This is a genomic window from Salmonella sp. 2018103 (assembly GCF_026247685.1).
Taxonomy (GTDB): Bacteria; Pseudomonadota; Gammaproteobacteria; order Enterobacterales; family Enterobacteriaceae; genus Salmonella; species Salmonella enterica.
Window position 1 is genome coordinate 4,488,326 of record NZ_CP111029.1, and the last position, 57,671, is coordinate 4,545,996.

The window sequence follows — 57,671 nt, forward strand, 5'->3', positions numbered from 1 at the left end:
CTGCCGCGTCGCCGTCACCAGTTCCTCTAAGTTTTCGATGCGCGTCTGGCCTTTCTCGCCTTTTTCTTGCTCATACATGGTGCGCAGGCCGGAATCTTTGATCACCCGGTCAGTCTGCACATGCAGCGGCATGTCGGCGGTTTCCTGCGCCAGAGCATCGATCAGTTCCATAAAGCGTTGTAGCGCGCTGGCCGCACGCCCGGCCAGGGCTTTTTCCTGTAACAATTCACGGCACGCCTGCCACAATGTTAGCTGGCGATCGCGCGAGGTCTGACGCACCACGTCCAGCGTGCGGTCGCCGATGCCGCGCGTCGGGGTGTTCACCACGCGTTCAAAGGCGGCATCATCGTTGCGATTGGCAATCAAACGCAGATAAGAGAGCGCATCTTTGATCTCCTGGCGTTCGAAGAAGCGCATACCGCCGTAAATGCGGTACGGCATACTGGCCTGTAATAACGCTTCTTCCAGCACGCGCGACTGGGCGTTGCTACGATAAAGGATGGCGCATTGCGCAAGCGCGCCGCCGTTGTCCTGCCAGGTTTTGATACGGTTAACCACAAAGCGCGCTTCATCCAGTTCGTTGAAAGCGCAGTACAGCGATATCGGTTCGCCATCAACGCCGTCAGTCCATAGCTTTTTACCCAAACGCCCGTTGTTATTCTCAATCAGAGCGTTCGCCGCGCTAAGGATGTTGCTGGTCGAGCGGTAATTCTGCTCCAGACGAATGGTCTGCGCGCCGGGGAAATCATTGAGGAAGCGCTGGATGTTCTCTACCTGGGCCCCGCGCCAGCCGTAGATCGACTGGTCATCGTCGCCAACGATCATTACCTTACCAGTGTCGCCCGCCAGCAGACGAACCCAGGCGTACTGAATGTTGTTGGTATCCTGGAATTCGTCCACCAGGATGTTAGTAAACCGCTCGCGATAGTGTTGCAGGATGTGCGGCTTGTTCAGCCATAGTTCATGAGCGCGCAGCAGTAGCTCGGCGAAATCCACCAGACCAGCGCGATCGCACGCTTCCTGATAGGCCTGATACACCTTCTGCCAGGTCTGCTCCACCGGGTTGCCATAGCTTTGAATATGGTGCGGGCGTAGCCCTTCGTCTTTCTGGCTATTGATGTACCACATCGCCTGACGCGGCGGCCACTGCTTCTCATCAAGATTCATCGCCTTAATCAGGCGTTTAAGCAAACGCATCTGATCTTCGCTGTCGAGAATCTGGAAATCCTGCGGCAAATTAGCGTCCATATGATGCGCGCGCAGCAGGCGGTGCGCCAGACCGTGGAACGTCCCTACCCACATTCCGCCCTGGCTGGTCCCCATCAACTGGCCAATACGATGGCGCATTTCCGCCGCCGCTTTGTTGGTAAAGGTCACCGCCATGATGGAGTATGGCGAGTTGTTTTCTACGCTCAGTAACCAGGCGATACGGTGCACCAGCACGCGGGTTTTCCCGCTTCCCGCGCCCGCCAACACCAGCATGTTGCTACGTGGCGCGGCCACCGCTTCGCGCTGTTTATCATTAAGGCTGTCGAGCAGGTAAGAAACGTCCATTGGCACCGCCGCGTAAAAACATGAAAACTAAAAACGCCCGGTGGCGCTTCGCTTACCGGGGCTACTTATCGTAGGGCAGATAAGCATAGCGCCATCCGCCAGAATAACTGGGAATTTATACAGAACTACTGGTGATTATATCAGCGAGGTGAGAGATGCCAACCGCGAAATTTCGATATGCGGCAGTAAACGGCTGTCCTGCGTCCGCATCAGGTCGGCATTTTCAGGTTTAATCCAGCAGGCCTGCATCCCACAGCGAATAGCGCCAGCCACATCGGTAGTCAGATCGTCGCCGACATGCAGGATCTCGCCGATCGGCACATGCAGTTTTTCCGCCGTCAGGAAATACATGTCGCTAAACGGCTTGGAACGTCCATCCGGGCCGGCGCGCAGTACAAACTTAAAGTAATCGCCGAGGCCAAACAGTTCCGGCTGGGCGTTGCCGTTAGTGATCGCCACCAGCGGCCATTTTTTCGCAAGCTGCTGTAACGTCTCATGGGTAGCCTGCGGAACCTCAATCTGGCTACGCCATTTGGCAAAATGCATCATCGCCGCATTCGCGCCGGCAATGGCCTCCTGCGCCGATAATCCCGCATCCCGCATGGCCTGCTCTATCGCACGATGGCGCCAGCGGGTAACGTCATGATAGATTTCCGGCTCCGCTTCACGCACCGCCTGCCGTATCCGCTGTAAATCGACGTTTTGAAACGAACGTAGCGACGGGTGATAATTTTGCATAAAAGCGAGCGATTCCTGCTCAGTACGCAAAATCACCGGACGGTTATCATAAAGGGTATCATCCAGGTCAAAGGTGAGCGCGGCAATACGCCCCAAAGGCCGGTAAAAACGCATTATTTCCCCCGTTTAGCGCGCGGATGCGCCGCGTCGTACACTGAAGCAAGATGTTGAAAATCAAGATGAGTATAAATTTGGGTGGTGGAAAGGTTGGCATGACCCAGCAGCTCTTGCACGCCGCGCAGATCGCCGCTCGATTCCAGCATATGGGTCGCAAACGAATGGCGCAGCTTATGTGGATGCACGTGGCTGTTTAGCCCCTGCTTTATGCCCCATTCAGCGAACCGTTTTTGGACATTGCGCGCGGAGATACGCTTGCCGAGCTTCGACAGGAATAACGCCTCTTCATCGCTGGCGAACAGTCCGCGCAGATCCAGCCAGTGCTCAATCCATGTCACCGCGTTACGGCCAATCGGCAGGCGTCGCTCTTTGCTGCCTTTACCCATTACCCACACTTCGCCGGTATCGAGATCGAGGTGCTTTATATCCAGGCCAACCAGTTCGGATAAACGCAGTCCCGCGCCGTACATGACCTCCAGCATCGCCCGATCACGTACGGCGAGCGGATCGTTAAGATCGATGTCCAGCAGGCGGTTAACGTCGTCGACATCAATATTTTTCGGCAGATGACGCGGCGCTTTCGGTGCGGAGACGCCCTTCGCCGGGTTAGCTTTCAATTCGCCCTGACTGACTAACCAGTCAAAAAAGCTTCGCAATGCCGAGAGACGTAGCGCCAGACTGGCAGGGCCAAGCCCTTTGCGCCGACTGCGCACCGCAAAACTGCGCACAATCGCAGCGTCACATTGTTGCCAGCTTTTCAGCCCGGTTTCTCCGGCTAAAGCGATAATGGCATCAAGCTGACGCTGGTAGTTCAGCAGGGTAATGGGGCTAAGCTGGCGCTCCACGCCTAAATAGCGCAGGAACCGCGAGACATCCTGAGAAAGCGCGACATCCGTCATACGCGTTTAATCCAGCGTTCCAGCAGCTCCGGCAGCATCAGCGCGATCTCCTGTAAAAGCTGCGTCCCCTGCCCCGGCTGATAGTGGTGCGGGTCACGGCTGCTGAAGAGAATCACCCCGAGGTCGCCATCGCTGCCCATCATCGACATGGCTACCGAGCCTACAGCCTTCGCCTCCGGCAAGACCACCAGCAGTTCCGGGCCGTTTAGCGGGCCAAGATAATGTTGCGACTGTCCCAGTCGTTGAATACGCAGCGGCTCGAAGGCCTGACGGTTTAAAGCCAGATGCGTATAGCGCGATGGCGCGCCAAGACGCCACCGATCCGGGAACAAACGCAGCGTCGCGCCGGCAAGCCCCAAATCGCGCGCCCAGCGGTGAAACCGCATCAGCATCTCATCCAGACTATCCGCGGCGACCAGACGGCTTTGCAGATGCAGCAAGCGATAAAACAGGCTTTCATTGGCATGGGCCTGTTCCATCAGCAGCGTCATATTTTCTTCAAGCACATTGATGTGATTACGCGCGCGGGCCATATGCCACTCAACGAGCGAAACCGTTCCCCGCACGGGATGTGGAACACGCATCGCTTCCACGGCATGGGCGTTACGGATAAAAAACTCAGGGTGGTGGCGCAGGTAATCGACGACCGCTCGATCGTCCAGTTCCGTGAGCGTTTCCTGTAGTTCTTCCTCTGGTTGCTTCATAAATGGATAAATCCGTCGTAGATATGTGCCGCCGGACCAGTCATGTATAACGGATGACCCGGACCTTTCCAGGCGATATCCAGCCGACCGCCCGGTAATTCCACGCGTACTTCTTCAGCCAGCAGCCCCTGCTGAATCCCCACGGCAACGGCAGCGCACGCGCCGCTGCCGCACGCGCGGGTCTCCCCTGCGCCGCGTTCATAGACTCGCAGCCGGATATGCTCGCGTCTTACAACCTGCATAAAACCGATGTTGGCGCGTTCCGGAAAACGCTCATGGCTTTCCAGAACCGGCCCCAGTGTTTCAACGGCCGCCGTGTCGACGTTATCAACCTGAATGACACAGTGCGGATTGCCCATTGAAACCACGCCGCACAGTATGGTCTGTTCCGCCGCTCGCATAATATACGTCTTTTCCGCTTTGTTGGCGCGAAAAGGCACCTGCGCGGGTTCAAAGTTTGGCTCCCCCATATTCACCCGCACCAGTTCATCTTCCGTGACGCTCAGTACCATCCGGCCATTCGCGGTACTGACCCGAATATCGCGTTTATTGGTTAGCCCTTTCAGGCGAACAAATCGCGCGAAACAGCGCGCGCCATTGCCGCACTGCGAGACTTCACTGCCGTCGGCGTTGAAGATGCGGTAATGAAAGTCCAACTCAGGATCATAGGGCGGCTCAACCACCAGCAGCTGATCGAACCCTACGCCCAGGTGTCTGTCGGATAACCGACGAATCAGTTCCGGCGAAAAAAAGACATTCTGCGTTACCGCGTCGACGACCATAAAATCGTTGCCAAGGCCATGCATTTTAGAGAATTGCATCATTCACTCCGTTCACGCGGGGACAGAAAACTATCCTCAGTAATTGACCTGGGACGGGCCATCTCCCGTTGCGCGATCGTTCTTATCGGGCATCGTGGACTGCGTTTGCGAATCGACTTTTTTCGTCGGCGGCGGCGCATTTTTATCGGCTGGCGGGAAATAAAGCGGCCCTTTCAAACCGCAGCCCGTCAGGCTGAACAGAGTCAGAAGTACAGCGAGTGTCTTAAACACGTTTTTCATTATGGATTGCCTGTAAGTTCATGCTTTCTATTTTCTATCATCGCAGGAGAAGGCGTAAAAGCAAGCGTTTAGGGGCTCTTTATAAAATCTGAAAAGCGGCGCGTTGCCATGATTATTGCGCATTTACATCAGGAAACATGCTTTGCTAATCACTTTAGGTTTACGTACCACGTCCGGATGACCTTATGCAATATCGTAATTTGTTTTGCCTTTTTTCGCTTTCACTTCTGCTGCCTCCCGCCTGGGGATGCCGGCTAAGTGAATCTCCGCACAATGTTTATCAACGGCAAGGCAGCGGCGTGGTTTATCTCCAGCCAGAAGAGGAGAACAATCTTTCGTTGCCGGAGGTGAATTTCAAACGCCTGCGTCGGTTACCCAATTCATTGATTAACCCAGCAACTCAGGATGAGTGGGACAGGGAACCACCGCTCACCGACCTGACGACCGATCACGTTCATACCGGTGCACAGGCTATCTTCCCGCACTTTTCCTACTACAGCGACGGACGCGTTATTCTGTACGGTGGAAAAATCATGCGTAATCCGCCGGGGACGCCATCGGTAGATGTCGCCTCATTTCGCGCCTTTGGCAAAATCGGTGTTGATAAAAATAGTCTCTATTACGAAGGCAAACGAACGGATGACAACGGCGGCGAAAACCGCGTTAATTTACAGTCATTGCGCAAAGTTGAATTCAGCAGCCAGTGGAAACCAGACCTGATGGGCTTGACGCTGCGCGACGATCGCTTTCTTTATGTCGAAGGGCATCGCCTGAGCGACCCGGGCAGTTTCACCGTTCTGGCGCAAAAGCCCTGGGATCAGCGCGGTAAATTTTCCGCCACATTTAATCCGTGTGTCGCTGTCCCCTTTGGTCCCTGGGATACGCTGGCCCGCACGCGTACAAAAATAATGCTCAATGGCGAACTATTGGATGCCGATCCGGATACCTTTTCCGTGGTGCGCTGGATGCCCGGTTCTCTATTGACCTGGCGCGATAAAAACGGCTTGCACCGTTACGTTCTCAACCAGAACAACCTGGATTGGGACATGCAAATTGAAAAACACTGTGATGCGTTCAACCTGCAGGAAAAACGCGTGCTGTGGCGTAAAGGACCGGGATGCAAATTTGCCGAAATCCCCGGCCTTGACCCGGAACAGTTTCATCCGCTCAGTAATGCGGTGGCGCAGTATCAGGATCGGCTTTATGCCATCAGGAAAACGGAATTCGGCGAAAACCAACTGGATGTCGTCACGCTGGATAACCCAAATCTGGTGATAGACAAGCGTTTTAATGCCGGGCGGTATCACGGTTATTTACTCACTAAAACGCGATCCGACTTTAAGGAAGAAGACGGATTGCAGGTATTCGAGTCGGCTGGCCCGCTTATTCTGATGGACTATCACGTTCCGGGCGAGACAGAAGCGCATCTGGGCGACAGCCCACATTACAAAAAATGGTACGCGCGCGACGATCGCTATGTTTACGCGTTTGATGGCGCTCAACTGTGGCGCTATCCCACGCCCAATCCCAAAGCTCTACGCGTGAAATGGCAAACAACGTACTCAGGATACGGCTATTGGGTGGATTACCGCATAGCCCAGTTAGATGGCGCTCTCATGGAGGATGGCTCTTTTATCGCCACGGGTATCCCGCGCGATCCTTCCGTAAACACAGCCTATGTTAAAACCGATGGCACCTTTGACATCGGCAAAACAGCGGTTCGCTGGCGCAAGTCTCTGTCACCTGACGGCGAGTGGGGCCGTTGGCAAACCATTCCCAACGTTGACCCGAGTCAGTTTCATCTGGTTAACGATCGCATCGCGCAATATAAGAACCGGCTATACATTGCGAGGCTCTCACCTTTTGGCGAAGACCAGTTGGAAACGCTGGAACTGGATAGCGCAACCCCCTTCCTGAACCGGAAAATTAACGCCGGAAAAGAGCACGGCTATTTTATGCGTGATAGCCAACAAGGTCAGGGTATTCAGATCCTTAGCATCAATGGGCCGCTAAAAGTCACCGAGCGTTTTGCGTATGACAACCGCTACGTTTATACGTGGATTGGCAGCCAGCTTTACCGAACAGCATCCCCCTGCCCGGATAAGACGCATACTCTGAATAGGAACGTCAGGTACACCAACAATAAAGACATCATCATCATAACGCAGGCACAGGAATGCCAAAAATCACACCGCTAAGCCGTTTTGCGCGCTTGGATAAACATTTGAAAAACGCCCTTCGGGGCGTGGGGATCGGTTCATGCATTTACGTCATTATTGAAAGCATTATGCACGGCACGATAAACGGTGTTGAAGCTGCCGGGGTTCTGACGATAAGCGCGGTACTCGGTCTGCTTAGCGCTCTTTTGGATATCAAAGCAAAGCCGCGCGCCCCCTTAATCCTGTTGCATTTTCTCCTTTGCGGCAGCTGCGTCGTGCTGATGGTAGCAATGCTGTCGGCTCTGAACCATTTCCCGGTTAATGCGTCCGTCATCCTCATTGCCAGTGCGCTATTTATCGTCATTTATCTACCGCTGGGTTTTATTCTTTACCGCTCACAACGCTAAGGCGTATCGGTTCCAGAAGCTGACGCTTCCCCTTATACTGGCGCTATCACTCAATAGCGGGATAAAACAATGAACGACAGTGAATTTCATCGCCTTGCCGACACTCTGTGGTTAGCCATCGAAGAACGTCTGGACGACTGGGATGGCGACAGCGATATCGACTGTGAAATCAACGGCGGCGTGTTGACCATCACCTTTGAAAACGGCAGTAAAATCATTATTAACCGTCAGGAGCCGTTGCACCAGGTGTGGCTGGCGACCAAACAGGGTGGCTATCACTTTGACCTGAAAGGCGACGAGTGGATTTGCGATCGCAGCGGCGAAACCTTCTGGGATCTGCTGGAGCAGGCGGCGACGCAGCAGGCGGGTGAAGCGGTGAGCTTCCGTTGATTTATTTGCCGGATGCGCTTTTCTTATCCGGCTTACTGTAGGCCCGGTAAGGCGTAGCCGCCACCGGGCAAAAATCCTCAGGAAAAATACTGCTGCAATAGCGGCGCGTCATGATCCTGGTTTGCTGGCGGCACGGTGTTGATAGGCTGCGTACGGAATGGGATCACCTGCTCGCGGCCATCAGTTTTCACTATCTGGTAGAACTGCGGCAGGTTAAAGTTGATAAAACTGGAGCCATACGTGAAGCGATCGTGCGATGACGAATAGAAGCGGCTGACGTCGCGCACCAGTTCTTCCTTGCTACCCTCGCAGTGGTGATACACTTCCGCCCGGTTACTTTCATCCAGAATATAAATATTAAAGCCTTTCTCATCGCCCGTTTCTTCAAAGAAGAACTGGATAATCCCTTCGCTGGCGAAGCCATCCACCACTGACGGCAATTTCACCTGGTTGGTTTCCACCTGTACCGACAGCCCGTGCAGCTTGTTATGCGAAATCGCGCCGTAGAATTCGATAGCGTTCTCCAGCTTCTGCACCGAGACATTCAAGCGTTCGAAGAATAGTCCCCACGTCTGCCCGGAAACCCGCAGCGCCTTGAATCGACCGGTCTCCTGACGGGTGCTGGAAAGACGTAGCTCGATACATTCGGAGACCAGTTGCTGCACGCGGGTGCGAATCAGACCGCGAAGATGCTGACTGTAGCAGAACACCTCCACGCTATCCGGCGGCGCGGCATCCTGGTGCATTTTCCCCAGAATCGTTTTCAGCGCTTCGATCATCGCCTGCTCGCCGTTAAAGTGCAGAGTACGCACTTCATTCCACGAGTTGCGATATAACAAGTCGATACTGCCTATCAGACAGTTTTGCTCTTCGCCAAAGCTGAAAACGTCCAGCTTACGGAAGTCAAAATGGACCACTTTATTGCGAAACGCCGCCGTCGGGTCATATTCGAGGTTAACGATAATCGCCAGATGGCGAATTTCACAGGGGCTGTAGAGCGCTTTCGGCGTCGGAGCAGGCAAGCGCAGCGGGAAATGGTGCGAAACATCGGCGACCATCTCCTGTAACTTAGGCAGGTCGACAATACCGTTGCCCTTAATAAACAGATGCGTTCGCGACGTCAGCAGGCCGTTGAACCACGCCCACGCGACCAGCTTATTAAGATAACGGTTATATTCCAGCGGCTGATGGCTGATGATAGAATCCATGTTCGGCGCGCGGTTGTAGAGATACCAGCCTGAACGGTTGGCGCGTCCCGGCGGCACATGGATAAAGGTTAAATTCGGCTCGGACAGATCCGGCGATATCTGCGGGTTCACCAGCGTGACTTTACCCGGCAACGCTTCAAAAGCGGCGTACAGCTTACGCGTCAGTACGCCGATATCCTGCGGGCTGGCGCTCACGCTGAGGTTGTTGCGCCGCGCAAAGCGAATCAGATTACGATAGCTCTGCATCATTGCGTCGAGCAATTCGTTGTGGGCTTCGCGCACCTGATCGATTTTCCAGTTTGCGCGATTATCGAGCATGGTCAGACGCGCGTCGTCCCATCCCCACTCGCTGACTAACTGGCTTAATACTTCCCGACGCCAGCCTACGCAGGCACGCTCGCGACTTAATTTCTCGCACACTTTCAGGTAAAAGCAGCGGCGGACTAAATCCAGCCGCGTCGGATCTTCAATCGCCGTCAGGTATTCAGTGACCCGTTCCAGCATCATGCAGTAGGGATCGAGTCCAAACGATACGATTTCACCGTCATGCAGACGTTGTTTAATATCTTTCGCCAGCAGACGTGGGTTGGGATATTCCCATGAGTAGGCTTCCAGCAGCAGCGTTTTCAGCACCGCTTTGTACGGCGAGTCAATGCTCTTGTATAGCTGCCACAGGCTGGCGCCAAAGTACTCTTCGGCGGAGAGCGAGCTTAAGCCCCCCAGATCCAGCCATTCATTTGGCGTTAATACGCCCTGCGCGTAGAGCGTCATGACATAGTCGTCGTAATGCTCTTCTTCGTCGCACGGCACCATACTCCACAGGATACGCTTCCCGGCCAGGCGCACAGCGGTACGATAAAACTCATCAAGCAACAGGATATGCTGCGTAGAACCACAGTCTTCCCCGCCCAGACTGCCGCTTTCGTTATGGCGGAAACGGTTCTCGTCGATCAGGAAGAAGCTCACCTCAACGCCAAGCGAGGCGGCCCAGCTTTCCAGCAGGCTACACTTACGTTGCAGCAACTGACGCTCTTCACCGTCGAGCCAGGACTGATGGCACACCCAGATATCCAGGTCGGACGAGCAGCTCTGCCCGACCGAGGAGGTGCTGCCCATGGTGTAAACGCCGGTAATCGGCAGCTCGCCCTTCGGCGGGTCCTGCGGCGTCATACCGCGGTACAGCTCAAGTTCGTTCAGATAGTGGCGTTGGGTTTCATCAGGCGTGTAGAAGCAAATACCGCTGGGAACGTTACCATCAAGGTAACCCGGCATCAGTGGATGGTGATAGTGCAATAATGTCGGCAGAAGACTGTAAACCTGCTGAAAAGCGGGTCCCATGGCAGCAAGCGCGCGATCCACACGCAGTTGATTTATGGCATCCAGTCTCTGTTTCAGAGTCTCAATATAGAGGTACAAGACGTATCGCCTGATGTTGCTACCCGTCATGGTGCAGGTCAGTACTTGACCGTCGCCATTCGGGATAAACCGTATGTCAAAAATAACCGTTACCCTTTCTCGCCTGCATATTTTTATCCAATACCGACGAAAAAATGGTCTAAAACGTGATCAATTTAACACCTTGCTCATTGACCGTAAAGAAAGATGCGCTACATACAAGTGTAGCACCGTTCGCTGCGTGTAAATTCTTAAATACGGGCTGGCGGTTTCTCGTCATTATTCACTGTCATTGACGACACTGCGCCTTATCCTCTCACTCACGGTGACCGGAAAACTAACATACTCTCTATAAGGATGTTAGGATGGTCAATGATTGATAATGACGGTAACAAGCATGTTAGACAATGTTTTAAGAATTGCCACACGCCAAAGTCCCCTTGCGCTTTGGCAGGCACATTATGTCAAAGACGCATTGATGGCAACCCATCCGGGACTGACGGTAGAACTGGTGCCGATGGTCACACGCGGCGACGTGATTCTCGATACTCCCCTGGCGAAAGTGGGCGGTAAGGGACTGTTTGTTAAAGAGCTTGAAATCGCGCTGCTGGAAAAACGCGCTGATATCGCCGTGCACTCTATGAAAGACGTTCCGGTGGCCTTCCCGGATGGTCTCGGTCTGGTGACCATTTGCGAGCGCGAAGATCCGCGCGACGCGTTTGTCTCGAATAAATATCACAGTCTGGACGATCTGCCCGCGGGTAGTATCGTCGGGACGTCCAGTTTGCGTCGTCAGTGTCAACTGGCGGAACGCCGTCCGGACCTCATTATCCGTTCGTTGCGCGGCAACGTCGGCACACGTCTCGGCAAGCTGGACAACGGCGACTATGACGCCATTATCCTGGCCGTGGCCGGTCTGAAACGCTTAGGTCTGGAGTCGCGCATTCGCACAGCCTTGCCGCCCGACGTTTCGCTTCCTGCCGTAGGCCAGGGTGCCGTCGGGATTGAGTGTCGTCTTGACGACGCGCGAACGCAGGCGCTGCTCGCACCGTTGAATCACTCGCAAACCGCGCTGCGCGTAACGGCGGAACGCGCTATGAACACCCGCCTGGAAGGCGGTTGTCAGGTGCCGATTGGCAGCTATGCAGAAATCATCAACGGTGAAATTTGGCTACGCGCGCTGGTTGGCGCGCCGGACGGTTCGGTGATGGTGCGCGGCGAACGTCGTGGTTCTCCCGAGCAGGCGGAGCAAATGGGCATCTCGCTTGCAGAGGAACTGCTGGAAAACGGCGCGCGCGCGATTCTGACGGAAGTTTATAACGGCGAGACGCCCGCATGAGTATTCTGATCACCCGCCCCTCTCCCGCAGGGGAAGCGTTAGTGAGCCGTCTGCGCGCACTGGGGCAGGTGGCCTGGAGTTTTCCACTGATTGAATTTGTCGCCGGTCGGGAGCTACCCACCCTGGCCGACCGCCTGGCGACTCTGACGGAAAACGATCTGGTTTTTGCCCTTTCACAGCACGCCGTCGCCTTTGCTCACGCCCAGCTCCAGCGGGATGGTCGAAACTGGCCTGCGTCGCCGCGCTATTTCGCGATTGGCCGCACCACGGCGCTCGCCCTTCATACCGTTAGCGGGTTCGATATTCGTTATCCATTGGATCGGGAAATCAGCGAAGCCTTGCTACAATTACCTGAATTACAAAATATTGCGGGCAAACGCGCGCTGATTTTGCGTGGCAATGGCGGCCGCGAACTGCTGGGCGAAACCCTGACAGCTCGCGGAGCCGAAGTCAGTTTTTGTGAATGTTATCAACGATGTGCGAAACATTACGATGGCGCGGAAGAAGCGATGCGCTGGCATACTCGCGGCGTAACAACGCTTGTTGTTACCAGCGGCGAGATGTTGCAACGGCTCTGGTCGCTGACTCCCCAGTGGTATCGTGAGCACTGGTTACTACGCTGTCGGCTATTGGTCGTCAGTGAGCGTCTGGCGCACCTCGCCCGGGAACTGGGCTGGCAAGATATTAAGGTCGCTGATAACGCCGACAACGATGCGCTGTTGCGCGCATTACAATAACTCTCATAATGGGATGCCATAATGACGGAACAAGAAAAATCCTCCGCCGTGGTTGATGAGACCAGGGAGAGCGTGGAAACCACGCCACAGCCAGTTAATACCGAGAAAAAAAGTAAGAACGGCGCCGCGCTGGTATTAAGCGCGGTGGCGATCGCGATTGCCCTGGCGGCAGGTATTGGGCTTTATGGCTGGGGGAAACAGCAAGCAACCGCGCAAACGGAAACCAGCGATGCGCTGGCGACGCAACTGACCGCCTTGCAAAAGGCGCAGGAGAGCCAAAAAGCGGAGCTGGAAGGGATTATCAAAAAACAAGCGGCGCAGTTAGATGACGCGAATCGCCAACAGGCGGCGCTGGCGAAACAGCTTGATGAAGTACAACAAAAAGTCGCCACTATTTCCGGCAGCGATGCTAAAACCTGGCTGCTGGCGCAGGCTGATTTCCTGGTGAAACTCGCCGGACGCAAGCTGTGGAGCGATCAGGACGTCACTACCGCCGCTGCGCTGCTCAAAAGCGCTGACGCCAGTCTGGCGGACATGAATGACCCCAGCCTGATTACCGCACGACGCGCGATTACTGACGATATCGCCAGCCTGTCATCCGTTGCGCAGATCGACTACGACGGCATTATTCTCAAGCTCAATCAGCTCTCTAACCAAATCGATAACTTGCGTCTGGCGGATAACGATACCGATGGTTCGCCGATGGATTCAGACAGCAGCGAGCTGTCCAGCTCGCTAAGCGAATGGCGCGTTAACCTGCAAAAAAGCTGGCAGAACTTTATGGACAGCTTTATTACCATTCGCCGCCGCGATGATACCGCTGTACCGCTGTTGGCGCCCAACCAGGACGTCTATTTACGCGAAAATATTCGCTCTCGCCTGTTAGTCGCCGCGCAGGCCGTGCCACGCCATCAGGAAGAAACATACCGTCAGGCGCTGGATAACGTTTCGACCTGGGTTCGCGCTTATTACGATACTGACGACGCCGCGACAAAAGCCTTCCTGGAGGAGGTCGATAAATTAAGCCAGCAAAATATCACGATGGATCTGCCGGAAACCCTGGAAAGCCAGGCGATTCTTGAAAAACTGATGCAAACCCGCGTGCGTAATCTGCTGGCGCAACCGACAGTCTCTACGGCAGCGCCTGCCACGCAGACAGACGCTCCGGCAGCCGCGCCGCAAGGAGAATAATGATGCTAAAAGTATTATTGCTCTTTGTGTTGTTGCTCGCGGGTATCGTGGTCGGCCCGATGATAGCCGGTCACCAGGGCTATGTGTTAATCCAGACCGATAACTACAACATTGAAACCAGCGTCACCGGACTGGCGATCATTCTCATCGTCGCTATGGTGGTGCTATTCGCCATTGAGTGGTTGCTACGCCGTCTGTTTCGTACCGGCGCGCACACCCGCGGTTGGTTTGCCGGCCGTAAACGCCGTCGCGCCCGCAAGCAGACCGAACAGGCGCTGCTGAAGCTGGCGGAGGGCGACTATCAGCAGGTTGAAAAGCTGATGTCAAAAAATGCCGACCATGCTGAACAACCGGTGGTAAATTATCTGCTGGCGGCAGAAGCGGCGCAGCAGCGCGGCGATGAAGCACGCGCTAATCAGCACCTTGAACGTGCGGCAGAGCTGGCGGGGAACGACACCATCCCGGTCGAGATCACGCGCGTGCGCTTACAGCTGGCGCGTAATGAAAATCACGCGGCGCGTCACGGCGTGGACAAACTGCTGGAGGTCACGCCGCGTCACCCGGAAGTTCTTCGTCTGGCGGAGCAGGCCTATATTCGCACCAGCGCATGGAGTTCTTTACTAGATATCATCCCATCCATGGCGAAAGCGCACGTCGGCGATGAAGCGCATCGCGCCATGCTCGAACAACAGGCGTGGATAGGACTCATGGATCAGGCGCGCGCCGAGCAGGGCAGCGAAGGATTACGCACCTGGTGGAAAAACCAAAGCCGTAAAACCCGCCATCAGGTGGCGCTGCAGGTCGCGATGGCCGAGCATCTGATCGAATGTGACGATCATGATATGGCGCAGCAGATTATCATCGACGGTCTGAAACGCCAGTATGACGATCGACTGGTGCTGCCCATTCCTCGCCTCAGAACCAATAATCCGGAACAACTGGAGAAAGTGCTGCGCCAGCAAATTAAGACAGTAGGCGATCGCCCGCTGTTATGGAGCACACTCGGTCAGTCGCTAATGAAACACGGTGAATGGCAGGAGGCGACTCTGGCTTTCCGCGCCGCGCTGAAACAACGCCCGGACGCGTATGATTATGCCTGGCTTGCCGATGCGCTTGATCGACTGCATCAACCGGAAGAGGCCGCCGCCATGCGGCGCGATGGCCTGATGCTGACATTACAGAACAATCCCCCGCAGTAATCCCCCCTTGCCCGGTGGCGCTTCGCTTACCGGGCCTACCGCCTACACAAAATCATTCGGGATGCATAAAAAAACGCCTGCCCGGTTAAGGGGCAGGCGTCAAAACAGGTCTGTATGACAACATAAAGGGGTGCTTCACTCAACGTTGTGTCCAGGGTGTTTGATGAGGCGTAAGCGACATCTGTCAGTGGACGATAAGCACCGTAAACGGCTCTGCATCATTCCTGAGTTTATGAGGCCAGAAGGCGAACATAAGAGATAGAATGAGCATCTACCCGTACATTATTGCACATAACGTGCCATCTTTGCACCGCTAAAAAACAGGCGCAGGCGTTAAAAAAACGTAGAGAATTCACGCGATTGTCATCCCCCCGCCGCTGGCGAGGTTTTAGCGTGTCGCCTGGCGGAGACAGAACAGGATGTTTTTTATAAAGTGATTATAAATCAATAGATTATTCGTCACCGAATAGCGACAAATAAAGCCTGGGATATCGCCAATAAACCATAATGGCAACACGTGCGGGATAAGCGGTTGAAAAGAAACAGAAAATAAATATCCTCCGGCATAGCCGGAGGTTTTTCAGATGCGCCTGTAAGGCTCTCTTACCAGCCGCGCCCTAACAGGCGCATACGATCTGACATTTGCATCAAACTTCGTTACTTACGGCCCGTAAACGGGCTGCCCGGATAAGGGATCGATAATTGCTCACCCATTTTATCCTCTTCAAGCTGGTGCTTTATGTAGTCCTGTATCTTCGCCGTGTTCTTACCCACCGTATCGACATAGTACCCTCTGCACCAGAACTCCCTGTTCCTGTATTTGAATTTTAGATCCCCAAACTGCTCGTAAAGCATCAGACTACTTTTACCCTTCAGATATCCCATGAAGCTCGACACACTCATCTTCGGCGGGATCTCCAGAAGCATGTGAATATGATCTGCACAACATTCCGCTTCCAGAATTCGTACGTTTTTCCATTCACACAATTTTCTTAATATGCTGCCTACTGCCCTACGCTTCTCTCCATAGAACGCTTGTCTTCGGTATTTGGGCGCGAAAACTATGTGATATTTACAGTTCCATCGGGTGTGCGCTAAGCTCTTTTCGTCCCCCATTGGGACCCCCTTTTGATTTCTTGTTGAACTTTTGCAGTTGCCAGACCGCAAGATGTTTTAACAAATCAAAAGGGGTTTTAATAACTGGCTTAAAGCTGAAAGCTTTCCGGAACCCCCAGCCTAGCTGGGGGTTTTCCATAGACAACAAAAAACCCCGCCGAAGCGGGGTTCAAAATTGGTCGGCGAGAGAGGATTCGAACCTCCGACCCACTGGTCCCAAACCAGTTGCGCTACCAAGCTGCGCTACTCGCCGATATACTGCTTTTTTGAATTTTTAGTTCAATTCATTGAGTCGTGGTGCGAGGGGGGGGACTTGAACCCCCACGTCCGTAAGGACACTAACACCTGAAGCTAGCGCGTCTACCAATTCCGCCACCTTCGCGTTTCACAACTCTATATTAATGGGGTGGCTAATGGGATTCGAACCCACGACAACTGGAATCACAATCCAGGGCTCTACCAACTGAGCTATAGCCACCACTGAAACTTTTTACGCGGTATTAAACCACCGCAGCTCAAGCACCTAAATAAATGGTACGCCCGACAGGATTCGAACCTGAGACCTCTGCCTCCGGAGGGCAGCGCTCTATCCAGCTGAGCTACGGGCGCTTAGCGCCGTTGCGGGGGTGGATAATACGGACTTCACACCCCGCTGTCCAGTGCCTTTTTAAATAAAATGCGCGTTTGGTTATGCTTTGCGCATTTTGGCGCTTATTCCCCCACCTTGTGGGCGGTTCCGTGACGATTCAGACCGAAAACTTTGTAGACCAGCGTGACGGCCAGCAGGAAGATGACGCCGACAAACAGCGACATGCGCGTATCTTCATTAAAGTACATGCCGATTAAAACGCAAACCAGAAACGCCATCGTCAAATAGTTCGCCCACGGGAACATAATGGAACGAAAAGGATGATCCGCAATCGCTTCTTTATGCGCCCGACGAAAGCGCAGTTGGCTAATCAGAATGACAAACCACGGCACCATCCCCGGCAGTACGCTGGCGCTATAAACGTAAACAAAGACGCGCTGCGGATTGGGGATGATGTAGTTCAGGCAAGAACCTACCAGCAAAATCAAAATAGAGAGCGCCACGCCCGCGACCGGCACGCCGTGGCGAGAGACTTTCGCGACTGCCGCCGGCAGTTGACGGTTTTTCGCCAGCGCGTAAAGCATACGCCCACAGCTATACATTCCGCTGTTACAGCCGGAGAGCGCCGCCGTCAGCACGACAAAGTTGATAATGCCCGCCGCAGCGGTGATGCCGATTTTCGCGAAGGTGAGCACAAAGGGACTGCCGTTACTGCCAATCTCATTCCACGGGAAAATGGTGACGATCACGAAAATCGCGCCAACATAAAAAATCAGGATACGCCACAGCACTTTACCCACCGCGCTACGCAACGTCACCTGCGGATTCTTCGCTTCACCGGCGGTAATACCGATCAACTCAACCCCCTGATAAGAGGCCACCACGATACATAATGCGGTCAGAAAGCCTTTCCAGCCGCCAGCAAAAAAGCCGCCATGCTCGGTCAGATTACCAAAGCCAATCGCCTGGCCGCCGTTACCAAAGCCGAAGAAAATCACCCCCAGACCGATGATGATCATCACAATAATCGTGGTGACTTTGATCATCGCAAACCAGAACTCGATTTCACCATACAGGCGCACCGCAGCCAGATTCGCCAACGCGACCAGTCCGACGGCAATCAGCGCCGGTATCCACTGCGCCATCTCCGGAAACCAGAACTGGACGTAGACCCCAATGGCGGTAATTTCCGAGATCCCGACCGCCATCCACATAAACCAGTATGACCAGGCGGTAAGATAGCCAAAAAAAGGACTCATATACCGGTGGGCGTACACGGCAAAGGAGCCGGTAACAGGTTCCAGAAAGAGCATCTCCCCCATCGAACGCATAATGAAAAAGACGAACAATCCGGCGATGATATACGCCAGCAGCACTGACGGGCCCGCCCATTTCAGCGTACTGGCGGCGCCCATAAAGAGTCCGACGCCGATGGTGCCCCCGAGGGCAATCAATTCAATATGACGAGCTTCCAGCCCACGCTGTAGCTCCGGTTTTTTCTCTGCCATAAATCCTCATGTCGTGTTTGCAACGGTTCCGGTAGTACCGGTTATTGTTATGGGTACATCGATTGTTGCGAATATTTTCTTAAATTTGGACAAATGGCAAATGGAGCATTAAAAAAATGCACTTATTGTGTAAGAAATCATCGATTATGTTGTAAATGAGCAGCGCCATAAGCACAATCCGCTGCTCAAGTCATCAGAAGGGAGAATTAGAGATCGCCAGTATAGTGCCAGCGAAGGTAGCGCAGCAGACGCATCTGGCGGGTAATACGCTTCGGTTGAGAAAGCAGACGATACAACCACTCCAGCCCCAGGTTCTGCCATATTTTTGGGGCGCGTTTGACGTGACCGGTAAACACATCATAAGTACCGCCCACCCCCATATATAGCGCATGGGGATGCACTTCCCGACAATCGCGCATGAGCAATTCCTGTTTTGGCGATCCCATCGCGACGGTGACAATTTTCGCGCCGCTGGCATGGATACGCGCAAATAGCGCCTGACGCTGCTCCGGCGTAAAGTAACCGTCCTGGCTACCCACAATATTGACGTTCCACTGCGTCCGCAGTTTTGCTTCCGTCTGCGCCAGCACCTCAGGCTTGCCGCCGACAAGAAATACCGGTGTGCCTTCTTTACCCGCGCGCGCCATTAACGCTTCCCAAAGGTCAGCGCCAGCCACACGAGAAACCTGCGCCTGCGGAAATTTTTTACGTATTGAACGCACCACGCTGATGCCATCGGCATATTTAAATTCCGCCGCCGCTATCAACGCGCGGACTTCCGGATTATCTTCCGCCGTCAGCAGCTTTTCGGCGTTGATTGCCACCAACGTACCTTGCTTCAGTTGTCCATCGGCAAACAGATAATTCAGCGCGTGTGACATGTCGCGCCAGCCAATCAGAGGTAATCCTCGCAGCGAGTAAAGGGGCGCAGCGGCATTGTTAGTCATAGTTTTCCTTCCACCTGTGCCTGAGGGAGCGAAGTTGTACGTTTATGAATCAGTCCGGCGCTATCAAATAACCAGAACAGAAGCTTAGCGACCAGCAGGCTGGCGCCAAAAACCACCAGGAAGAAAACCACGCGCGAGACAAACGAATCCAGCCCTTCTCGCGCCAGCACAATCATATTAAAGATGGCGCCAAAGCAGAAACTGTGCAGAATCGCCGCCTTATAGCGATTGGGCTCCCGGTTACCCAGTTCATATAGCCAGTCGAACCATTTGATAATCAGCCCGACGACGATCGCGCCGAGCGGAATAAACAGCGCCCCGCCCATGACCACCAGCGATCCGATAAGCGTTGGCGATATCGCCAGGCCAGAATGGTTGTTCAGGACTTCCCAGGTGAAGTAATTCGCAGAATTCAGCACGATACTGGGTCGTCCCGGCCATAACCAGGTGGGAATAAAGACGTAGAAATCACGCACGATAGGGGCCAGCCCCTGAAAATCGATATTGTGGTAATTTTGCAACAGCAGCGCCAGATTCTCCCACGGCGAAAAGGTATCGCGCGTCAGATAAAGAAACGTATAGAACGCCTCATCGCCGCTCACATTTAATCCGTAGCGTTTGAGCGCCAGCCAGAACATACCGACAATCCCCAGCACGCCCGCCGCTGCCAGCATCCACAGGCTGATCCAGCCCCGAATAATGCCGATAAACAGGAAGATAGCAAACGCAATAATGATGTTGGCGCGCGTGCCGCCGACAATCATGTAGGTCAACAGGCCAAACGCGACGGTGCTCACCAGAAAAAACAGCCACGCTTTGCTGTCCTGGCGCAGGAAATAGACCACCAGCATCGCCGGAATGAAGAAATAGAAGAACCGTTTTAACGCCACGCCGGAGACTTCGCTGGAAAAGATCTGGCTGTAGGAGTGCAGCCGGAACAGCAAAAAGCCGTTATGCATAAAGAAAATCGCCACGCTCACCAGCGCGATGCCCATCAGGATCACCCAGGTAAGGTGGGTTTCCACCCGGTTCATAGTAAATAGCGGCTTACGTGGTACATCCACAACGCGTTTGCGTAAACGCGTTTTATAGGTCACGTAATACACGCCGTAGAAACAGGCGGCGGATAATAGAGCCTGCAATAAGATTTCCGGCGGCGCGACGCCAACGTCGAAACGAAATACCAGCACGCTGGTTAGCGGAAAACCAAAAAAGAAGGTCAACAAAAACAGCAACGAAAAGAAAACGTTGAAGTTAAAACGCACGCGGCGGAATTCAAACCAGGTCAGCGTGGCGATAAACAGCGTAGAGAGCAGCCAGACCACCAGCAGCCCGCTGAATTGCATTAAACTCATTCGGCTTCTCCTGCGGCGATTCTCAACGCATTATGCCACGGTTGCAGGTAGTTGGGGCTAAAGAAGGTGATGCCGCTTTTATCTACCGATGCGAGCTGACGCTGCGCCTCGCGCACGACCTGCTCATTAAGATCGTCCGTGGTAAACAGGACGGGCAGATGCTGTTCCGCCATATCCTGCCAGAAAGGATTGTCGCGGTTCAGTACGCACGGGATATCGGCCTGAATTAGCAGACACAACGTCCCGATCCCCTGTTGGCGGGCAAAAATAAAATAACCGAGGTCACACTGGCGCAACAGCGCAAGATAGGCATCAAATTCCATTTTTTCGCTAAGAATTTGTAGATTTTCGGCGCTAAATAGCGCCAGACCGGCCTGACGAACCTCATCAATATAGGCCTGGTTATTGGCCGGATAGCCCATCGGCACCACCACGTTTACCGTGTCGCCAAACTGCTGATACACCGCCCGTAACGCCGTAATATGCTCGTTACTGCGATCGCCGGAGTTCCCTACCAAAATGGTCAATTTTCCCGCACGTTGGCGCTCTTTTGCCATAGAGTTCAGGGAAGGATCCATGCGCGTCGGGAAATAGAGCAACTCGCCGCGTACGCCCGGGTGCTGGCGCGCAAAATAGCTGAGATCGCCGCGCGTCGCGAATACGCCCCCTACTCGTCCCTGCGCGATACGACGAAGCGGGTAGAAAAGGCGGAATTTCAGCCCGTGGGACACTTCGTAGAGATCCGCGCCCCAGATATGCCAGTAAAACTGAGCTGGCTTAATACCGCCGCTTAACAGCGCCAGCCACAGGCTGGTGTTGAACTGACCGTGAAAGAAGAATCTCTGTCGACGATTTGCTTTCGCTTTGGCGATGACCGCCTGCGCCAGCGCTTTCTTACTGCCATAAAAACGAAGCGAGAGCGCCGGGCAGCTTTCCGTGAAGCCGTTATCTTCGCCAGCAACCATAAATTCACGCGCGTGCTCGCTTGTGGCGGCCAGCGTATCATTGAAAAACCGCAACACGGTGTGGTTATGGTGAGGGATATCCGATCCCAGGACGTGAATCAGTACAGTCATGCTCGCCTACGCCAGAGTAAAAATACGCCGCAACAAAGTGAAAAATAGACAATATAGGTGGCCATATAAGCCTGTGCCGCACCCAGCGCGCCGTGAGCGGGAATCAGCCAGTGAGCGAACGCCGTTAACAGAATGAACTGGCTAATTTCGGCCAGAATGTAAAATCGCAACGACGCTTTGGCAATCACCAGATAACCGAAAACATAGGCGCCGACTTTCAGCACGTCGCCCACTAACTGCCAGGCGAACAGATCGCGCATCGCGGTGAATTTGGCGGAAAAAAGCAGCCAGATAGCAAAATCGCGCAGTAGCCAGACGGTAAAACTCGCCGCCGCGACCGCCGGTAAAACAAATTTCAGCGCTTTTACCACTTCACGCGTAATGTCCTGTTTTTCCGTCAGGCGTGAGAGCGTGGGTAACAGGTAAACGCTGAAAGAGGCGGTGATAAATTGCAGATAGGCATCAGAAATGCTGCTTACGCCCTGCCAGATCCCGACATCGCTCCAGCTATAGTGCGCGGCCAGTTGGTTTCGCATCATCACATAGGCGACCGGCATCGTAACGGAGGTAATCAGCGCCATCAGGGTAAATTTACTGAGCTGCCCTGCCAGACCGTTGTCCCAGGAGGGCTTGAGATAGCGTAGCGGGACGGTGCCGCGCTTAATCAGTATTATACCGGCAGGCACTACCACCAGCGCCGGCACCAGCGCCAGGCCAAGCAGAGCGCCTTCATAGCCGCCGACACGGTAGCAGAGATACCAGGCGGCAACGCCCAAAAAGCTGCCGACAATTAACGATAAGGCATTACCCGACGCGTCACGAAAGCCCTTCATTAGCGCCAGCAGCAGGTTCGCCCAGGCGATCCCCATTTGTACCAGCGCAACCAGACGCACCAGCCCTTGATAGTCCGTATGACCGAACAGTCCCTGGCTAATCGGCGCCGCCGCCAGCAGGAAGACCAGCGCCAGCAGCGTAGAGAAACCCAATACCATCGCGGAGGAGGTTCCCACCACGGTACGTAACTGCGCCGGGTTATCATGATGTTGTGCGACGAGTTTGGTAACGCCGTTAAATATCCCGGCGCCAGCCAATACGCCCAGCACGGTGATCATCTGGCGGAAGTTACCCGCTTGTCCGACGCCCGCCGGACCAAAAGAGACGGCCAGTAGTTTCACCACCAGCAGTCCGGCGCCAATTTTTACCAGCGTACTGACCGCCGTCCACAGGGAGGCTTTAGCAAGCGACATATCAGGAGAAATAATTTAGCAAGGTAGTAATCACCGTTCGTTGATCGACGGGCGCAAGATTATAAAACAGCGGCAGACGCAACAAACGTTCGCTCTCTTTTGTGGTGTAGACATCGTCCCCGATAAACTCGCCGAATTTATCGCCCGCCGGACAATCATGCAGCGGAATGTAATGGAATACCGCCATGATTTCCGCCTCTTTCAGGAAATTAATCAGCGCGCTGCGATCGGCGATATCCCGCAGTTTGATGTAAAACATGTGGGCATTATGCCCGCAGTTTTCCGGAATAGAAGGCAGCTCGATACGCCCGGCGCGCGCCAGCGGCGTTAACGCATCGTAGTAAGTCTGCCACAGCGACAGACGCTGTTGATTGATACGATCGGCGGCCTCCAGTTGCGCCCACAGGTAGGCAGCCTGCAGATCGGACATCAAATAACTGGAGCCGATATCCCGCCAGGTGTATTTGTCCACCTGACCACGGAAGAACTGGCTGCGGTTGGTGCCTTTTTCGCGGATGATCTCCGCGCGTTCAATCAGCGCACGATCGTTGATCAGCGTCGCGCCGCCTTCGCCGCCAGCGGTGTAATTTTTGGTTTCATGGAAGCTAAAACAGCCGATGTGACCGATCGTTCCTAACGCGCGCCCTTTGTACGTGGACATCACGCCCTGGGCGGCATCCTCGACAACGAACAGATTATACTTATCCGCCAGCGCCATGATGACGTCCATTTCACAAGCGACGCCAGCGTAGTGTACCGGCACGATAGCGCGGGTTTTATCAGTAATTGCCGCCTCAATCAGCGTTTCGTCAATATTCATCGTATCCGGACGAATATCGACAAACACAATTTTCGCGCCGCGCAGGACAAAAGCGTTAGCGGTGGAGACAAACGTAAAGCTCGGCATGATCACTTCATCGCCGGGCTGAATATCCAACAACAGAGCCGCCATCTCCAGCGACGCGGTACAGGAAGGCGTCAGCAACACCTTCGCGCTGCCGAAATGTTGCTCCAGCCACTGCTGGCAACGGCGCGTAAAGCCGCCGTCGCCGCACAGTTTGCCGCTGCTCATTGCAGACTGCATGTATTCGAGTTCGGTTCCCACCACCGGCGGCGCATTAAAAGGAATCATGTTGTCACCTGTATAACCAGTACGCAGTGCTTTCGATGTTGGCACCGCTTTGTATGTAACGTTTAAGCGCGGCGGTGTTGCCCAACTGGGTCGCCACCCGCAATGTTGCTTTGCCGCGACTCTGCGCCCAACAGATCGCCGCCTGCATAAGTTCCGCTCCCGCGCCGCGTCCAGCCAACAGACCGATGCGCGCGTCGGTATCATTCAATTCCCGCAGCGAGACGTAACCGCGGATAGCGCCTGTCTCCGTGCGAAGCACCAGGCATTGGTGATCAAACGTGCCGCGTACCGCATTCTCAATCCACTGGGCGTAAAAACGGGCGCTGGCATCGGGCGCATACCACGGCGCGCGAAAACGACTCTGCGTAAACGCCTCTCCGGCCAACTGACGCAAAGCAGGGATGTCCGTAAGGTGTGCAATTTCCGCGCCATGCTGGTAGCGATGCCCTTTTACCGGCAACGCAAAATCCACCTCGCCTTCAACCAAAGAGAATCCCAGCGATTGCAACGCCGACAGCCAGGCGATGTTTTCAGCCGGCACTTTTACCTGCACGCGTTGCCACGCCTGCAGCGCTTCTGGCGTTAATTCGGGCGCTGAGGCATCGATACGCACAATGCCGCTATTCACGCCAAAGAACGTATTTTCCCAGAGTAACGGTTCAATACTGGCGCGGACGGGCACGGAGCAACTCCAGTAAATATTGGCCATAGCCGGTTTTTTCAAGCTGACTGGCGGCGCGTTTCAAACCATCATCATCCAGCCAGCCGTTGCGCCAGGCAATCTCCTCCAGACAGGCAATTTTGAAGCCCTGGCGCTTTTCCACCGTCTGCACAAAAGTGCTCGCCTCAATCAGACTGTCGTGGGTGCCCGTATCCAGCCAGGCGAAACCGCGGCCCAGCAGTTCAACGGTCAGCTTACCTTCCTCCAGATACATCTGGTTGATAGAAGTGATCTCCAGCTCGCCACGCCCGGACGGTTTCACGCGCTTCGCATACTCGACGACCTTGCTGTCATAGAAATAGAGGCCGGTGACCGCCCAGTTAGATTTAGGCTGTTTCGGCTTTTCTTCCAGCGAGAGCGCGCGAAAATCATCGTCAAACTCCACGACGCCAAAGCGTTCCGGGTCCATGACCTGATAGCCAAATACCGTAGCGCCTTCGGTACGCGCCGCGACCTGACGGAGTTTGGGGCTAAAACCCTGACCAAAAAAGATATTGTCGCCCAATACCAGGCATGAGGGTTCACCGTTGAGGAACGTTTCGCCAATGATAAAGGCCTGCGCCAGCCCGTCCGGACTGGGCTGTTCGGCATAGTGTAAATCGATACCGAACGCTGCGCCGTCACCCAGCAAACGCTGAAAGTCGCGTTTATCCTCCGGCGTGGTGATGATCAAGATCTCACGAATGCCCGCCAGCATTAGCACCGATAACGGATAGTAAATCATCGGTTTATCGTAGACGGGCAGAAGCTGCTTTGATACGCCGCGCGTAATGGGATGCAACCGGGTACCGGAACCTCCGGCCAGAATGATGCCTTTCATTCGTTTCTCCTCCAGGAGTAAGAACCTGCCGTTTAGCGTTTCAGACCTAAGCGTTCGCCCTGATAACTGCCATCCTGCACGGGTTTCCACCAGGCCTCATTGGCGAGATACCACTGAACGGTTTTTCGCATCCCGCTTTCGAAGGTTTCCTGCGGCGTCCAGCCCAGCTCGCGGGCGATTTTCGACGCGTCAATGGCATAGCGTAAGTCATGGCCGGGTCGATCGTCGACGAAGGTTATCAGATCGTGATAATTCGCCACACCCTGCGGTTTTTGTGGGGCCAGTTCTTCCAGCAGAGCGCAGATCGTCCTGACCACATCCAGATTTTTACGTTCGTTATGACCGCCGATATTATACGTTTCGCCCACCGCGCCGTTCGTCACCACGTGATACAACGCACGGGCATGATCTTCCACATACAGCCAGTCGCGAATTTGCTGGCCGTTGCCATAGACCGGCAATGGTTTACCCGCCAGCGCGTTCAGAATCATCAGCGGGATCAGTTTTTCCGGGAAATGGTAGGGCCCGTAGTTATTAGAGCAGTTGGTGACAAGCGTAGGCAAACCGTAGGTACGTAACCAGGCGCGTACCAGATGGTCGCTGCTGGCTTTGGAGGCGGAATAAGGGCTGCTTGGCGCATATGGCGTGGTTTCGGTGAAGAAATCGTCTGCAGTATGCAGATCGCCATACACTTCATCGGTGGAGATATGGTGGAAGCGGAACGCCGCTTTAGCGTCCGCGTCAAGAGCGGACCAGTAAGCGCGAGCGGCTTCCAGCAAGGTGTAAGTACCAACGATATTCGTTTCAATAAACGCCGCCGGGCCGTCGATGGAACGGTCTACATGGCTTTCCGCCGCCAGGTGCATCACGCTATCGGGCTGGTACTGCTGGAAAACTCGCTCCAGTGATGCCCGATCGCAGATATCCACCTTCTCAAAGGCGAAACGGTCGCTTTGCGCCACCGACGCCAGAGACATCAGGTTGCCCGCATAGGTGAGTTTATCCACCACCACCACCGCGTCTGCCGTTTCATGGATGATATGCCGCACCACCGCAGATCCGATAAAGCCTGCGCCGCCGGTCACCAGAATCCGTTTCATCAGCGCCAGACTCCTTTGGTATCAACCACATAACGTTGATGAACCGCATCGCCGGGAATCGCTTTAAATTCGTCATGATCGACCAGCATCACCAGCACATCGGCGGCGGCCAGCGCCGCGTCCAGTTTCGCCAGAGTGCAAAGTCCGTCCAATTTTTTCGGCAACTGATGGATATTCGGTTCGACGACCAGGGTTTCGCCGCTGTGCCAGCGGGCGATACTTTGCGCGATCCCCATCGCCGGGCTTTCGCGCAGATCGTCGATATTCGGCTTAAAGGCCAGCCCAAAACAGGCGATTTTCACTTCGCTGGCGCGTTTATCGGTGGCCGCCAGGCAATCTGCGACCGCGGCTTTTACCTGATCGACCACCCAGTGCGGTTTGCCGTCGTTCACTTCACGCGCGGTGCGAATCAGTCTCGCCTGCTGCGGATTTTGCGCCACAATAAACCACGGATCAACCGCAATGCAGTGCCCGCCAACGCCTGGGCCCGGCTGCAAAATATTGACGCGCGGATGGCGGTTCGCCAGGCGGATCAATTCCCAGACGTTAATCCCCTGTTCGGCGCAAATCAGCGACAATTCATTCGCAAAGGCGATATTCACATCACGGAAGCTATTTTCCGTCAGCTTGCACATCTCTGCGGTGCGCGAGTTGGTGACAACGCATTCGCCCTCAAGGAAAATTTTGTACAGCGCGCTGGCGCGAGCCGAACATACTGGCGTCATACCGCCAATCACGCGGTCATTTTTAATGAGTTCCACCATCACTTGACCCGGCAGCACACGCTCCGGACAATAGGCGATATTCACGTCGGTCTGCTCGCCCGCCTGCTGGGGAAAGGTCAGATCCGGGCGCATCCCGGCCAGCCAGCCGGCCATTTGCTCCGTTGCGCCGACCGGCGATGTTGATTCCAGAATCACCAGTGCCCCTTTTTTTAATACCGGCGCAATGGATTTCGCCGCGGCTTCCACATAGGCCATGTCAGGGTCGTGATCGCCTTTGAATGGCGTCGGCACGGCAATCAGGTACGCATCGGCCTCGACAGGTGTCGTCGTCGCACGCAGAAAGCCGCCTTCCACCGCCATCTTCACCACATTGCCCAACGCCGGCTCCACGATGTGAATTTCACCGCGATTTATGGTGTCTACCGCATGTTGGTTGATATCCACGCCGATAACCTGCTTCTGGCGGGAAGCAAAAGCGGCCGCAGTCGGTAATCCGATATACCCCAGCCCAATAACAGAAATGGTCGTAAAACTCATAACGATACCCGATAACTTTTTAACGCCTGTAAAATGCGCGCGCATGATTGCCCGTCACCATAAGGATTATGGGCGCGGCTCATAGTTTGATATTCATTTTCGTCGTGCAGCAGACGCATAACTTCCGCCACAATGCGCCGGGAGTCCGTGCCGATCAGTCTTACCGTACCAGCGGTAATGGCTTCCGGACGCTCTGTGGTTTCACGCATGACCAATACCGGCTTACCTAATGACGGCGCTTCTTCCTGAATACCGCCGGAATCGGTCAGAATGAGCCAGGCGTGATTCATCAGCCAGACAAAAGGTAAGTAGTCCTGCGGCTCAATCAGTACCACGTTTTCAACATGGCCGAGGATACGGTTGACAGGTTCGCTGACGTTGGGATTGAGATGCACCGGATAGACAATTTGCACATTCTGGTTCGCGGCGGCGATTTCCGCCAGCGCCTGGCAGATATGCTCAAAGCCCTGACCAAAGCTTTCACGCCGATGACCGGTCACTAAAATCATCTTCTTATTCGCGTTGAGGAAAGGATACTGCTCGGCCAGTTCAGCCTGTAATGTATCGCTCGTCAGAACGCGATCGCGTACCCAGATCAGCGCGTCGATAACGGTATTGCCAGTGACAAAAATGCGCTCATCCGGAATGTTCTCCCGCAACAGATTCTGCCGCGAGTTTTCCGTCGGCGCAAAGTGGTACATCGCCAGATGTCCGGTCAGCGTGCGGTTTGCCTCTTCCGGCCAGGGGGAATAGAGATCGCCGGTTCGCAACCCGGCTTCTACGTGCCCTACCGGAATTCGTTGATAGAAAGCCGCCAGGCTGGTAGCAATCGTAGTGGTGGTATCGCCATGAACCAGCACCACATCAGGTTTAAAATCTGCCAGGATCGGCTTTAATCCCTCCAGAATTCGGCAGGTAATTTCCGTCAACCCCTGTCCCGGCTGCATAATGTTGAGATCGTAATCAGGCACAATAGAAAAAAGAGTTAATACCTGATCAAGCATCTCCCGATGCTGCGCAGTAACGCATACTTTGGCCTCGAAATGAGGATCTTTTTCCAGCGCATGGACCAGAGGCGCCATCTTAATGGCCTCCGGTCGTGTACCAAATACAGTCAGTACTTTCACATCGATTCTCTTCGAATAGACAGCAGGGGCCCAGCCCCCTACTGCAGAGGTGTTGCTAAATCGTGCGGCGACGGGTTAAGGCAACGCCCGCACCGATTAGCGCCCCAACGATACCCCACATAATCATCAGGAAGGCTCGGCGTGGGCTATCACGTTTTACCGGTTCTTCCGGCGTACGCAAATAACGATAGGTCTGAAAACGAGGGTCCAGGGTCGGCCCCACATTAAGCGTATTCAACATTGCCCGATTTTGAAAGTAGTCCAAATCGAACGCAGGGCCAACCGCTTGCAGATTTTCAAGACGCGCCTGCAACATAGGGCGACCGAGTAAAAAAAGCTCTGAGTCCGGTAATTCATCCGCCGGGACATCCGTCGCGCTACGAGAAATATTATGTTGTTCCGCAATTTTGAGCGCCTGCTCAATACTGTTTACACGACGTGAATAGATCGCTTTCGCAACCTCTTCCTGCCGTTTGACCTGCGCTTTCATCTGCACGGTACGCGCAGCCCAGGCACCTTTTAATTCATCATTCAGATGGCTCGCCGCCCGCTGGCTGGCGAATGCGACATACTGACGCAGCAGATTATTGGCATCCGGCGCAGTTTCAGCAATCAGCTTCACGTTGTCGTTGATGGCGCGTGTAAAATCGCCGGGCGTAAACTGTATGTTATTGATCAGTTCATCAAGCATCGCCGCATCAGCTTTGCTATTCCCGACCATTCGCTGCTTGTAATAGTCCGTCTGTAACCAGAAATCGCGACGCGTATCCCAGGAGGCAAGTTGCATGATGAACTCTTTATACGCTTCATCCATCACCGAGGGCTTATCAGAAGAAGCAGGATCGGTCTTAATATCCAGGTTGCGCAGAAACTGCTGCTGGGAGTAATAACCGCCCAACATATTTACGGTTGGGCGATCGGTGATCGCCGTCGCACTCCACTCCTGACGAGCAAAAAAGGTATAGGCTAACGCGATAAGGGCAAATAGCAGGCCAATGCCGATAATCCAGAATTTGCCAGCCCATAAAGTACGAAACAACCCGCGAATATCCAGTTCATTTTCAGCGCTCACCGCGCGTGCCCCCGGTAATGGTTGTGTCATCGTATCCTCATTTACTTGGTTAAGTTTGGCCGGTTCTTACGGTGTCTGCGCAGGCGACGCTTCACACGCTTAATAAATCTCGCCACCTTCCAGGCCCGCTTAATGCAGTAGCCATAGAGGAAGAATGCTAGCAAAAAGAGCACCAACATAACCCATTCAGGAACAAAATGAGAATATTCTGCCGCTACGCCGACTCCCGCCAGAATGGCGGCGGCAAGCGTAATCAGTACAAACGCCTGACGAGAGGTAAATCCGGCGCGCATGATAAGATGGTGAATATGCTGACGATCAGGTGAGAAGGGACTCATTCCTTTACGCAGACGGCGATACATAATCGCCACCATATCCATCAGCGGGATAGCGATAATCCATAGCGCGGTAACCGGACTGATAGGGTGAGTTTTCCCCTGCGTCGTTTCCAGTAAGATCCAGATAACGGTAAAACCAATCAGAGTACTACCGGCATCGCCCATAAAGACTTTATAACGCCGCCCCAAAATACCGAGATTAAGCATAATGTAAGGCAGAATCGCGGCGATCATGGCGAAGCACCATATTGCCAGGCTGGTTTGACCGTCAAACCATAAAATCAGCCCCATCGCCGCGAATGAGACGCTGGATAGCCCGCCCAACAGGCCGTCAATACCGTCCACCATATTGAAAGCGTTGATCGCCGCCCATACGGCAAACAGAGTAAGGAAATAGCCGAAGGGACCGAGCACCATCTCCCAGGAGCCAAAGATATAGCCGAGGCTGCTAAGATAGAGCTTACCGAATACCATCATAATGATACCGATCGCGGCCTGTATGGTCGCACGGATCTTCACGCTGATATCAAAACGGTCGTCCAGCGCACCGATAAGAACCAGTACGCCCGCACAAGAAAGATAAAGCGACGCATGAGGAATATAGTGGTCAACGATTCCGAATGTGAAGCAAATCCCTGCGTAAACCGAAATCCCTCCAACCAACGGTATCAGCCCCTGGTGGCGTTTACGAAAGTTGGGTTTATCCACTAAACCGATTTTTTTTGCGACTTTACGCGCAAAAAACAGGAACAGTGTCGTGAATAAAAAAATACTGATGAGATCAGTACTCACGGTCAGTAAATTCACAATGCGTGCTCTCAGATAAAATTAGTACCAGAAGTATAACCATGAAGACCTTTATTCAGAAGGGAAACCCTGCTCTGAATCAGGCAGAATTGTTTAAATATCAACCACACGATACCGATAACGAATGGATGGCGAAGCCCCGACCCGGTTTATCATCATTTTGTAAATGTATCGTTAAGATTACAGATATAAAACAAAAACGCCACGTAAAAACGTGGCGTTTTCAGGTAAAGACCAGGTTATGAGCGCTTCATCATCTCGAAAAAGTCGTCATTAGTTTTGGTCATCGCCAGTTTGTTAATGAGGAATTCCATCGCGTCAATTTCACCCATCGGATGGATGATCTTACGCAGGATCCACATTTTCTGCAGCTCTTCCTGAGTGGTGAGCAGCTCTTCTTTACGGGTACCGGAACGGTTGTAGTCGATAGCCGGGAAGACACGTTTTTCAGCGATCTTACGCGAAAGATGCAGCTCCATGTTACCGGTGCCTTTAAACTCTTCGTAGATAACTTCGTCCATCTTGGAACCGGTATCGATAAGCGCCGTCGCGATGATCGTCAGGCTACCGCCCTCTTCCACGTTACGCGCCGCGCCGAAGAAACGCTTCGGACGATGCAGGGCGTTAGCGTCCACACCACCGGTCAATACTTTACCGGAAGCCGGCACCACGGTGTTGTAGGCACGCGCCAGACGGGTGATGGAGTCGAGCAGAATGATAACGTCTTTCTTGTGTTCAACCAGACGTTTCGCCTTCTCGATAACCATTTCAGCAACCTGAACGTGGCGGGATGCCGGTTCGTCAAAGGTAGACGCAACCACTTCGCCTTTCACCAGACGCTGCATCTCGGTTACTTCTTCCGGACGTTCGTCAATCAGCAGCACCATCAGCACGCAGTCTGGGTGGTTATACGCGATGCTCTGCGCGATGTTCTGCAGCAGCATGGTTTTACCCGCCTTCGGCGGCGCGACAATCAGACCGCGCTGGCCGCGACCGATCGGCGAAGCCAGATCCAGAACGCGTGCCGTTAAGTCTTCGGTAGAACCGTTACCACGCTCCATACGCAGACGAGAGTTTGCGTGCAGCGGGGTTAAGTTCTCAAAGAGGATTTTGTTACGGGCGTTTTCCGGTTTGTCGTAGTTAACTTCGTTAACTTTCAACAGCGCAAAATAGCGTTCACCTTCTTTCGGCGGGCGAATCTTACCAGAAATGGTATCACCAGTGCGGAGGTTGAAACGGCGGATTTGGCTGGGGGAAACGTAGATATCATCAGGACCGGCGAGGTAGGAGCTGTCTGCAGAACGGAGGAAACCAAATCCATCCTGCAATATCTCCAGCACACCGTCGCCAAAGATATCTTCGCCACTCTTTGCGTGCTGCTTCAGGATGGCAAAAATAATGTCCTGCTTGCGCATACGGGCCAGGTTTTCCAGCCCCATACTTTCGCCGAGAGTGATCAGCTCAGAAACCGGCGTATTCTTTAATTCGGTAAGATTCATAATGGTGTGAGTTCTTAAACTTGGGGTAAATCTCGAACTTAATGTTGTGAATGGTATGGCAGGGTCATCCATGCCTGTTTACGGCTATCAACTCATGTCTGTTCGCTGTCTGGTCACAGGAAAGTACGCAGAACTGAAACGACAAGACGGAATGAGCGAAGAGCCAGGAATCTTTCCACTTCTCGTGCGAGAAAAAACGGGAAGTGACGGATAAAACCAGATTCAAACTTAATAAGGTATGTTTAATTCGAAGTCAATACTAACTTAGCACGACTCAGACCGGGCGTCCAGAGATCCTGACAATTTAAGAATAACGTAAGGACAACAGACGCCACGAAACTGCCTGATACCTTAATCATTCGTCGAATGACAGACGCCTGACCATACAGCGCCTTTGTCATTCGACGTATAAAAGGTATTACGCCAGATTGGCGTCGAGAAACTCTTTCAACTGACCTTTAGACAGTGCGCCTACTTTGGTTGCCGCCACTTCGCCGTTTTTAAACAGCAGCAGAGTCGGAATACCGCGGATGCCATATTTAGGCGCAGTACCTGGGTTCTGGTCAATGTTCAGTTTGGCAACGGTCAATTTGCCCTGATATTCGTCAGCGATTTCATCCAGAATCGGAGCGATCATTTTACACGGCCCGCACCACTCTGCCCAGAAATCAACGAGGATAGCCCCGTCCGCTTTGAGTACATCCGTGTCAAAACTGTCGTCAGTCAGGTGAATAATTTTATCGCTCATATATAACTCCACAGGAATAAGCCTGGCGTGTTGGTGTAGCATTAACCAACGAGGTGCTGATGTTAACTTCGCCAACAAAGGTTGACTTTATTTCACCGGATACGCTTTCGTAAAGCAATAGTAAGCTGATATTCTACCACACTATGAGCAAAACACATTTAACAGAACAGAAGTTTTCCGACTTCGCCCTGCACCCTCAGGTGGTTGAAGCCCTTGAAAAAAAAGGGTTTTATAATTGTACGCCCATTCAGGCACTGGCCCTTCCGCTAACGCTGGCGGGTCGTGACGTTGCAGGGCAGGCGCAAACCGGTACCGGGAAAACGATGGCGTTTCTGACGTCAACGTTTCATTATTTACTTTCTCATCCCGCGATCGACGATCGCAAGGTGAACCAGCCGCGCGCGCTGATCATGGCGCCGACGCGTGAATTAGCCGTACAAATTCACGCAGACGCGGAGCCGTTGGCGCAAGCGACTGGCTTAAAATTAGGCCTGGCTTACGGCGGCGATGGTTACGACAAGCAGCTTAAAGTGCTGGAAAGCGGCGTTGATATTCTTATTGGTACGACGGGCCGACTGATCGACTACGCCAAACAAAACCACATTAACCTCGGCGCCATTCAGGTCGTCGTACTCGATGAAGCCGATCGCATGTACGATTTGGGCTTTATTAAAGATATCCGCTGGCTGTTCCGTCGTATGCCGCCGGCTGCGCAGCGTCTGAACATGTTGTTCTCCGCCACTCTGTCTTATCGGGTTCGCGAGCTGGCGTTTGAACAGATGAACAACGCCGAATATGTTGAAGTGGAACCGGAGCAAAAGACCGGCCACCGCATTAAAGAAGAGCTTTTCTACCCCTCTAATGAAGAGAAAATGCGTTTACTGCAAACGCTGATCGAAGAAGAGTGGCCGGATCGCGCCATTATTTTCGCCAACACCAAGCATCGTTGCGAAGATATCTGGGGACATCTGGCGGCAGATGGTCATCGTGTTGGTCTGCTGACCGGTGACGTCGCGCAGAAAAAGCGCCTGCGGATTCTGGATGAGTTCACCCGCGGCGATCTGGATATTCTTGTGGCGACCGATGTCGCGGCGCGCGGGTTGCATATCCCCGCCGTAACGCACGTCTTTAACTACGATCTGCCAGATGATTGTGAAGACTATGTTCACCGTATCGGTCGTACCGGTCGCGCTGGCGCCAGCGGACATTCCATCAGCCTGGCTTGCGAAGAGTATGCGCTGAATCTGCCCGCCATTGAGAGCTATATCGGCCACTCGATTCCGGTCAGCAAATACAATCCGGAAGCGCTCATGAACGATCTGCCCAAGCCGTTGCGCCTGACGCGTTCGCGTCCTGGCAATGGTCCGCGCCGCGCTGGCGCTCCGCGTAATCGTCGTCGTTCAGGTTAAGAAAAGTTATGCCATACACAAAATCATTTAGCCTGTATCAAGGCGGCAAGAAAACAAATCCCGATGAGCTTAGGAAGAGTACGCAGCCAACACGGATACAGGTTGAAGGATGAAGTGTATGAATTCCACCTCGTTGTATGCCGCTATTGATCTCGGTTCCAATAGTTTTCATATGCTGGTCGTGCGCGAGGCGGCGGGAAGCATCCAGACGCTGACCCGAATAAAACGCAAGGTGCGTCTGGCCGCGGGTCTGAACAACGACAACCACCTTTCAGCTGAAGCGATGGAACGCGGCTGGCAATGTCTGCGCCTGTTTGCTGAACGTTTGCAGGATATTCCGCAGCCGCAAATCCGCGTGGTTGCCACCGCAACATTGCGTCTCGCCGTCAATGCGGGTGAATTTATCGCGAAAGCGCAGACTATCCTTGGTTGTCCGGTGCAGGTTATCAGCGGCGAAGAAGAGGCGCGGCTGATTTATCAGGGGGTCGCTCATACCACCGGCGGCGCAGATCAGCGGCTGGTGGTGGATATCGGCGGCGCCAGCACTGAACTGGTTACCGGCACTGGCGCGCAAACCACGTCGCTGTTTAGCCTGTCGATGGGCTGCGTAACGTGGCTTGAACGCTATTTTAGCGATCGTAATCTGGCGCAAGAAAACTTTGATGATGCGGAGAAGGCCGCGCGCGATGTACTGCGTCCGGTTGCCGATGAACTGCGTTTTCATGGCTGGAAGGTCTGCGTGGGTGCCTCCGGCACCGTACAGGCATTGCAGGAAATCATGATGGCGCAGGGGATGGACGAGCGCATTACGCTCGCCAAACTGCAGCAGCTAAAACAACGCGCGATACAGTGCGGGCGTCTGGAAGAACTGGAAATCGAAGGCCTGACGCTGGAACGCGCGCTGGTTTTCCCAAGTGGGCTGGCTATTCTGATCGCGATATTTACCGAGCTGAACATCCAGAGCATGACGCTGGCAGGCGGCGCGTTACGCGAAGGGCTGGTGTATGGGATGTTGCATCTGGCGGTAGATCAGGATATCCGCAGCCGCACGCTGCGAAACATTCAGCGTCGGTTTATCGTCGATACCGATCAGGCGAACCGCGTAGCGAAGCTGGCAGATAACTTCCTCAAACAGGTAGAAAATGCCTGGCATATTGAGCCTATCAGTCGTGAACTGTTGCTTAGCGCTTGCCAGTTGCATGAGATCGGTCTGAGCGTTGATTTTAAACAGGCGCCCTATCATGCCGCCTATTTAGTACGCCATTTGGATCTGCCTGGCTATACGCCCGCGCAGAAAAAGTTGCTCGCCACCCTCTTACTGAATCAGACCAATCCGGTCGATCTCTCTTCGCTTCATCAGCAAAATGCGGTACCGCCCCGTGTTGCGGAACAGCTATGCCGTTTGCTGCGCCTGGCGATTCTTTTTGCCGGTCGCCGTCGTGACGATCTGGTACCAGAAATTACGCTACAGGCGCTAAATGAAAATCTGACGTTAACCTTGCCTGGCGACTGGCTGGCGCATCACCCGCTGGGTAAAGAGTTGATTGATCAGGAAAGCCAGTGGCAAAGCTATGTACACTGGCCGCTGGACGTTCGCTAACCGTGGTCTGATTGCCGGATGGCGCTTCGCTTATCCGGCCTACGATTTCGCTCGCTTTGCCGCCATCATGGCTTTCAGATTAGCCAGGTGACTTTGCCCTTTTTGCATTCGCTCCTCAGCGCTTACCACTTTGCGCTCCTGCTCCCAGATTAAATCATCCTGCGGCAGTTCTAACAGGAAGCGACTGGGTTCCGGGCGCACCAGTTCCCCATACTGACGGCGCTCTTTACATAATGTAAAGGTGAGCTCTTTCTGCGCGCGAGTGATCCCGACATAGGCCAGCCGACGCTCTTCCTCAATGTTATCTTCGTCAATGCTGCTTTGATGCGGCAAAAATCCTTCTTCCATTCCCACCATATAGACATACGGGAACTCCAGTCCTTTAGATGCATGAAGCGTCATCAACTGTACCTGATCCAGCTCTTCTTCGCTCTCGCCGCGCTCCATCATATCGCGCAGCGTAAAGCGTGTAACCACCTGGGTCAGCGTCATCGGCTCATCGAGTTCGTTGCCTTCCAGCATCTCAGTCATCCAGCTAAAGAGCTGGTTAACGTTTTTCATACGCATTTCCGCCGCTTTGGGGCTCGGCGAGGTTTCGTACAACCAGGATTCATAGTCAATACCGTGGATGAGATCGCGCACGGCGGCGACAGGCTCGCGTTCGGCCAGACGCTGGATTTCCCCCAGCCAGTGGGTAAAACGCGTCAATGAATCGTAACCACGTCCGGTCAGCTTTTGGCTAAGCCCCATATCAAAGCTGGCGGTAAACAGGCTTTTATTACGCGTCATTGCCCATTCACCCAGTTTTTGCAGAGTGGCCGGACCGATTTCGCGTTTTGGCGTATTCACGATGCGCAGGAAAGCGCTGTCATCATCCGGGTTGGTCAACACCCGCAGGTAGGCCAGCAGGTCTTTAATCTCCGGACGGGAGAAGAATGAGGTGCCGCCGGAAATTTTGTACGGAATGCGGTTCTGCATGAGGAATTTTTCAAATACCCGCGACTGATGATTCCCGCGATACAGAATGGCGTAATCCTTGTACTGGGTCTTGTTCACAAAGTGATGGGCAATCAGTTCGCCGGTAACGCGCTCAGCTTCATGCTCTTCATTGTTTGCGCTTAACACTTTGAGTTCCGCGCCGTAACCGAGCTCGGAAAAGAGGCGCTTTTCAAAGACGTGCGGATTGTTGGCGATGAGAATATTCGCCGCTTTCAGGATGCGGCCCGAAGAACGATAGTTTTGCTCCAGCTTAATCACCTGCAGCGCCGGAAAATCCTGGCTCAGTAACACCAGGTTTTGCGGACGCGCCCCGCGCCAGGAGTAGATAGACTGATCGTCATCGCCTACGACCGTAAAACGCGCGCGTTGCCCGACCAGCAGCTTAACCAACTCATACTGGCTGGTGTTAGTATCCTGATATTCATCCACCAGCAGATAACGAATTTTATTCTGCCAGCGCTCGCGCACCTCATCATTGCGTTGCAGCAGCAGCGTCGGCAGCAAAATCAAATCATCAAAATCGAGAACGTTACATGCCTTCATATGGGCGTCGTAAAGCCCGTAGCAGTGGGCAAAAATACGATCGCGTTCACCTTTCGCCCCCGCCGCTGCCTGTGCAGGCGTTTTGAGATCGTTTTTCCAGTTGGAGATCGTGGAGATCAGCTGTTGCAACAGAACCTTGTCGTCTTCGATCAGGCCTTCGGTCAGCTCTTTGAGCAAGGCGACCTGGTCGGTATCGTCAAACAATGAAAAGTTCGATTTCATCCCCAGCGCAGCGTACTCGCGCTTAATAATATCCAGCCCTAGCGTATGAAAGGTGGAGATCATCAAACCGCGCGCTTCCTTACGGCCGAGCGTCTGCCCGACGCGTTCTTTCATCTCACGCGCTGCCTTGTTGGTAAACGTCACCGCCGCAATATGCCGGGCCTGATAGCCGCATCCGCGGATCAGGTGGGCAATTTTATTGGTAATTACGCGAGTTTTACCAGAACCCGCTCCTGCCAGCACCAGGCAGGGTCCGGTGACGAATTCGACAGCGTGTTGTTGGCCGGGATTTAAACGCATGGGAATAGTGCTCAATCTTCGAACGGGGGAGGGATTGTAGCAGAAAGCGAGGCCCAGAGAAGACCAGGCTGCTTTTTCAGGCAGCCTGGAAAAGATCAATCAGCGGGCTCTGGCGGCAAGCGGCGTATAGCCATTACGCTGTGCGCTCTTGATCCAACTGTAAGAACCCCCGTCAGCAGAACATACTCAAGCGACATCGCATAAACGCCCTGTACTGCATGATTTCCAACGGGCAGTATTTGAGTAATTCATAGAGCACTGGGTCGCGTACAACCTGGCGTAGCCCTAAAAGCCAGTCGTCTGGAAATTCTGCGTTTTTCATTATGTTCATGGTATCTCGCCCCTTGTCAGAAAGGACAGGACCGCCGTCCCGCGCATCCGAAATACGCCCGCTAAAAATGCCGCTTATCTCCCGGTTCATTAAATCAGGCGGGACATCTGTCCTGTAATGGCGAAGAGTATATGTCTGACGGCCTAAGGAGTGATAAAGTGACGGCCAATCTTTGCGACGTGAGAACACAATAATGGCAAAAATGGCAGCAGCACTGCATATTCTTGTAAAAGAAGAGAAACTGGCTTTAGATCTTCTGGAGCAAATTAAAAACGGCGGCGATTTTGAGAAGCTGGCGAAGAAGCATTCTATCTGCCCCTCCGGTAAAAAAGGCGGTCATTTAGGCGAATTTCGTCAGGGCCAGATGGTTCCGGCATTCGATAAAGTAGTCTTTTCCTGCCCGGTACTGGAGCCAACCGGCCCGCTGCATACCCAGTTCGGTTACCACATCATTAAGGTATTGTATCGCAAATAAAAAGCCGGGTAGCGGCTACGCCTTACCCGGCCTACATCGTCTGCTTGATTTTGTAGGTCGGGTAAGCGCTAGCGCCACCCGACAAGGTATATCAACCCGCTACCGCAATACGCTTCATATCCGTCATATAGCCGCGCAGTTTCTTACCTACCTGCTCAATCGCATGACTACGAATCGCATCGTTCACGTCGCGAAGCTGTGCGTTGTCTACCGCGCCTTCCGGGATAGCACTACCCAGATCGCCCGGTTGCAATTCCGCCATAAACGGTTTCAGCAGCGGTACGCAAGCGTAAGAGAACAGGTAGTTACCGTATTCTGCGGTATCGGAGATAACCACGTTCATTTCGTACAGACGCTTACGGGCGATGGTGTTGGCGATCAGCGGCAGTTCGTGCAGTGATTCGTAGTAAGCGGACTCTTCGATGATGCCGGAATCGACCATGGTTTCGAACGCCAGCTCAACGCCCGCTTTCACCATCGCAATCATCAGCACGCCTTTATCGAAGTACTCCTGCTCGCCGATTTTACCTTCAAACTGCGGTGCGGTTTCGAACGCGGTTTTACCGGTCTCTTCACGCCAGGTCAGCAGTTTCTTATCGTCGTTAGCCCAGTCAGCCATCATGCCGGACGAGAATTCGCCGGAGATGATGTCATCCATGTGTTTCTGGAACAACGGCGCCATGATCTCTTTCAGCTGTTCGGACAGCGCGTAAGCACGCAGTTTCGCCGGGTTAGACAGGCGGTCCATCATCAGGGTGATGCCGCCCTGCTTCAGCGCTTCGGTGATGGTTTCCCAGCCAAACTGAATCAGTTTTTCGGCGTATGCCGGGTCGGTGCCTTCTGCCACCAGCTTGTCGAAGCACAGCAGAGAACCGGCCTGCAACATACCGCACAGAATAGTCTGCTCGCCCATCAGGTCGGATTTCACTTCCGCCACGAAAGAAGATTCCAGTACGCCCGCACGGTGACCGCCGGTGGCTGCCGCCCAGGCTTTAGCAATCGCCATGCCTTCGCCTTTCGGGTCGTTTTCCGGGTGAACGGCGATCAGCGTCGGCACGCCGAAACCACGTTTGTATTCTTCACGCACTTCGGTACCCGGGCATTTCGGCGCTACCATCACCACGGTGATGTCTTTACGGATCTGCTCTCCCACTTCCACGATGTTGAAGCCGTGGGAGTAGCCCAGCGCCGCGCCGTCTTTCATCAGCGGCTGTACGGAGCGCACCACGTCGGAGTGCTGTTTGTCCGGCGTCAGGTTAACCACCAGATCCGCCTGCGGGATCAGCTCTTCGTAGGTGCCTACTTTGAAGCCGTTTTCGGTCGCTTTACGCCAGGAAGCACGCTTCTCAGCAATCGCTTCTTTACGCAGGGCGTAAGAAATATCCAGACCGGAGTCACGCATGTTCAGGCCCTGGTTCAGACCCTGAGCGCCACAGCCGACGATGACCACTTTTTTACCCTGCAGGTAGCTCGCGCCGTCGGCGAATTCGTCGCGGCCCATAAAGCGGCATTTACCCAGCTGCGCCAGCTGCTGGCGCAGATTCAGTGTATTAAAGTAGTTAGCCATGATGGTGTACTCCGTGATGTTGTGTGTCGCGCTTATTGTTCGGTTTACAGATTGCTATCTGTGCGAATGAACCCACATTACAACAGGAAATTTATTGCGGAAATTGATATATTCACAACGTTATGTTGCGGTTTATGCAACGTCAAAAACCGGAGGTCTGTCTGTGGATTTACGCGATCTAAAAACCTTCCTGCATCTGGCGGAAAGCCGCCACTTTGGCCGCAGCGCGCGGGCGATGCACGTCAGCCCCTCCACGCTCTCCCGGCAGATCCAGCGGCTGGAAGAAGATCTCGGCCAGCCGCTGTTTGTGCGTGATAACCGCACGGTCACGCTGACCGAAGCGGGTGAAGAGCTGCGAGTGTTTGCCCAACAGACACTTTTGCAATATCAGCAGTTGCGCCATACCCTCGATCAGCAGGGGCCATCCCTTTCCGGCGAACTGCATATTTTCTGCTCGGTGACCGCGGCATACAGTCATCTGCCGCCGATCCTCGACCGTTTTCGCGCCGAACATCCCTCGGTGGAAATTAAGCTCACCACCGGCGACGCCGCCGATGCCATGGACAAAGTGGTCACCGGCGAAGCCGATCTGGCGATTGCTGGTAAGCCGGAAACGCTACCCGGCGCGGTGGCGTTTTCGATGCTGGAGAATCTGGCGGTGGTGCTGATCGCCCCGGCGCTGCCCTGCCCGGTGCGTAATCAGGTTTCGGTTGATAAGCCCGACTGGTCGACGGTGCCGTTTATCATGGCCGATCAGGGGCCGGTACGCCGCCGCATTGAGCTGTGGTTTCGCCGCCATAAAATCAGCAATCCGCAGATTTACGCCACCGTCGGCGGTCATGAAGCGATGGTTTCAATGGTGGCGCTGGGCTGCGGCGTGGCGCTGCTGCCGGAAGTGGTGCTGGAAAACAGCCCGGAACCGGTGCGCAACCGGGTGATGATTTTAGAACGTAGTGATGAAAAAACGCCGTTTGAGCTTGGCGTCTGCGCGCAAAAAAAGCGGCTGCATGAGCCGCTAATTGATGCGTTCTGGAAGATTTTACCGAATTAGTTTTACGGCCCTACCATTACCCGAACAGGCTTCCCAATACGGCTAAGCATATTCACCAGAGCATCAATGGTGAATTTGCTGCATTTCTTGTTGACGACATCAGAAACGCGCGGTCGGGATATATGCAAAACTGTAGCAACCTCGGCTTGCTTCATCTGGTTTCGCGTAATCCAGAGGGTAATTTCTTCCATGAGCTGTTCTTTAATGGCTAACGTGTTTTCGATTTCACTCAGGGAATCAATGTAAAACTTTTCTGCGTCCTGCTTATGAACCCCAAAATCAGCAAAAACATTACCGCCAGATGGCGTCACATGGCGAATATCACTATCAGTTTTGGCAATCACAAGCTGTTTCTCCGTTGTTGTACCACCCGGTTATAACGCGTTCTGGCGATGTTTTTATCGTGCTGCTGGTTTGTTGCGTCTGTTTTTGGAAACTATGCAAAACGTAGAGTGCTTCTTCAAACTTAGCGACATACATAACGCGATAGATACCATTGTTGTCACGAATCCGAATTTCATTTACCCCAGCCCCAATTTCTGAAAACGGTTTCCAGTCATCCGGTTCAATTCCATATTGAATTTTATGAAGCTGATAACCGACTGCTTTACGTACCGTTATGGGAAAAGCCAGGAGGTCCTCCAGAGAAGATCCCACTCATCGAATTTCTTTTTCATTTGAGAGAGCTCGGGTGAGTAACATAACATCCTTGTGTATAAAATTTTATACATTGTTTTTAACAGGTGCGAGTGATGGCGGTGCTAACGATATGGTGAGCCGAGTTTCACCACAAGCAGATTGGGCGCCTTCTGGAAAACGTCTCGCAAAATTAAATGAGTGGATGCTCCGGACTGGCAGAAAAGCCCAATAACTGAGGGAAGATAATATCTGGATATCAGGCCCACTTTACTTTGTGGGCCTGAAAAACTAAACGCTGAATTAACCCGCCAGAAAGAACCGGAACGCCGGGTTATTGCTCTCATCATGGCATTCATAGCCCAGCTCATGCAGCCGGGTTTCGAAATCCGGCTCATGATCGCCTAACTCGAACGCCGCCAGCACGCGGCCATAATCGGTACCGTGGCTGCGGTAATGGAATAACGAAATATTCCAGTGGGTACCCAACGTATGCAGGAACTTCAGCAAGGCACCGGACGATTCCGGAAACTCAAAGCTGAACAAACGCTCCTGTAATGGCTTGGAGGGGCGTCCGCCGACCATATAGCGCACATGCAGCTTCGCCATTTCATCGTCGGAGAGATCCACTACGCTATAACCGCCGTCGCACAGTTGGGTGATAATCTCTTTTCGCTCCTCCAGCCCCTGACTGACGCGGACGCCGACAAAAATACAGGCATTTTTCGCGTCGGCAAAACGGTAGTTAAATTCAGTGACCATACGCCCGCCAAGCAACTGGCAGAATTTGAGGAAGCTCCCCTTTTCTTCCGGAATGGTCACCGCCAGTAACGCTTCGCGCTGTTCCCCCAGCTCGCAGCGTTCAGACACATAGCGCAAGCCGTGGAAGTTGACGTTGGCGCCGGAAAGGACGTGCGCCAGGCGTTCGCCGCGAATATTGTGCTGAGCGATATATTTTTTCATCCCAGCCAGCGCCAGCGCGCCGGACGGCTCCGCCACCGCACGCACATCTTCAAACAGATCTTTCATCGCCGCGCAGATCGCGTCGCTATCGACTGTAATAATGTCGTCGAGATATTCCTGGCACAGGCGGAAGGTTTCGTCGCCGATGCGTTTTACCGCCACGCCTTCAGCAAACAACCCAACGCGCGGGAGATCCACTGGATGACCGGCTTCCAACGCCGCTTTCAGGCAGGCGGAATCCTCCGCTTCGACGGCAATCACTTTGATTTGCGGCATCAATTGTTTGATCAGCACCGCTACGCCCGCCGCCAGGCCGCCGCCGCCAACCGGCACAAAGACACGATCGAGATGCGAATCCTGCTGAAGCAGCTCCAGCGCCAGCGTGCCCTGCCCGGCGATCACCATTGGGTGATCAAACGGCGGCACCCAGGTAAAACCCTGCTGCTGGGCCAGTTCAATAGCTTTCGCTTTCGCTTCATCAAAATTAGCGCCGTGCAACAGCACTTCGCCGCCAAAACCGCGTACCGCATCGACTTTAATATCCGCCGTTGCTTTTGGCATGACGATTAGCGACTTCACGCCAAGCCGCGCGGAGGAGAACGCCACGCCCTGTGCATGGTTCCCCGCCGACGCGGTAATCACGCCGTGGGCTTTTTGTTCTTCGGTCAATCCGGCCATCATCGCGTAAGCGCCGCGCAGCTTAAAGCTATGTACCGGCTGCCGGTCTTCGCGTTTGACGAGAATAACGTTGTCCAGACGTGACGAGAGCTTTTCCATTTTTTGCAGCGGCGTCACCTGCGCCGCTTCGTATACTGGCGCGCGTAGCACCGCGCGCAGATACTCCGCCCCTTCCGGCGCGACTGACAGAGGTTGAGATTCCGCCATCATCAACCTCCCAGTTTCGATTTATCGCGCACCGCGCCTTTATCGGCGCTGGTCGCCAGGCTGGCGTAGGCACGCAGGGCAAACGAAACCTGACGCTGACGATTTTTCGGCGTCCAGGCTTTATCGCCGCGAGCTTCCTGCGCCTCGCGGCGTGCGGCGATTTCAGCCTCGCTCAACTGCAACTGAATGCTGCGGTTCGGGATATCAATCGCAATGGTGTCGCCATCTTCAATCAGCGCAATAGTGCCGCCGCTGGCCGCTTCCGGCGAGACGTGGCCGATGGAAAGACCCGAAGTACCGCCGGAGAATCGCCCATCGGTGATGAGCGCGCAGGCTTTGCCCAGCCCCATCGACTTCAGGAAACTGGTCGGATAGAGCATTTCCTGCATTCCCGGCCCGCCTTTCGGCCCTTCGTAGCGGATCACGACTACATCGCCTTCCACTACTTTACCGCCGAGAATCGCCTCTACCGCGTCGTCCTGGCTTTCGTAAACTTTCGCCGGGCCGGTGAATTTAAGGATGCTGTCATCGACGCCCGCGGTTTTAACGATGCAGCCGTTTTCGGCGAAGTTGCCATACAGCACCGCCAGACCGCCGTCTTTGCTATAGGCATATTCCAGCGAGCGGATGCAACCCGCTGCGCGGTCGTCATCCAGCGAATCCCAGCGACAATCCTGCGAGAACGCCTGGGTAGTACGGATACCGGCAGGGCCAGCACGGAACATTTTTTTAACCGCTTCGTCCTGCGTAATCGTGATGTCGTACTGTTCCAGCGTTTGCGGCAGCGTCAGGCCTAATACGTTTTTCACGTTGCGGTTCAGCAGCCCGGCGCGATCCAGCTCGCCTAAAATGCCCAGCACACCGCCGGCACGGTGAACGTCTTCCATATGGTATTTCTGGGTACTTGGCGCCACTTTACACAACTGCGGCACCTTGCGGGACAGCTTGTCGATATCACTCATGGTGAAGTCGATTTCCGCTTCTTGCGCCGCCGCCAGTAGATGCAGAACGGTATTGGTCGAACCGCCCATCGCAATATCCAGCGTCATCGCATTCTCAAACGCCGCCTTGTTGGCAATGCTTCGTGGCAGTGCGCTTTCGTCATCCTGCTCGTAATAGCGTTTAGTCAGTTCAACAATCCGCTTACCGGCATTGAGGAACAACTGCTTCCGGTCAGCATGGGTCGCCAGCAGCGAACCGTTGCCCGGCTGCGACAGGCCCAGCGCTTCGGTCAGGCAATTCATGGAGTTAGCGGTAAACATGCCGGAGCAGGAGCCGCAGGTTGGACAGGCGGAGCGCTCCACCTGGTTACTTTGATCGTCAGAGACTTTCGGGTCCGCTCCCTGAATCATGGCATCAACCAGATCGAGCTTGATGATCTGATCGGACAGTTTGGTTTTCCCGGCTTCCATCGGTCCGCCGGAAACAAAGATCACCGGAATATTCAGGCGCAGCGAGGCCATGAGCATCCCTGGGGTGATTTTGTCGCAGTTAGAGATACACACCATCGCGTCAGCGCAGTGAGCGTTCACCATGTACTCCACGGAGTCGGCGATCAGCTCGCGCGACGGCAGTGAATAGAGCATACCCCCGTGCCCCATGGCGATCCCGTCATCCACGGCAATAGTGTTGAACTCTTTCGCCACACCGCCGGAAGCTTCAATCTGTTCGGCGACCAGCTTACCGAGATCGCGCAGATGAACGTGACCCGGCACAAACTGAGTGAATGAGTTCACCACGGCGATAATCGGTTTGCCAAAATCACTGTCGGTCATTCCGGTGGCGCGCCACAGCGCGCGGGCACCCGCCATATTACGACCATGGGTGGTGGTGGCGGAACGGTACTTAGGCATGCTTTATTTACTCCCCATCTTTTCCCTTCATACTTCACGCCACAGGTGCGTTGGCTGCCTCACTCACCCCAGTCACTTACTACAGTAAGCTCCTGGGGATTCGCTGCGTTGCCGCCTTCCTGTGACGCAAATTATTTTGGGAAAATATTAATTTTATTTATTATGAATTTACCGGATCCAACCAGCCCCATTTATCCTCGGTTTCTCCAGTGAAGAGACCAAAGAAGGCTTGTTGAATACACTTGGTAACAGGGCCGCAACGGCCTTCACCTACCTGGATACCATCAACGCTGCGTACCGGAGTAATTTCTGCCGCGGTTCCGGACATAAACACTTCGTCGGCCAGATACAGCGATTCACGGGACAGCACCTGCTCGCGCACTTCAATACCCAGCTCTTTCGCCAGTTTGATGATCGCGTCGCGAGTAATGCCTGGCAGCGCGGAAGAGGTAAACGGCGGAGTAAACAGCACGCCATCTTTTACCTCAAACAGGTTTTCGCCTGCGCCTTCGGAGATATAGCCGTTTACATCCAGGGCGATGCCTTCCTGATAGCCGTGGCGGCGCGCTTCGCTACCCACCAGCAGTGAGGAAAGATAGTTCCCGCCCGCTTTCGCGGCGGTCGGAATGGTGTTCGGCGCAGCGCGATTCCAGGAAGAAACCATCGCATCGATCCCCTGATCCAGCGCTTCGGCGCCCAGGTATGCCCCCCACGGGAACGCGGCGATGATGACGTCAGTGGTGTATCCCGGGGGCGGGTTAACGCCCATACCGACATCGCCGACAAATACCAACGGACGGATATAGGCGCTGGTCAGATTATTTTTACGAATTACGTCGCGGCAGGCTTCCATCAGCTCATCAATGCTCTGGGAAACCGGAAAACGATAAATTTTTGCTGAGTCGCGCAGGCGCTGCATATGTTCACGATGACGAAACACTACCGGGCCTTTGTGAGAGTCGTAGCACCGAATCCCTTCAAATACCGACGTACCGTAGTGCAGCGCGTGAGACATTACGTGAACCTTCGCGTCTTCCCAGCGCACCATCTCGCCATTGAACCAAATGTAATCAGCTTTTTTCGTCGTCATTTTTCTTCCTTTTGCGCTCAGGCGCGGATTTGTTGTGATGTGGCAGCGCTCTGGCAGATTGCGACATGCGCAACATCTACCAGTTTACTTAACTGACTAAACAGTAAGTCGACCGACCGGGGACTGGCAACGGTCAATTCAATATTTATATTCTGCGCATCGGTCGCGGCTTCCATATTCATGGAGCACACCTGAAAACCACGATGGCGCACCACGCGTAAAACACGTTCTAAGGTTTCTGGATTAAAGCGTGCCGATACATTGACCTGATGTTGCATCATGATAATTTCTCCAGCATTTCAGAGTTACTGGCGCCAGGCGGCACCAACGGCCAGACATTTTCAAGTTCGTCGATTGAGACGTGAAGCAGGTACGGCCCTTCGCTTGCCAACATCGTGTCGAGTGCCGCTTCAACCTGGTCTTTACGAGTAATGTGCTGGCCTGGAATGCCGAAGGCGCTGGCCAGCATGAGGAAATCGGGGTTATCGGTCAGGGTGGTTTCGCTATATCGCTCCTGGAAAAACAGTTGCTGCCATTGTCGAACCATCCCTAACCGCTGGTTGTCGAGTAAGACTATCTTCAACGGTAACTGCTTGCGTTTTACGGTGCCCAACTCCTGAACATTCATCATGAAGGAGCCGTCACCGGAGATACAGATAACGGTATCATTCGGTCGCGCTACCTGTGCGCCAACGGCCGCCGGTAAGCCGAATCCCATCGTCCCCAGACCGCTGGAAGTGATGAAGTTCTCCGGGCGGGTGTAAGTCATATGCTGGGCTGACCACATCTGATGCTGCCCAACATCCGTCGTCACCACACTGTCTGCGGGTTTGCGTTCCGACAATTGCTTCAACAACAACGGCGCATAGATAGTCTCGCCAGGATGATCATAGCGCCAGGCGTGTTCTGCGCGCAGCTCTGCACAGGACTGACGCCATGCGTCGATCTTCAGCGGTTGCTGTAATGCCGGCAACAGCGAATTTAAATCGCCCTGCAACGCGACGTGTGCCTGACGCAGTTTGTTCATTTCCGCCGGGTCGATATCCATATGGATTACGCTGGCGTTCGGCGCAAACGTATTCAGCTTACCGGTCACCCGGTCATCAAAACGTGCACCAACGGCGATCAGTAAATCACACTCTTGCACCGCGAAATTAGCCGCTTTAGTACCGTGCATTCCCAGCATGCCCAGATAGTACGGATAATCAGCTTCAACAGTCCCCAGCCCTTTCAGCGTGCAGGTAACTGGCATTTGCGTTACCGCGATAAATTTACGCAGCGCCGGAACTGCCTGCGCCATACCAACACCACCGCCGACGTACAGCATGGGTTTTTTCGCCTGTTCCAGCATCTGGCGCGCCTGTTCCACATCAGCCTGCGGGAAGGTCGCTTCGTTATCAACGGTAGTAAACCAGGGCTCCAGCGCTCCGCTGGCTAACTGGATATCTTTCGGGATATCCACCAGAACCGGGCCAGGACGGCCAGCGTTGGCGACTTCAAAAGCCTCTGCCATGATACGAGGCAGCTCTTCCAGCGACTGCACCAGGAAGCTGTGTTTGGTACAGGCCAGCGACAGCCCTAACACATCCACCTCCTGGAACGCATCGGTGCCGATGAACGGGGCGGACACCTGACCCGTGATCGCGACGACGGGGACCGAATCTAACAACGCATCCGCCAGGCCAGTGATCAGGTTAGTGGCGCCAGGGCCGGAAGTGGCGATACAAACACCGGTTTTGCCGGTAGAACGGGCATAACCGATTGCCGCCATTGCGGCACCCTGCTCGTGTCGGCACAACAAATGCTCCACACCACCGTCATACAACGCGTCGTAAACCGGCATAATTGCGCCACCAGGATAACCAAATACGGTTTTCACCCCCTGCGCTCGCAAAGCATGTACCACCCACTGTGCCCCGTTCATAGTTACATCCCCGTCGTAAATCTTGAGAAACAGAATTTTATGCTGTTATTCACGCTCTGCTCCTCGCTTAAGTTTTTCAGGCCAAAAAAAACCCCCGGACCTTTCGGTGCGGGGGTCTTAGTTCGTTAAGGCTTGATTTCTAAGCCTTTCCTCGTCCAAGTGCAGCCCCGCACGGTGGGATAATAATCACCACCACGCTAATCACGACCAGGCTAATCACTCGTAGAAGGGCTGTCATTTTTGTCTATTCTTGCATCTTGTTCGAAGGAATACCTAAAGAGTTACCATAGGTTTTGCCAATAGCACAAGATATTTTTTTAACCACGTTTCAGATAATGCAGGTGAATGCCTACAAGGGCTTTGTTTTTTATAAGAAAAATTAGCAACTGAAAAATTTTCACGTTTTCCTCCCCCTTTTGGCGCACTCTACACCCTGTTTTCCTTCTTTTCGCTTCTGCGAGCGTTCTTCCAGTTTGATGTTTCTTGCCTGAAAATGACGCCAAAATTCAGGAAGCAGCCGCTAAAAAACAAAAAGTCAGTAATTCGATTTTCTCTTCTATTCCGCATAATCCACGTAACAGGAGGGATTATGTCACTGGCGATTGTTCATACCCGCGCCGCACTTGGCGTCAATGCGCCGCCTATCACTATAGAGGTGCATATCAGTAATGGATTACCGGGATTAACCATGGTTGGCCTACCGGAAACCACGGTAAAAGAGGCGCGTGACCGGGTACGTAGTGCGATTATTAATAGCGGATATGAATTTCCGGCTAAAAAAATAACCATTAACCTTGCTCCAGCCGATCTACCGAAAGAGGGCGGAAGGTATGACCTGCCTATTGCTGTTGCGCTTCTGGCCGCGTCTGAGCAGCTTACAGCGTCGAATCTTGAGGCATATGAGCTGGTGGGTGAGTTAGCGCTTACAGGCGCATTACGCGGCGTTCCTGGCGCAATATCAAGTGCAACGGAAGCCATCAAGGCCGGCAGAAATATTATCGTCGCAACAGAGAACGCGGCGGAGGTTGGGCTTATCAGCAAAGAAGGATGTTTTATCGCCGATCATCTACAAACCGTCTGCGCCTTTCTGGAAGGGAAACACGCCCTGGAAAGACCTTTAGCTCAGGATATGGCATCGCCTACCGCAACTGCCGATCTTCGCGATGTGATCGGTCAGGAGCAGGGTAAACGCGGCCTGGAGATTACAGCGGCAGGGGGACATAATCTGCTATTGATCGGCCCGCCGGGTACGGGTAAAACCATGTTGGCCAGTCGACTGAGCGGGATTCTTCCACCATTAAGCAATGAAGAAGCATTGGAAAGCGCCGCGATCCTCAGTCTGGTTAATGCCGATACGGTACAAAAACGATGGCAGCAACGCCCCTTTCGCTCACCTCATCATAGCGCCTCACTTACTGCTATGGTCGGCGGCGGCGCAATACCCGCCCCAGGAGAGATATCGCTGGCGCACAACGGAATTTTGTTCCTTGATGAATTGCCTGAATTTGAACGACGCACACTGGATGCGCTACGTGAACCTATAGAATCCGGTCAAATTCATTTATCCCGTACCAGAGCGAAAATAACGTACCCTGCCAGGTTCCAGTTAATCGCCGCAATGAATCCCAGCCCGACCGGACATTATCAGGGAAACCATAATCGCTGCACGCCAGAACAGACACTACGTTACCTTAATCGGTTGTCAGGCCCGTTTCTTGATCGTTTTGACCTTTCGCTTGAGATACCGCTTCCACCGCCCGGGATTCTTAGCCAACATGCCTCAAAGGGTGAGAGCAGCGCTACGGTAAAAAAGCGGGTCATCGCCGCCCATGAACGGCAGTACCGACGCCAGAAGAAGTTAAACGCGCGTCTGGAGGGTCGCGAAATCCAAAAATATTGTGTTTTGCATCACGATGACGCCCGCTGGCTTGAAGACACGCTAGTGCATCTTGGTTTATCCATTCGCGCCTGGCAGCGTTTACTAAAAGTGGCCAGAACCATTGCCGACATAGAACTGGCTGACCAGATCTCGCGTCAGCATTTGCAGGAGGCGGTAAGCTATCGGGCGATAGACAGGTTATTAATTCATTTGCAAAAGCTGCTGGCGTAAAAAAAGGGCATTACGCCCTTTTTATTAATCATCAGCTTCGGTGTAGTCTTCTGCGCCTTCAACTTGCGGCTTGCCGCCAGACAAGGTGTGGAAGCGTTTTGGACGCTTGATACGCGTCATATACTTGGACCAGACGCGTTCTGCATCCGTTACCGGCTCGCGTTCACCGCGACATACCGCTACAAACAGCTTCTCTTCTTCAGTCACAGGCTCACGCTTGCCAAGATCCAGATCATTAAAGGCATGACCATGACGCTCAAGCAGTTGTGCCTCTTTAATCGTGAAATCACCGTGACGAGAGAATCCACGTGGATAATGTTTATTGTCAAAATATCGATTAGTCGTCGTAAAGCTTTCCGCCATCCTGCACGCTCCTAATTCTTTGTCTGAGCTATTTATGGCGCGGAGTATTAGTTACGCTTGACAGAGTGTAAAACAAAACATTTAAATCATAACGACAAATAATTTTGTGGAGAGCACAGTGGATACGGAATTGTTAAAAACTTTCCTGGAAGTTAGCCGGACACGCCATTTCGGGCGGGCCGCAGAAGCACTTTACCTGACGCAATCCGCGGTGAGCTTTCGTATCAGGCAACTGGAGAATCAACTGGGCGTAAACCTTTTTACGCGGCACAGAAACAATATCCGTTTAACCACAGCTGGCGAAAAACTTTTACCGTATGCGGAAACGCTGATGAATACGTGGCAGGCGGCACGTAAAGAGGTGGCGCATACCTCACGCCATAACGAGTTTTCCATCGGCGCCAGCGCGTCTTTATGGGAGTGTATGCTTAACGCCTGGCTGGGGCGACTGTACCAACTACAGGAGCCGCAAAGTAGCCTGCAATTCGAAGCCAGAATCGCTCAACGGCAATCGCTTGTGAAGCAACTTCATGAACGCCAGCTTGATCTCCTCATTACTACCGAAGCGCCCAAAATGGATGAGTTCAGCAGCCAGCTGTTAGGGCACTTCACTCTGGCGTTGTATTGCAGCAGCCCTGCCCGTAAGAAATCAGAACTCAATTATCTGCGGCTGGAGTGGGGACCAGACTTCCAACAGCATGAAACAGGGCTGATCGCAGCAGATGAAGTGCCGGTATTAACAACCAGCTCAGCCGAACTCGCCCGACAGCAGCTTAGCGCATTAAATGGCTGTAGCTGGCTTCCTGTAAACTGGGTAAATGAAAAGGGCGGATTACATACCGTTGCCGACAGCGCAACGCTTTCACGGCCGCTATACGCCATTTGGCTGCAAAATAGCGATAAATACTCGCTGATCTGCGATCTGTTAAAAACGGATGTGCTGGATGACCAATAAAAATGATGAAAAGAAAAAGAAGGGAACTTACGATTACCTGACCAGATAATTAGGTAATTTTAGGCAAAAAAAATCCTTAGCAGATGCTAAGGATTATTTCTGGCAGGGGCGGAGAGACTCGAACTCCCAACACCCGGTTTTGGAGACCGGTGCTCTACCAATTGAACTACGCCCCTAATTAGGGTGGCGGAACGGACGGGACTCGAACCCGCGACCCCCTGCGTGACAGGCAGGTATTCTAACCAACTGAACTACCGCTCCACCGAATTCTTTTACAACCACCGGTTTATGACCGGCTTACTGCTTAATTTGATGCCTGGCAGTTCCCTACTCTCGCATGGGGAGACCCCACACTACCATCGGCGCTACGGCGTTTCACTTCTGAGTTCGGCATGGGGTCAGGTGGGACCACCGCGCTAGTGCCGCCAGGCAAATTCTTTTGTGCTCAGTACGCAATTCTTTATCGCATCAGCGGCGTTGCCTGCGCTCGTAAACTCAGTCACATACTTCTGTATGCTCCTTCCTTTCCTTCGCTTGCCGCCTTGCTGCTGCGCAAATTATTGCGTACTCAACTCTGAATCAGTGCTGAAAATCATCTCTCAGTCCGCCAAAACATCTTCGGCGTTGTAAGGTTAAGCCTCACGGTTCATTAGTACCGGTTAGCTCAACGCATCGCTGCGCTTACACACCCGGCCTATCAACGTCGTCGTCTTCAACGTTCCTTCAGGAGACCTAAAGTCTCAGGGAGAACTCATCTCGGGGCAAGTTTCGTGCTTAGATGCTTTCAGCACTTATCTCTTCCGCATTTAGCTACCGGGCAGTGCCATTGGCATGACAACCCGAACACCAGTGATGCGTCCACTCCGGTCCTCTCGTACTAGGAGCAGCCCCCCTCAGTTCTCCAGCGCCCACGGCAGATAGGGACCGAACTGTCTCACGACGTTCTAAACCCAGCTCGCGTACCACTTTAAATGGCGAACAGCCATACCCTTGGGACCTACTTCAGCCCCAGGATGTGATGAGCCGACATCGAGGTGCCAAACACCGCCGTCGATATGAACTCTTGGGCGGTATCAGCCTGTTATCCCCGGAGTACCTTTTATCCGTTGAGCGATGGCCCTTCCATTCAGAACCACCGGATCACTATGACCTGCTTTCGCACCTGCTCGCGCCGTCACGCTCGCAGTCAAGCTGGCTTATGCCATTGCACTAACCTCCTGATGTCCGACCAGGATTAGCCAACCTTCGTGCTCCTCCGTTACTCTTTAGGAGGAGACCGCCCCAGTCAAACTACCCACCAGACACTGTCCGCAACCCGGATCACGGGTCCACGTTAGAACATCAAACATTAAAGGGTGGTATTTCAAGGCCGGCTCCATGCAGACTGGCGTCCACACTTCAAAGCCTCCCACCTATCCTACACATCAAGGCTCAATGTTCAGTGTCAAGCTATAGTAAAGGTTCACGGGGTCTTTCCGTCTTGCCGCGGGTACACTGCATCTTCACAGCGAGTTCAATTTCACTGAGTCTCGGGTGGAGACAGCCTGGCCATCATTACGCCATTCGTGCAGGTCGGAACTTACCCGACAAGGAATTTCGCTACCTTAGGACCGTTATAGTTACGGCCGCCGTTTACCGGGGCTTCGATCAGGAGCTTCGCTTGCGCTGACCCCATCAATTAACCTTCCGGCACCGGGCAGGCGTCACACCGTATACGTCCACTTTCGTGTTTGCACAGTGCTGTGTTTTTAATAAACAGTTGCAGCCAGCTGGTATCTTCGACTGACTTCAGCTCCATGAGTAAATCACTTCACCTACATGTCAGCGTGCCTTCTCCCGAAGTTACGGCACCATTTTGCCTAGTTCCTTCACCCGAGTTCTCTCAAGCGCCTTGGTATTCTCTACCTGACCACCTGTGTCGGTTTGGGGTACGATTTCGTGTTACCTGATGCTTAGAGGCTTTTCCTGGAAGCAGGGCATTTGTTGCTTCAGCACCGTAGTGCCTCGTCGTCACGCCTCAGCCTTGATTTTCCGGATTTGCCTGGAAAACCAGCCTACACGCTTAAACCGGGACAACCGTCGCCCGGCCAACATAGCCTTCTCCGTCCCCCCTTCGCAGTAACACCAAGTACGGGAATATTAACCCGTTTCCCATCGACTACGCCTTTCGGCCTCGCCTTAGGGGTCGACTCACCCTGCCCCGATTAACGTTGGACAGGAACCCTTGGTCTTCCGGCGAGCGGGCTTTTCACCCGCTTTATCGTTACTTATGTCAGCATTCGCACTTCTGATACCTCCAGCAACCCTCACAGGCCACCTTCGCAGGCTTACAGAACGCTCCCCTACCCAACAACACCTGAGTGTCGCTGCCGCAGCTTCGGTGCATGGTTTAGCCCCGTTACATCTTCCGCGCAGGCCGACTCGACCAGTGAGCTATTACGCTTTCTTTAAATGATGGCTGCTTCTAAGCCAACATCCTGGCTGTCTGGGCCTTCCCACATCGTTTCCCACTTAACCATGACTTTGGGACCTTAGCTGGCGGTCTGGGTTGTTTCCCTCTTCACGACGGACGTTAGCACCCGCCGTGTGTCTCCCGTGATAACATTCTCCGGTATTCGCAGTTTGCATCGGGTTGGTAAGCCGGGATGGCCCCCTAGCCGAAACAGTGCTCTACCCCCGGAGATGAATTCACGAGGCGCTACCTAAATAGCTTTCGGGGAGAACCAGCTATCTCCCGGTTTGATTGGCCTTTCACCCCCAGCCACAGGTCATCCGCTAATTTTTCAACATTAGTCGGTTCGGTCCTCCAGTTAGTGTTACCCAACCTTCAACCTGCCCATGGCTAGATCACCGGGTTTCGGGTCTATACCCTGCAACTTAACGCCCAATTAAGACTCGGTTTCCCTCCGGCTCCCCTATTCGGTTAACCTTGCTACAGAATATAAGTCGCTGACCCATTATACAAAAGGTACGCAGTCACACCCCAAAGGGTGCTCCCACTGCTTGTACGTACACGGTTTCAGGTTCTTTTTCACTCCCCTCGCCGGGGTTCTTTTCGCCTTTCCCTCACGGTACTGGTTCACTATCGGTCAGTCAGGAGTATTTAGCCTTGGAGGATGGTCCCCCCATATTCAGACAGGATACCACGTGTCCCGCCCTACTCATCGAGCTCACAGCATATGCGCTTTTGTGTACGGGGCTGTCACCCTGTATCGCGCGCCTTTCCAGACGCTTCCACTAACACACATGCTGATTCAGGCTCTGGGCTCCTCCCCGTTCGCTCGCCGCTACTGGGGGAATCTCGGTTGATTTCTTTTCCTCGGGGTACTTAGATGTTTCAGTTCCCCCGGTTCGCCTCATTAACCTATGGATTCAGTTAATGATAGTGTGACGAGTCACACTGGGTTTCCCCATTCGGGTATCGCCGGTTATAACGGTTCATATCACCTTACCGGCGCTTATCGCAGATTAGCACGCCCTTCATCGCCTCTGACTGCCAGGGCATCCACCGTGTACGCTTAGTCGCTTAACCTCACAACCCGAAGATGTTTCTTGTGATTCATCATCGTGTTGCGAAAATTTGAGAGACTCACGAACAACTTTCGTTGTTCTGTGTTTCAATTTTCAGCTTGATCCAGATTTTTAAAGAGCAAATATCTCAAACGTGACTCGTAAGTCAGTTTTGAGATATTAAGGCAGGTGACTTTCACTCACAAACCAGCAAGTGGCGTCCCCTAGGGGATTCGAACCCCTGTTACCGCCGTGAAAGGGCGGTGTCCTGGGCCTCTAGACGAAGGGGACACTGAAGTCTCAATCGCAAGACGCCTTGCTATTTACTTTTCATCAGACAATCTGTGTGAGCACTGCAAAGAACGCTTCTTTCAGGTAAGGAGGTGATCCAACCGCAGGTTCCCCTACGGTTACCTTGTTACGACTTCACCCCAGTCATGAATCACAAAGTGGTAAGCGCCCTCCCGAAGGTTAAGCTACCTACTTCTTTTGCAACCCACTCCCATGGTGTGACGGGCGGTGTGTACAAGGCCCGGGAACGTATTCACCGTGGCATTCTGATCCACGATTACTAGCGATTCCGACTTCATGGAGTCGAGTTGCAGACTCCAATCCGGACTACGACGCACTTTATGAGGTCCGCTTGCTCTCGCGAGGTCGCTTCTCTTTGTATGCGCCATTGTAGCACGTGTGTAGCCCTGGTCGTAAGGGCCATGATGACTTGACGTCATCCCCACCTTCCTCCAGTTTATCACTGGCAGTCTCCTTTGAGTTCCCGGCCGGACCGCTGGCAACAAAGGATAAGGGTTGCGCTCGTTGCGGGACTTAACCCAACATTTCACAACACGAGCTGACGACAGCCATGCAGCACCTGTCTCACAGTTCCCGAAGGCACCAATCCATCTCTGGAAAGTTCTGTGGATGTCAAGACCAGGTAAGGTTCTTCGCGTTGCATCGAATTAAACCACATGCTCCACCGCTTGTGCGGGCCCCCGTCAATTCATTTGAGTTTTAACCTTGCGGCCGTACTCCCCAGGCGGTCTACTTAACGCGTTAGCTCCGGAAGCCACGCCTCAAGGGCACAACCTCCAAGTAGACATCGTTTACGGCGTGGACTACCAGGGTATCTAATCCTGTTTGCTCCCCACGCTTTCGCACCTGAGCGTCAGTCTTTGTCCAGGGGGCCGCCTTCGCCACCGGTATTCCTCCAGATCTCTACGCATTTCACCGCTACACCTGGAATTCTACCCCCCTCTACAAGACTCAAGCCTGCCAGTTTCGAATGCAGTTCCCAGGTTGAGCCCGGGGATTTCACATCCGACT

At 53.6% G+C, this 57,671-nt stretch carries 48 protein-coding genes, 7 tRNA genes, 3 rRNA genes and 3 pseudogenes (2 of these 61 running past the window's edge); 13 read left to right on the forward strand and 48 right to left on the reverse strand.

The features are described 5' to 3' along the window. The 6 genes from uvrD to lptM all read right to left on the reverse strand — a co-directional run. A protein-coding gene (uvrD, locus tag OLG56_RS21570) for a DNA helicase II (RefSeq protein ID WP_000383436.1) crosses the window boundary here: on the reverse strand, positions 1–1,554 show its 5' portion. Its footprint begins 609 nt before the window's first position; 1,554 of the gene's 2,163 nt are visible here — the first part of the coding sequence; it begins with the start codon at positions 1,552–1,554; its stop codon lies off the left edge, out of view. Positions 1,555–1,689: 135 nt separating this feature from the next. Next, complete coding sequence (yigB, locus tag OLG56_RS21575) at positions 1,690–2,406, reverse strand: 5-amino-6-(5-phospho-D-ribitylamino)uracil phosphatase YigB (RefSeq protein ID WP_061377483.1); 717 nt, start codon at positions 2,404–2,406, stop codon at positions 1,690–1,692. After that, positions 2,406–3,308 carry a tyrosine recombinase XerC gene (gene xerC, locus OLG56_RS21580; protein WP_000132874.1) on the reverse strand — a complete coding sequence of 301 codons (903 nt, stop codon included), beginning with the start codon at positions 3,306–3,308 and terminating at the stop codon, positions 2,406–2,408. Before xerC ends, yigB begins: the two co-directional genes overlap by 1 nt. Next, positions 3,305–4,012, reverse strand: a complete 708-nt coding sequence (locus OLG56_RS21585) for a DUF484 domain-containing protein (protein WP_000812760.1) — start codon at positions 4,010–4,012, stop codon at positions 3,305–3,307. The genes xerC and OLG56_RS21585 overlap by 4 nt, the downstream gene beginning before the upstream one ends. After that, entirely contained in the window at positions 4,009–4,833 is an 825-nt protein-coding gene (dapF, locus tag OLG56_RS21590) for a diaminopimelate epimerase (RefSeq protein ID WP_001160671.1), read from the reverse strand. Before dapF ends, OLG56_RS21585 begins: the two co-directional genes overlap by 4 nt. A gap of 36 nt (positions 4,834–4,869) precedes the next feature. Continuing rightward, on the reverse strand, positions 4,870–5,073 hold the full coding sequence (gene lptM / locus OLG56_RS21595) for an LPS translocon maturation chaperone LptM (protein ID WP_000799903.1): 204 nt from the start codon (positions 5,071–5,073) through the stop codon (positions 4,870–4,872). Between the two features lie 185 nt (positions 5,074–5,258). On the opposite strand from lptM, the gene OLG56_RS21600 reads away from it, so the two are divergent. The 3 genes from OLG56_RS21600 to cyaY all read left to right on the forward strand — a co-directional run bounded on the left by OLG56_RS21600 (position 5,259) and on the right by cyaY (position 8,029). Then, entirely contained in the window at positions 5,259–7,271 is a 2,013-nt protein-coding gene (locus OLG56_RS21600) for a hypothetical protein (protein ID WP_207011602.1), read from the forward strand. Continuing rightward, on the forward strand, positions 7,250–7,639 hold the full coding sequence (locus OLG56_RS21605) for a DUF3021 family protein (RefSeq protein ID WP_061377482.1): 390 nt from the start codon (positions 7,250–7,252) through the stop codon (positions 7,637–7,639). The genes OLG56_RS21600 and OLG56_RS21605 overlap by 22 nt, the downstream gene beginning before the upstream one ends. A gap of 69 nt (positions 7,640–7,708) precedes the next feature. Further along, positions 7,709–8,029, forward strand: coding sequence for an iron donor protein CyaY (cyaY, locus tag OLG56_RS21610; RefSeq protein ID WP_001609101.1), 321 nt, complete (start codon positions 7,709–7,711; stop codon positions 8,027–8,029). A gap of 77 nt (positions 8,030–8,106) precedes the next feature. On the opposite strand, the gene cyaA is transcribed toward cyaY, so the two are convergent. Beyond that, positions 8,107–10,653 carry a class I adenylate cyclase gene (gene cyaA / locus OLG56_RS21615; RefSeq protein WP_000281719.1) on the reverse strand — a complete coding sequence of 849 codons (2,547 nt, stop codon included), beginning with the start codon at positions 10,651–10,653 and terminating at the stop codon, positions 8,107–8,109. Between the two features lie 376 nt (positions 10,654–11,029). On the opposite strand from cyaA, the gene hemC reads away from it, so the two are divergent. Genes hemC through hemY form a run of 4 tightly spaced genes read left to right on the forward strand, consistent with a single transcriptional unit; the run spans position 11,030 to position 15,098 of the window. Then, a complete protein-coding gene (hemC, locus tag OLG56_RS21620) occupies positions 11,030–11,971 on the forward strand; it encodes a hydroxymethylbilane synthase (RefSeq protein WP_001521319.1) in 942 nt (313 codons plus the stop codon). Continuing rightward, positions 11,968–12,708: a uroporphyrinogen-III synthase gene (gene hemD / locus OLG56_RS21625; protein WP_000025495.1), complete on the forward strand. Its 741-nt coding sequence runs from the start codon at positions 11,968–11,970 to the stop codon at positions 12,706–12,708. Before hemC ends, hemD begins: the two co-directional genes overlap by 4 nt. Positions 12,709–12,729: 21 nt before the next feature. Continuing rightward, entirely contained in the window at positions 12,730–13,899 is a 1,170-nt protein-coding gene (gene hemX / locus OLG56_RS21630; RefSeq protein ID WP_000138960.1) for a uroporphyrinogen-III C-methyltransferase, read from the forward strand. A gap of 2 nt (positions 13,900–13,901) precedes the next feature. Continuing rightward, positions 13,902–15,098, forward strand: coding sequence for a protoheme IX biogenesis protein HemY (gene hemY / locus OLG56_RS21635; RefSeq protein WP_001546072.1), 1,197 nt, complete (start codon positions 13,902–13,904; stop codon positions 15,096–15,098). Between the two features lie 657 nt (positions 15,099–15,755). Here the strand turns inward: hemY and tnpA are convergent. The 21 genes from tnpA to trxA form a co-directional block, all read right to left on the reverse strand. Continuing rightward, positions 15,756–16,214, reverse strand: a complete 459-nt coding sequence (gene tnpA, locus OLG56_RS21640; RefSeq protein WP_000502119.1) for an IS200/IS605-like element IS200F family transposase — start codon at positions 16,212–16,214, stop codon at positions 15,756–15,758. Positions 16,215–16,390: 176 nt separating this feature from the next. Beyond that, positions 16,391–16,467, reverse strand: a tRNA-Pro gene (locus OLG56_RS21645). A 42-nt stretch (positions 16,468–16,509) separates the two neighbouring features. Then, positions 16,510–16,596 (reverse strand) — tRNA-Leu (locus tag OLG56_RS21650). Between the two features lie 20 nt (positions 16,597–16,616). Continuing rightward, a tRNA-His gene (locus tag OLG56_RS21655) sits at positions 16,617–16,692 on the reverse strand. A 54-nt stretch (positions 16,693–16,746) separates the two neighbouring features. Continuing rightward, positions 16,747–16,823, reverse strand: a tRNA-Arg gene (locus OLG56_RS21660). 102 nt (positions 16,824–16,925) lie between these two features. Continuing rightward, the gene (gene thrP / locus OLG56_RS21665) at positions 16,926–18,311 is read right to left on the reverse strand and encodes a bifunctional threonine/serine APC transporter ThrP (RefSeq protein ID WP_000818378.1); all 1,386 of its coding nucleotides are present in this window, start codon (positions 18,309–18,311) and stop codon (positions 16,926–16,928) included. 206 nt (positions 18,312–18,517) lie between these two features. Further along, positions 18,518–19,258: a lipopolysaccharide N-acetylmannosaminouronosyltransferase gene (gene wecG / locus OLG56_RS21670; protein WP_000183617.1), complete on the reverse strand. Its 741-nt coding sequence runs from the start codon at positions 19,256–19,258 to the stop codon at positions 18,518–18,520. Further along, positions 19,255–20,613, reverse strand: a complete 1,359-nt coding sequence (gene wzyE / locus OLG56_RS21675) for an ECA oligosaccharide polymerase (RefSeq protein WP_000055605.1) — start codon at positions 20,611–20,613, stop codon at positions 19,255–19,257. Before wzyE ends, wecG begins: the two co-directional genes overlap by 4 nt. Then, positions 20,610–21,689 (reverse strand): TDP-N-acetylfucosamine:lipid II N-acetylfucosaminyltransferase, encoded by a 1,080-nt coding sequence (locus tag OLG56_RS21680; protein ID WP_061390588.1) that lies wholly within the window; start codon positions 21,687–21,689, stop codon positions 20,610–20,612. The genes wzyE and OLG56_RS21680 overlap by 4 nt, the downstream gene beginning before the upstream one ends. Beyond that, on the reverse strand, positions 21,686–22,936 hold the full coding sequence (gene wzxE / locus OLG56_RS21685; protein ID WP_000050295.1) for a lipid III flippase WzxE: 1,251 nt from the start codon (positions 22,934–22,936) through the stop codon (positions 21,686–21,688). The genes OLG56_RS21680 and wzxE overlap by 4 nt, the downstream gene beginning before the upstream one ends. A 1-nt stretch (position 22,937) precedes the next feature. Next, a complete protein-coding gene (gene rffA, locus OLG56_RS21690) occupies positions 22,938–24,068 on the reverse strand; it encodes a dTDP-4-amino-4,6-dideoxygalactose transaminase (protein WP_061377465.1) in 1,131 nt (376 codons plus the stop codon). 4 nt (positions 24,069–24,072) lie between these two features. Then, complete coding sequence (gene rffC / locus OLG56_RS21695; RefSeq protein WP_023197570.1) at positions 24,073–24,750, reverse strand: dTDP-4-amino-4,6-dideoxy-D-galactose acyltransferase; 678 nt, start codon at positions 24,748–24,750, stop codon at positions 24,073–24,075. Then, entirely contained in the window at positions 24,728–25,609 is an 882-nt protein-coding gene (gene rfbA, locus OLG56_RS21700) for a glucose-1-phosphate thymidylyltransferase RfbA (RefSeq protein WP_000676077.1), read from the reverse strand. Before rfbA ends, rffC begins: the two co-directional genes overlap by 23 nt. 32 nt (positions 25,610–25,641) lie before the next feature. Further along, entirely contained in the window at positions 25,642–26,709 is a 1,068-nt protein-coding gene (rffG, locus tag OLG56_RS21705; protein ID WP_000822143.1) for a dTDP-glucose 4,6-dehydratase, read from the reverse strand. Next, positions 26,709–27,971: a UDP-N-acetyl-D-mannosamine dehydrogenase gene (gene wecC, locus OLG56_RS21710; protein ID WP_061377464.1), complete on the reverse strand. Its 1,263-nt coding sequence runs from the start codon at positions 27,969–27,971 to the stop codon at positions 26,709–26,711. Before wecC ends, rffG begins: the two co-directional genes overlap by 1 nt. Further along, the gene (gene wecB, locus OLG56_RS21715) at positions 27,968–29,098 is read right to left on the reverse strand and encodes a non-hydrolyzing UDP-N-acetylglucosamine 2-epimerase (RefSeq protein ID WP_000866685.1); all 1,131 of its coding nucleotides are present in this window, start codon (positions 29,096–29,098) and stop codon (positions 27,968–27,970) included. The genes wecC and wecB overlap by 4 nt, the downstream gene beginning before the upstream one ends. A gap of 55 nt (positions 29,099–29,153) precedes the next feature. Then, positions 29,154–30,200 carry an ECA polysaccharide chain length modulation protein gene (gene wzzE / locus OLG56_RS21720; RefSeq protein WP_000193413.1) on the reverse strand — a complete coding sequence of 349 codons (1,047 nt, stop codon included), beginning with the start codon at positions 30,198–30,200 and terminating at the stop codon, positions 29,154–29,156. An 11-nt stretch (positions 30,201–30,211) separates the two neighbouring features. Further along, the gene (gene wecA, locus OLG56_RS21725) at positions 30,212–31,315 is read right to left on the reverse strand and encodes a UDP-N-acetylglucosamine--undecaprenyl-phosphate N-acetylglucosaminephosphotransferase (protein WP_001050948.1); all 1,104 of its coding nucleotides are present in this window, start codon (positions 31,313–31,315) and stop codon (positions 30,212–30,214) included. Positions 31,316–31,554: 239 nt separating this feature from the next. Beyond that, positions 31,555–32,814, reverse strand: a complete 1,260-nt coding sequence (gene rho / locus OLG56_RS21730) for a transcription termination factor Rho (RefSeq protein WP_001054532.1) — start codon at positions 32,812–32,814, stop codon at positions 31,555–31,557. 87 nt (positions 32,815–32,901) lie between these two features. Next, on the reverse strand, positions 32,902–32,985 hold the full coding sequence (locus tag OLG56_RS21735; protein ID WP_134820045.1) for a rho operon leader peptide: 84 nt from the start codon (positions 32,983–32,985) through the stop codon (positions 32,902–32,904). A gap of 247 nt (positions 32,986–33,232) precedes the next feature. Beyond that, positions 33,233–33,562: a thioredoxin TrxA gene (gene trxA / locus OLG56_RS21740; RefSeq protein WP_001280776.1), complete on the reverse strand. Its 330-nt coding sequence runs from the start codon at positions 33,560–33,562 to the stop codon at positions 33,233–33,235. A gap of 143 nt (positions 33,563–33,705) precedes the next feature. On the opposite strand from trxA, the gene rhlB reads away from it, so the two are divergent. Together rhlB and gppA are read left to right on the forward strand one after the other, a co-directional pair. Next, the gene (gene rhlB, locus OLG56_RS21745) at positions 33,706–34,971 is read left to right on the forward strand and encodes an ATP-dependent RNA helicase RhlB (protein WP_000047525.1); all 1,266 of its coding nucleotides are present in this window, start codon (positions 33,706–33,708) and stop codon (positions 34,969–34,971) included. Positions 34,972–35,089: 118 nt separating this feature from the next. Beyond that, positions 35,090–36,571: a guanosine-5'-triphosphate,3'-diphosphate diphosphatase gene (gene gppA, locus OLG56_RS21750; RefSeq protein ID WP_001089447.1), complete on the forward strand. Its 1,482-nt coding sequence runs from the start codon at positions 35,090–35,092 to the stop codon at positions 36,569–36,571. A 39-nt stretch (positions 36,572–36,610) separates the two neighbouring features. Here the strand turns inward: gppA and rep are convergent, their stop codons facing one another. The 3 genes and pseudogenes from rep to OLG56_RS22245 all read right to left on the reverse strand — a co-directional run. Further along, positions 36,611–38,635 carry a DNA helicase Rep gene (gene rep / locus OLG56_RS21755; protein WP_001238842.1) on the reverse strand — a complete coding sequence of 675 codons (2,025 nt, stop codon included), beginning with the start codon at positions 38,633–38,635 and terminating at the stop codon, positions 36,611–36,613. 99 nt (positions 38,636–38,734) lie between these two features. After that, positions 38,735–38,859 (reverse strand): annotated as a pseudogene (locus OLG56_RS21760) (nicotinamide riboside transporter PnuC); the annotation flags it as partial. Beyond that, positions 38,811–38,966, reverse strand: a pseudogene (locus OLG56_RS22245) (Crp/Fnr family transcriptional regulator); the annotation flags it as partial. The pseudogenes OLG56_RS21760 and OLG56_RS22245, both read right to left, overlap by 49 nt. Before the next feature lie 193 nt (positions 38,967–39,159). Between OLG56_RS22245 and ppiC the strand changes: the two are divergent. Beyond that, entirely contained in the window at positions 39,160–39,441 is a 282-nt protein-coding gene (ppiC, locus tag OLG56_RS21765) for a peptidylprolyl isomerase PpiC (RefSeq protein WP_001096806.1), read from the forward strand. Positions 39,442–39,532: 91 nt separating this feature from the next. Here ppiC and ilvC read toward each other — a convergent pair whose 3' ends face one another. Further along, positions 39,533–41,008, reverse strand: coding sequence for a ketol-acid reductoisomerase (gene ilvC / locus OLG56_RS21770; RefSeq protein ID WP_000024943.1), 1,476 nt, complete (start codon positions 41,006–41,008; stop codon positions 39,533–39,535). Positions 41,009–41,171: 163 nt separating this feature from the next. Between ilvC and ilvY the strand changes: the two genes are divergently transcribed. Then, positions 41,172–42,059 carry an HTH-type transcriptional activator IlvY gene (gene ilvY, locus OLG56_RS21775; RefSeq protein WP_000365797.1) on the forward strand — a complete coding sequence of 296 codons (888 nt, stop codon included), beginning with the start codon at positions 41,172–41,174 and terminating at the stop codon, positions 42,057–42,059. Between the two features lie 2 nt (positions 42,060–42,061). Here ilvY and OLG56_RS21780 read toward each other — a convergent pair whose 3' ends face one another. The 9 genes and pseudogenes from OLG56_RS21780 to ilvL form a co-directional block, all read right to left on the reverse strand. Beyond that, a complete protein-coding gene (locus OLG56_RS21780) occupies positions 42,062–42,403 on the reverse strand; it encodes a helix-turn-helix domain-containing protein (protein WP_061377463.1) in 342 nt (113 codons plus the stop codon). Continuing rightward, positions 42,400–42,716 (reverse strand): annotated as a pseudogene (locus OLG56_RS21785) (type II toxin-antitoxin system RelE/ParE family toxin). The gene OLG56_RS21780 and the pseudogene OLG56_RS21785 overlap by 4 nt, the downstream one beginning before the upstream one ends. Before the next feature lie 282 nt (positions 42,717–42,998). After that, on the reverse strand, positions 42,999–44,543 hold the full coding sequence (gene ilvA / locus OLG56_RS21790) for a threonine ammonia-lyase, biosynthetic (protein ID WP_207011604.1): 1,545 nt from the start codon (positions 44,541–44,543) through the stop codon (positions 42,999–43,001). A gap of 2 nt (positions 44,544–44,545) precedes the next feature. Beyond that, complete coding sequence (ilvD, locus tag OLG56_RS21795; protein WP_024797612.1) at positions 44,546–46,396, reverse strand: dihydroxy-acid dehydratase; 1,851 nt, start codon at positions 46,394–46,396, stop codon at positions 44,546–44,548. 160 nt (positions 46,397–46,556) lie between these two features. Continuing rightward, positions 46,557–47,486, reverse strand: a complete 930-nt coding sequence (gene ilvE / locus OLG56_RS21800) for a branched-chain-amino-acid transaminase (protein ID WP_023212406.1) — start codon at positions 47,484–47,486, stop codon at positions 46,557–46,559. Positions 47,487–47,503: 17 nt separating this feature from the next. After that, positions 47,504–47,767, reverse strand: a complete 264-nt coding sequence (ilvM, locus tag OLG56_RS21805; protein ID WP_000983260.1) for an acetolactate synthase 2 small subunit — start codon at positions 47,765–47,767, stop codon at positions 47,504–47,506. Then, a complete protein-coding gene (ilvG, locus tag OLG56_RS21810) occupies positions 47,764–49,410 on the reverse strand; it encodes an acetolactate synthase 2 catalytic subunit (protein ID WP_023212405.1) in 1,647 nt (548 codons plus the stop codon). The genes ilvM and ilvG overlap by 4 nt, the downstream gene beginning before the upstream one ends. Positions 49,411–49,412: 2 nt before the next feature. Continuing rightward, entirely contained in the window at positions 49,413–49,463 is a 51-nt protein-coding gene (gene ilvX / locus OLG56_RS21815; RefSeq protein ID WP_192930503.1) for a peptide IlvX, read from the reverse strand. 86 nt (positions 49,464–49,549) lie between these two features. Then, a complete protein-coding gene (ilvL, locus tag OLG56_RS21820; protein WP_001311244.1) occupies positions 49,550–49,648 on the reverse strand; it encodes an ilv operon leader peptide in 99 nt (32 codons plus the stop codon). A gap of 351 nt (positions 49,649–49,999) precedes the next feature. Here ilvL and OLG56_RS21825 point away from each other — a divergent pair, with 351 nt between their 5' ends. Beyond that, complete coding sequence (locus tag OLG56_RS21825; protein WP_000050210.1) at positions 50,000–51,520, forward strand: YifB family Mg chelatase-like AAA ATPase; 1,521 nt, start codon at positions 50,000–50,002, stop codon at positions 51,518–51,520. Between the two features lie 24 nt (positions 51,521–51,544). Here the strand turns inward: OLG56_RS21825 and maoP are convergent, their stop codons facing one another. Further along, positions 51,545–51,883, reverse strand: coding sequence for a macrodomain Ori organization protein MaoP (maoP, locus tag OLG56_RS21830; RefSeq protein ID WP_000840996.1), 339 nt, complete (start codon positions 51,881–51,883; stop codon positions 51,545–51,547). Positions 51,884–51,989: 106 nt separating this feature from the next. On the opposite strand from maoP, the gene hdfR reads away from it, so the two are divergent. Then, complete coding sequence (gene hdfR / locus OLG56_RS21835) at positions 51,990–52,838, forward strand: HTH-type transcriptional regulator HdfR (protein ID WP_094300897.1); 849 nt, start codon at positions 51,990–51,992, stop codon at positions 52,836–52,838. Positions 52,839–52,938: 100 nt separating this feature from the next. Here hdfR and OLG56_RS21840 read toward each other — a convergent pair. From OLG56_RS21840 to OLG56_RS21865, 6 genes are all read right to left on the reverse strand, one after another. Continuing rightward, a tRNA-Trp gene (locus tag OLG56_RS21840) sits at positions 52,939–53,014 on the reverse strand. A gap of 8 nt (positions 53,015–53,022) precedes the next feature. Further along, a tRNA-Asp gene (locus tag OLG56_RS21845) sits at positions 53,023–53,099 on the reverse strand. Positions 53,100–53,152: 53 nt separating this feature from the next. Next, positions 53,153–53,268: ribosomal RNA gene (gene rrf, locus OLG56_RS21850) — 5S ribosomal RNA — on the reverse strand. Between the two features lie 198 nt (positions 53,269–53,466). Further along, positions 53,467–56,370: ribosomal RNA gene (locus tag OLG56_RS21855) — 23S ribosomal RNA — on the reverse strand. Positions 56,371–56,563: 193 nt separating this feature from the next. Further along, positions 56,564–56,639: transfer RNA gene (locus OLG56_RS21860), tRNA-Glu, on the reverse strand. A gap of 85 nt (positions 56,640–56,724) precedes the next feature. Further along, positions 56,725–57,671 (reverse strand): 16S ribosomal RNA (locus OLG56_RS21865); it runs 595 nt beyond the window's last position. Together the 16S, 23S and 5S rRNA genes with 3 tRNA genes alongside form the textbook arrangement of a ribosomal RNA operon.

What these genes read in the sequence shown, in the direction of transcription:
- wzxE (WP_000050295.1), bottom strand. Translation starts at nt 22,936, where the DNA reads ATGTCGCTTGCTAAAGCCTCCCTGTGGACGGCGGTCAGTACGCTGGTA.
- ilvE (WP_023212406.1), bottom strand. Translation starts at nt 47,486, where the DNA reads ATGACGACGAAAAAAGCTGATTACATTTGGTTCAATGGCGAGATGGTG.
- dapF (WP_001160671.1), bottom strand. Translation starts at nt 4,833, where the DNA reads ATGCAATTCTCTAAAATGCATGGCCTTGGCAACGATTTTATGGTCGTC.
- OLG56_RS21605 (WP_061377482.1), top strand. Translation starts at nt 7,250, where the DNA reads ATGCCAAAAATCACACCGCTAAGCCGTTTTGCGCGCTTGGATAAACAT.
- wecC (WP_061377464.1), bottom strand. Translation starts at nt 27,971, where the DNA reads ATGAGTTTTACGACCATTTCTGTTATTGGGCTGGGGTATATCGGATTA.
- maoP (WP_000840996.1), bottom strand. Translation starts at nt 51,883, where the DNA reads ATGGCGGAAAGCTTTACGACGACTAATCGATATTTTGACAATAAACAT.
- ilvM (WP_000983260.1), bottom strand. Translation starts at nt 47,767, where the DNA reads ATGATGCAACATCAGGTCAATGTATCGGCACGCTTTAATCCAGAAACC.
- rffG (WP_000822143.1), bottom strand. Translation starts at nt 26,709, where the DNA reads ATGAAACGGATTCTGGTGACCGGCGGCGCAGGCTTTATCGGATCTGCG.
- ilvG (WP_023212405.1), bottom strand. Translation starts at nt 49,410, where the DNA reads ATGAACGGGGCACAGTGGGTGGTACATGCTTTGCGAGCGCAGGGGGTG.
- OLG56_RS21600 (WP_207011602.1), top strand. Translation starts at nt 5,259, where the DNA reads ATGCAATATCGTAATTTGTTTTGCCTTTTTTCGCTTTCACTTCTGCTG.
- OLG56_RS21585 (WP_000812760.1), bottom strand. Translation starts at nt 4,012, where the DNA reads ATGAAGCAACCAGAGGAAGAACTACAGGAAACGCTCACGGAACTGGAC.
- wecG (WP_000183617.1), bottom strand. Translation starts at nt 19,258, where the DNA reads ATGACTAACAATGCCGCTGCGCCCCTTTACTCGCTGCGAGGATTACCT.
- trxA (WP_001280776.1), bottom strand. Translation starts at nt 33,562, where the DNA reads ATGAGCGATAAAATTATTCACCTGACTGACGACAGTTTTGACACGGAT.
- ilvD (WP_024797612.1), bottom strand. Translation starts at nt 46,396, where the DNA reads ATGCCTAAGTACCGTTCCGCCACCACCACCCATGGTCGTAATATGGCG.
- thrP (WP_000818378.1), bottom strand. Translation starts at nt 18,311, where the DNA reads ATGGCAGAGAAAAAACCGGAGCTACAGCGTGGGCTGGAAGCTCGTCAT.
- tnpA (WP_000502119.1), bottom strand. Translation starts at nt 16,214, where the DNA reads ATGGGGGACGAAAAGAGCTTAGCGCACACCCGATGGAACTGTAAATAT.
- OLG56_RS21680 (WP_061390588.1), bottom strand. Translation starts at nt 21,689, where the DNA reads ATGACTGTACTGATTCACGTCCTGGGATCGGATATCCCTCACCATAAC.
- yigB (WP_061377483.1), bottom strand. Translation starts at nt 2,406, where the DNA reads ATGCGTTTTTACCGGCCTTTGGGGCGTATTGCCGCGCTCACCTTTGAC.
- rfbA (WP_000676077.1), bottom strand. Translation starts at nt 25,609, where the DNA reads ATGAAAGGCATCATTCTGGCCGGAGGTTCCGGTACCCGGTTGCATCCC.
- hemX (WP_000138960.1), top strand. Translation starts at nt 12,730, where the DNA reads ATGACGGAACAAGAAAAATCCTCCGCCGTGGTTGATGAGACCAGGGAG.
- wzyE (WP_000055605.1), bottom strand. Translation starts at nt 20,613, where the DNA reads ATGAGTTTAATGCAATTCAGCGGGCTGCTGGTGGTCTGGCTGCTCTCT.
- rho (WP_001054532.1), bottom strand. Translation starts at nt 32,814, where the DNA reads ATGAATCTTACCGAATTAAAGAATACGCCGGTTTCTGAGCTGATCACT.
- gppA (WP_001089447.1), top strand. Translation starts at nt 35,090, where the DNA reads ATGAATTCCACCTCGTTGTATGCCGCTATTGATCTCGGTTCCAATAGT.
- lptM (WP_000799903.1), bottom strand. Translation starts at nt 5,073, where the DNA reads ATGAAAAACGTGTTTAAGACACTCGCTGTACTTCTGACTCTGTTCAGC.
- hemD (WP_000025495.1), top strand. Translation starts at nt 11,968, where the DNA reads ATGAGTATTCTGATCACCCGCCCCTCTCCCGCAGGGGAAGCGTTAGTG.
- ilvC (WP_000024943.1), bottom strand. Translation starts at nt 41,008, where the DNA reads ATGGCTAACTACTTTAATACACTGAATCTGCGCCAGCAGCTGGCGCAG.
- cyaY (WP_001609101.1), top strand. Translation starts at nt 7,709, where the DNA reads ATGAACGACAGTGAATTTCATCGCCTTGCCGACACTCTGTGGTTAGCC.
- rhlB (WP_000047525.1), top strand. Translation starts at nt 33,706, where the DNA reads ATGAGCAAAACACATTTAACAGAACAGAAGTTTTCCGACTTCGCCCTG.
- rffA (WP_061377465.1), bottom strand. Translation starts at nt 24,068, where the DNA reads ATGATTCCTTTTAATGCGCCGCCGGTGGTGGGAACCGAACTCGAATAC.
- xerC (WP_000132874.1), bottom strand. Translation starts at nt 3,308, where the DNA reads ATGACGGATGTCGCGCTTTCTCAGGATGTCTCGCGGTTCCTGCGCTAT.
- rep (WP_001238842.1), bottom strand. Translation starts at nt 38,635, where the DNA reads ATGCGTTTAAATCCCGGCCAACAACACGCTGTCGAATTCGTCACCGGA.
- OLG56_RS21825 (WP_000050210.1), top strand. Translation starts at nt 50,000, where the DNA reads ATGTCACTGGCGATTGTTCATACCCGCGCCGCACTTGGCGTCAATGCG.
- hemC (WP_001521319.1), top strand. Translation starts at nt 11,030, where the DNA reads ATGTTAGACAATGTTTTAAGAATTGCCACACGCCAAAGTCCCCTTGCG.
- ilvL (WP_001311244.1), bottom strand. Translation starts at nt 49,648, where the DNA reads ATGACAGCCCTTCTACGAGTGATTAGCCTGGTCGTGATTAGCGTGGTG.
- wzzE (WP_000193413.1), bottom strand. Translation starts at nt 30,200, where the DNA reads ATGACACAACCATTACCGGGGGCACGCGCGGTGAGCGCTGAAAATGAA.
- ilvA (WP_207011604.1), bottom strand. Translation starts at nt 44,543, where the DNA reads ATGGCGGAATCTCAACCTCTGTCAGTCGCGCCGGAAGGGGCGGAGTAT.
- hemY (WP_001546072.1), top strand. Translation starts at nt 13,902, where the DNA reads ATGCTAAAAGTATTATTGCTCTTTGTGTTGTTGCTCGCGGGTATCGTG.
- ppiC (WP_001096806.1), top strand. Translation starts at nt 39,160, where the DNA reads ATGGCAAAAATGGCAGCAGCACTGCATATTCTTGTAAAAGAAGAGAAA.